The sequence below is a fragment of the Rhizobium oryziradicis genome, assembly GCF_001939045.1.
GTDB classification, from domain to species: Bacteria; Pseudomonadota; Alphaproteobacteria; order Rhizobiales; family Rhizobiaceae; genus Allorhizobium; species Allorhizobium oryziradicis.
The window spans coordinates 1-57,451 of sequence record NZ_MKIM01000021.1 but is presented as its reverse complement, the minus strand read 5'-3'; the positions used below and the strand labels follow the sequence as shown (position 1 = coordinate 57,451).

Here is a 57,451-nt window from a genome sequence, read left to right as displayed (position 1 = left end):
CATGATGCGTCTTCTTGCCCGCGAAGGTGTGGGCCTTGCCGTTCTTCCGCCCATCGTCGTCAAGGGCGAATTGGAGGCAGGCACTCTGGTGGAATTCGATACGCTGCCGGGCATGATCGAATCCTTCTTTGCAGTGACAATCAAGCGCCGCTTTCCCAACTCGCTGATACGACCGCTTCTTGAGGCGAACGGCTGAAGCGGTTTTTTGACCCGGAAAACCTTCAGCCGGAATTGCGACGTTGCGACGTGAGATTTTGAACGCGCGCGATGGCAACAACAGTGGTATCGGCCCTGCAACATGAACAGGACGTCGATCAAAATGGCGTCAATGATGTTTCAAAAGCATCATCATTCACCGTAGATGACAAAGCTCTTCGACAGAAATCAGAGACCGCGATCGAAGCTGAAAGATTATATCTATCTGTTTTTTGTAAGATGCACGACAGTCTGTCTGGTTCAGTCTGAACCAGACAGACGTTAAACTTTTTTGTTTTCGTTTGTCTTTTTGGGAAAACCGGATTGCACTTTTCCCTGACAAACTCTAGCGCCCCTTTTCCTGCCGCCATTGTGCAAATTCCTGCCGAGGCGTGTCACTTGTTGCCGGGTAAAGGCCAATGATGGTGGCACCGTTGAGAACCTTCTCGGTGACGAAATCCTCATAGGCGGTCATTTCAACGGTCTCGTCGGCAATTTCATCGGCAATATGCGCCGGGATGACGATAACCCCTTCATTGTCGCCCACGATGACATCGCCCGGCCACACAGCCACATCGCCGCAGCCGATGGGAACATTGATGTCGAGGGCCTGATGCAGGGTGAGATTGGTGGGAGCAGATGGGCGGCTGTGATACGCGCGAAAATCCAGCTCGGCAATTTCCGGGCTGTCCCGAAAGCCGCCATCCGTGACAACGCCTGCTGCACCCCGCACCATCAGGCGCGAGATCAGAATGGAGCCAGCGGAAGCCGCACGCGCATCCTTGCGGCTGTCCATCACCAGCACGCAGCCGGGTGGGCATTGCTCAACAGCAGCGCGTTGCGGATGCTGCGGATTTTGAAAAACTGTGAGCGGATTGAGATCCTCACGCGCAGGGATGTAGCGCAACGTAAACGCCTGCCCCACCATGTTCTGCTTTTTGGCAGACAATGGGCGTACATCCTGAATGAATTGATTGCGCAAACCGCGCTTATACAATGCAGTCGCAATGGTGGGGGTGGCGACGCCCATCAATTTCTTGCGGGTGGCTTCGCTCAGGACATAGTCAGTCATGGTTATTCCTCTTATCAAGCGATGTCGGGTCAATAGATGTCGGGTTCCGCCACAGCGGGGCCAAAACCGGTTTCCAGAAAATCAAAATCGGCACCGGTATCGGCCTGGCCGACATGGCGGGCAAACATCCAGCCGTAACCACGGCCAATCTTGTCTTCCGGCCTGATCCAAGCTTTTCTGCGGCGCTCAAGTTCAGCGTCATCCACCAGCATATCGATGGTGCGGGCCTCAAGATCGAGCTTGATGATGTCGCCGTTTTGCAACAGCGCCAGCGGCCCGCCCACATGGGATTCGGGCGAGACGTGCAGAATGCAGGCCCCATAGCTGGTGCCGCTCATGCGCGCATCCGACAGCCGCAACATATCGCGGTGGCCCTGTTTCAGCAGCGCTTTGGGAATGGGCAACATGCCCCATTCCGGCATGCCGGGACCACCTTGCGGCCCCGCACCGCGCAGCACCATGACGTGATCAGGGGTGATGTCGAGGTTCTCGTCATCCACGGCGGCTTTCATCTCGGGATAGGTGTCAAATACCAGCGCCGGTCCTTGATGCTTGTGAAAACGTGCATCGCAGGCGGCGGGCTTGATCACGGCACCATTCGGAGCAAGATTGCCCTTCAACACCGCAAGCGAGCCTTCATGATAAACCGGGTTGTCGAGCGAGCGGATGACATCATCATTGAAGCATTTTGCGCCCTCAAGGGTTTCGCCAACGGTCAGGCCGGACACGGTCAGCGCTGATGTGTCGAGAATATTTCCAAGCTTGGCCATCAGGGCACGGAGACCACCGGCATAGTAAAAATCCTCCATCAGATAGGTTTTGCCGGTTGGGCGAATGTTGGCCAGCACCGGCGTGGTGCGGCCCGCCGCATCCAGATCATCCAGCGTCAGCGGGATGCCAGCACGCCGCGCCATGGCCAGAAGATGCACCACAGCATTGGTGGAACAGCCGGTGGCCATGGCCACAGCGACCGCATTGTTAACGGCGGCTTGGGTGACGATCTTGCTAGGCACCAGATCTTCCCAGACCATCTCGACAATGCGGCGGCCAACGGCAGACGACATGCGGATGTGATTGGAATCTGCCGCCGGAATGGAGCTGGCACCGGGCAGTGTCAAACCCAGCGATTCAGCAATGGCTGTCATGGTGCTGGCGGTGCCCATGGTCATGCAATGGCCATAGGAGCGGGCAATGCCTTGCTCCACACCAACCCAGTCTGCCTCGCTCAACAGACCGGCGCGGCGCTCATCCCAATATTTCCATGCATCTGAGCCGGAACCCAATTGCTGGCCCTGATAATTGCCGCGCAACATTGGCCCTGCGGGCAGATAGATCATCGGCAAGCCCATGCTGATGGCCCCCATCACCAGACCGGGAGTGGTCTTGTCGCAACCGCCCATCAGCACCGCGCCATCCACCGGGTGGGAGCGCAACAGCTCTTCCGCTTCCATCGCCAGCATGTTGCGATAGAGCATGGTGGTCGGTTTCACATAGCTCTCTGAGAGCGACAGGGCCGGAAGCTCCAGTGGGAAACCACCGGCCTGCAAAATGCCGCGCTTCACATCTTCTACCCGATGTTTGAAATGCGCGTGGCAAGGATTGGCATCTGACCAGGTGTTGAGAATGGCAATGATTGGCTTGCCCATAAACTCTTGCAGGTCATAGCCCATTTGCATGGTGCGGGAGCGATGGCCGGAGCTTCGCAAATCGTCAGGCGCAAACCATCTGGCGCTTCGAAGGGTATCAGCAGTTTTTCTCTGGGGCATGATTGTGTCTCTGTGAAACGGAGGACGGAGAAGGCGCTATTCCTTCATGCCCCACTTCTGAATGGTGTGACGTTCAATGGTCTGGAACACCAGATTTTCGACGATCAAACCAATGATGATGACGGTGAGCAGACCGGCAAACACGGCTGGAATATCCAGCAGATTACGGTTTTCGAAAATGAACCAGCCAAGACCGCCCTGCCCTGACGACACGCCGAACACCAGTTCGGCGGCAATCAGCGTGCGCCAGGCAAAAGCCCAGCCGATTTTCAAGCCTGTGAGGATAGACGGAAAGGCGGCGGGCACCAGAATGCGCAGCACATAGGACATGCCAGTCAGGCCATAATTGGCACCGACCATGCGCAAGGTGCGCGACACACCCAGAAAACCGGAATGGGTGTTGAGCGCAACTGCCCACAAAACCGAATGAATCAGCACAAACACCAGACTGGACGAACCAAGGCCAAACCAGATTAAGGCCAGCGGCAGCAGCGAAATGGCGGGCAGCGGGTTGAACATCGCCGTCATGGTTTCGAGAAAATCCGTGCCGATGCGGGTATTGATGGCCAGAACAGTCAGACATGCCGCCAGCACCGAGCCTGCCGCATAACCCATGAACAGAACCTTCAATGTGGTCCATATCCTGTTTGGCAAAACGCCATCCAGCACACGGTCAACGAGCGTGGTCAGCGTATCGCTCAGGGTTGGAAACAGCAAAGGATTGTCGAGATAGGAGGCATAGACCTGCCAGATAATGGCCAGAACCAGAATGATGGCGGCCTTGCGCACAGCACCTATGCTCCAGAGCAGCTCCAGCGGTGTCAATTTTTGCTCGACGGTACTGAATTGCTGCGTGTTTTCCACATTGGCAGCCATGACGATATGGGATGATACCATGCCTTTACTCCCTATGGCCGGGTTCGTTGGAAAACAGCAGATTGTGGATTTCCTGTTCCAGCTCTGCGCTGGCGGCAGCGTCGTGGCGGATTTTGTCGACATCCACCACTTCGGCCTTCACCCGGCCCGGATGAGGCGACAGCAACAGAATGCGGTTGGAAATCTTGATGGCCTCGGCAATCGAGTGGGTGACGAAAATCACCGTGAATTTGGTATCTTCCCACAATTGCAGCAATTCATCCTGCATCTGGCGGCGGGTCAGCGCATCAAGGGCGGCAAACGGCTCATCCATCAGCAAAACATCGGGCTGCATCGCCATGCCGCGGGCAATGGCGACGCGCTGCTTCATGCCACCCGACAAGGTATGGGGATAGTTATCAATCGCGCGGGTCAGCTTGACCTTTTCAATATACTCCCTCGCAAGTGCTTCCGCCTGCTGTCTGGGCAGCTTGCGCGCCATCAACAGAGGAAACATCACGTTTTCCAAAACTGTTTTCCATGGCATCAACTGGTCAAATTCCTGAAACACCATCATTCGGTCCGGGCCGGGGCGTTTCACCTGCCGACCGTTGATGTGAATGGTGCCGCTGGAAGGTGTCATATAGCCACCAATGGCCTTGAGAAGGGTGGATTTGCCACAGCCAGATGGTCCGAGCAGCACGAAACGATCCGATTCACCCACCGAAAAACTGACCTTTTCGGTGGCGGTGATGAGAAGATTGGATGTCTTGTAGCGCAGCGTCACATTATCAACCGTCAGCAGCGGTGCTTTTTGTGGCACGGGCTTGGGACATTCCGCAGTCGCCTGCATTGCCTGCAACATTGAGTTCACTCCATGAGGGACACGCGAGGCGGTTGAACACCACCACCTCGGTAGGGGTTTCGCTCTCAGTTGCCGTTGAGATAGGCCGAATCGGGCAGGTAATAGTCTGTCCAAGCCTTGGGCATGGTCTTGAGCGTGCCAATTTTGTAGAGGTGCTCGGCAAATTTCATCGTGCCCTGTGGGTCCGTTCGCCACTCGTCCATATGCGGTTCTTTCAACATCGCCATCAGATCATCAAGGCTGGTCTTGTCGCCAGAAACAGTCTTGTAGGCTTCAAGGGCGGCTTTGGGATCTTTCTTGATGAAAGCCACAGCCTGCTCGGTGGCCGTGCGCAAGGCCTTGACCAGTTTGGGGTTGGCATCGGCAAAGCCTGTGGTGGTAAAAAACGTCGCCTGAGTCAGCGCACCGCCAACGATGTCGCGGGAATCGATCACCTTGTGCACACCGGGCATTTTCAGCTCAAGATACTGAAAAGGCGGAGCCGAAAAATGAGTTTTGACTTCGTGGTTGGCGTTGGCAAGGGCCGCCACGGCATCAGGATGGCCCATTTGCACCGTGTTGGGGTCAAATTTTTTCGTCTGCCCTTCACCAAACATCTTGGCCGCTTCCATTTGCAGCAAAATGGCCTGTGTGGAAACACCAACGGTTGGAACGGCGATTTTATCGGTCGGGCCGATGTCTTTCAAAGATTTGATCTTGGGATCATTGGACACCATGATCACCGGCTGGGCTGAGCTGGTAATGATGCCTTTGACCTTGCCGCGGGTGCGGTCCCAAAGCAGCAGCAGATTGCCGGTGCCCGTATTCACCACATCGACATTGCCCGCCAGCAGCGCGTCGGTTTGTGCGCCGCCACCATTGAAGGTGCGCCATTCCACTTTGACATCCTTCAGGCCTTCAGCAGCGGCATCTTTTTCAATCAGCTTCTGCGTTTCCATCACATGGCTTGCGAGATACAAAATGCCCGGCTGGCGGGTGATGGACAGTGTGGTTTTTTCCTCGGCATGGCCTGTTGATGCCAGACTCAAGGCAAGGGCAATTGCTGCGGTCAACCCGCCGATAATGCGTCTCATATTTTCCTCCCGTTTGCGGCGCATGTCACCGCTCACCTCTCCCAAAGCGATAATGCATTGAAGCACTAAAACATCAGTGCATCAAGCGCAATTCTGCGCTCCCGTGTTAATTAATTTCTGCCAAGATGGGCTTGAAGATAAAATTATGCAGCAGATATAGTGTGTTATAAGATATGTATCCGCGCTTTCTGGCTGCAAGCCGCTACAGTGCATGACAATCAGGAGACCGGGACCAGCGATGAATGGAACAATCAAGGAAAGTCAGCTTGATCGGTCGCGGCAGATTGCCCTGCAAATCCAGGAGATTCTGAAAGAGCGAATCTTGAATGTCGAGCTGGTGCCGGGCACCATTCTGTCGCGCAATGCGCTTCAACTGGAGTTCGGCGTGAGCCAGACGCCGGTGCGCGATGCCTTGATGCGTTTGCAGGAAGAGGGCATTGTCGACGTCTATCCGCAATATGCAACGGTGGTTGCCAAGATCAACATAAGGCACGCCCGGCAGGCCCAGTTTCTGCGTCTGTCGCTGGAGCTTGAAGCGGTAAAGCGGCTGGCCAACGAGACACCAAAGGAAACTGCGACCGAGTTATCCGCCATTCTGGAGCGACAAAAAGCCGTTGCATCGCCCGAAACATTTGATGTGTTTGATACCATTGACCGCGAGTTTCATCGCAAGCTCTATGAACGCACCGACATTGTGGAGCTGTGGGCCACTGTGCGACGTCAAAGCGTGCATCTGGACAGATTGCGCAGGCTCAATCTGCCCATGCCGGGCAAAATGCAAACCGTGCTGGATGATCATCAGGCCATTGTGCAGGCCATACAATCCGGCAATGGCGATCTGGCCGCAGCAGCCTTGCGACAACATCTTTCCGGCACGTTATCGATCATTGATCAGATCAGCGAAAAATTCCCCAGCTACGTGCGGCAGTAAGCTGGAACAGCAGTGCCAAGACCTTTGGCGAGAGACACCGCACGGCACCTTGTCAGGCACGATCGCAGATGTTCGGGCTGATGAGCGGGCAGCATTGATGGGCTCCCTACCATGTTTGACGGCTTCGTCGAGCAGAGCAAACGCGTCTCGCCAACATGCCTGATCATCTTCGAGCGTATTCGCAGACAATCTTGGCCAATGACCTCACAGAGGCTTTCTTTGCGCTAAAAAGCCAAGAAACTGACCGCTGGGAGAATACAGCTTTAATTCGATTGACGGGAGCTCCAACGGTTGATTGGTAGAAGCGAATTTTTAGCAAGGAAACTATCAATCTGAGGATTTACAATCGGGGCAGCGCTATACTTAAAGAGTGTGTGGCCGTTTTTCTCGAACGGAGGAAGTGCGATAAACTGTGCGAGACCGCCAGCATTCCGATAGGATTCCACCATCTGCCGGGCAATTTCGGGCGGGAAAAAAGGATCGTTAGCAGCGTAGATCCAAAGCGTAGGCACGCGGGTGTCGCTTCCATACTTGGAAACCGTGTGAATGAGATCTTGACGAAACAGCTGGCAATCTTTTACGGCGTCGCCCGAATGATTATAATGATAAAGACCTCCGGAAATATTGATAACAGCTTTGAGAGGATGATCCGGCTGCGCGGCTAAAGCCAACATTGACGCCCCGCCGATCGAGAAGCCCAACCCCAGGGTGTTGTTCGGATCCACATCATCCCGTTTTCGCAGATCTGCAAGTGCGCCAGAGAGTTCCTCAACGCGTTCCTTGAAGAACGATGCAACACGAGGATTGGAGCAATTTCCTCCATCGTCGCGAAACATCCCAGTTGAAGACCCATAACCGGGCCAGAGTATGGACGCCGCGACATAGCCCTTCTGTGCAAAATCTTGCGCGATGCGATCCAACCATTCAGCCTTCGCAGTCCTTGGAGAGAGTGTCGAACCATTGACAATCAGTATGAGGGGATGCTTGCCCCTTTCCGAGGGGCTGACGATCTCGGTCTCAAGCGTTGTATCGATCCCGTCAAGCTTCACGGGTAAGCCAACCTTCTCTGTTGTCACTCGCTCAGCCGCTTGACTGTAGCTCGACACCAAAAAAAGCCAAATGACAATCGAATAAAATGTTCTCATCGTGGGCGTCCCGACAACCATATGCGCAGGCATACCTGTCGCAGAATTTGGCAAAATTGCGACGACGTGTCTTTTACGCCTGAGCGGATAAAACTTTATCAATCTATTTATCAACGACGAGCCAAGCATCTCCCCTCCGTTGTCATCGGATAGAAATTCTGGTTTGTCCTAGCAATCAAAATCCACACGATGAAGCTCGAATTTCGATGACACGCTCCGATCCCTTTGATGGCCTCTCAGAATTTCTTAGTATCGCCAAGCACGGCAGCATCCGAAAGGCGGCTCTTGAGTTGGGTGTGACCCCTGGAGCAATCAGTCAGGCATTGCAGAAACTTGAGCGAAAGATGGGTACTCCTCTTTTTCACCGAACAACGAGGCGTATATCGCTGACAGAGACAGGGGATGCCTTCCTGAACAAGGTCGGCCCGGCTGCGCAACTGATTGAATCCTCAATTGAAGAGACGACCCAGACGGCAAGCCAGCCTTCAGGGACACTGCGGCTCGTCGTGGAGCGTCTCGCGCTTCGTCATGTGATCGATCCGATCCTGCCGACATTCAGGCAGCAATGGCCTCTTATCAATCTTGACATCACAGTCAGCAATCAGCACAGCGACTTCATTTCACAGGGCTACGATGCCGGCATACTCCTTGGTTCCTACATACCGCAGGAGATGATTGCCATACGGCTGTCACCACCATTCAAATGGGCGGTGTTCGGCTCCCCTGCATACTTCGCCAGACACGGACGTCCCCAGACTCCGGCGGATCTCAACAACCACACTTGCATCAAATTCAAGCGCCCCGAAAAAGGTGACATTTATCGGTGGGAGTTTTTGGATGATGGTCAGACCGTGCGTATCGACCCCACAGGACCGATTACAGTCAACGACGCTGAGGCAATGCGCAGAATGGCGTCGCAAGGACTAGGACTAATCTACTCTTCCACATTCCACTCCTCTCTGGAAATAGCCAGCGGTGAACTTGAGCCCGTGTTGCTGGATTACTCTCCCGGCGGCGATGGCCTGTTTCTGTATTTCACGAAGGCGGCTCAAGGCCAACCCAAGCTCAGGGCCTTCATCGACACATGCTCAGGTCTTCGTCGCCTACAGTCGCCCTAAGTCTCTCACGCCATGTCGCTTCGCATATTGTTTAGCTGCGCTATATTCACTGTGTAGTAAAATCAGATTTATTTAGCTTTCCAAAGAAAGCATCTTCCTACCGGAACGCGTCGTGCACGAGGAGGAAGGAAAGATGCCCAGCTCAATAAAGGTCAACGGACAAACGCACCTTGTTGACGCCGATGAAGACACGCCCCTTTTGTGGGTTCTGCGAGACATCCTCGGCATGACAGGAACCAAGTTTGGATGTGGGCAGGCGCTCTGTGGCGCTTGCACCGTTCATATCGATGGCGTAGCGACGCGTTCCTGCGTCACCACTATCGAGACCATCGGCGAAAGCGAAGTAACCACCATCGAGGCGCTTCACACAATGGAGCATGGCAAGCGTCTTCAGGACGCCTGGGTCGAGCTTGAGGTTCCACAATGCGGCTACTGCCAATCCGGCCAGTTGATGTCGGCTGCTGCATTGCTTGCGGAAACACCGAAGCCCACAAATGCAGACATCGACGGTGCAATGTCCGGAAATATCTGTCGTTGCGGTACCTATCAGCGCATTCGCGCTGCTATCCAGCGCGCCAGTGCTTGACGGGGAGAAACGAGATGGCAACCAGTAATTTTAACAGACGCGAGTTTCTCAAGATCAGTGCCGCATTCACCGGCGGCCTCGTTGTTAATCTTCCTCTTGGGAAGGATGCGATCGCGGCAGGATCGGGTGACTTCGTACCAAATGCTTTCATCAGGATTGATCGAAAAGGATTGGTCACGCTCGTCATGCCGCAGGTCGAAATGGGGCAAGGAATTTACACAGCCCAGGCGATGCTACTCGCCGAGGAACTGGAAGTCGCACTGGAAGACGTAAAGCTCGAAGCGGCACCTCTTAACGAGGCTCTGTATGCCCACCCCATGTTGCGCCGTCAGATGACTGGGGGGTCAACGTCGATCAGGGCGTTCTGGAAACCCCTTCGCATTGCTGGCGCAACCGCTCGCATCATGCTCATCGAAGCTGCCGCCAAGCAATGGGGCGTTGATCCGAAGACCTGCCGAGCGGAAGATGGGTTCGTGTTCAACGAGACAAATAGCAAGAAACTGGCCTACGGTGAGCTTGTCGATGCCGCCGCCACGCTCACACCGCCCGCACCCGAAGGCATAACGCTCAAATCACCCGAAAAATTCAGACTGCTCGGCACCCCTGCCAAGCGACTGGATACGCCAGGCAAAGTCAACGGCTCCCTCAAATACGGTATCGATGCCGCACCCGCTGGCGTCAAGATCGCCGCCATCGCAGTGTCTCCTGTATTGGGTGGAAAGCCCAGGTCAGTCGATGAAAAAGCCGTGCTTGCCGTCAAAGGTGTCCATAAGATTATCCTGACCGACAGCGCGGTGGCTGTGGTGGCAGATCACACCGGAGCCGCCAAGAAGGGGTTGGAAGCAGCAGCTATCGTCTGGGATAACGGAGAAAATGCAAGCGTTTCCAGTGCCGATATCATCACCCATCTCGATGAGCAATCCCGCCAGCCCGGAGCCGTTGCCAGAAGCGAAGGAGACGTAGATAAGGGGCTTGCCGGAGCTTCCCAGAGGCTCGAAGCCGTTTATCAGCTCCCCTTCCTGGCCCACAGCACTATGGAGCCTATGAACTGTACGGTTCATGTGCGCAAAGATGGATGTGAACTATGGGTCGGTACGCAAAATCTTTCCGCAGCAAAAGTTGGCGTCGTCACGGCAACGGGGCTTCCACCAGAGAAGGTCGTCATCAACAACCACATTGTGGGCGGTGGTTTCGGTCGGCGTCTGGAAGTCGATGGCATCATTCATGCCGTCAAAGTCGCCATGCAGGTCGATGGCCCCGTCAAGGTCATTTGGAGCCGCGAAGAAGATATCCAGCACGGTTACTACAGACCGTATTATTACGACAGGATGTCGGCAGGCCTTGATGCAGATGGCAATCCCATCGCATGGACCCATAGAGTTGCCGGATCTTCGATCTATGCTCGTATCGCTCCTGCCGCGATGGCGAATGGCGTCGACCCTGATGGGGTTGAGGGTGCGGTACATCCACCATACAAATTCCCGGCAATGCATGTCGAGTTCAAGCAGGTTGAGCCGCAAGGCGTATTGACCAGCTGGTGGCGCGGTGTTGGACCGACGCACAACATTTTCATGGTGGAAAGCTTTATCGATGAACTTGCGGCGGCTGCAAAGGCCGATCCCGTTGCCTATCGGAAGCGTTTGCTAACCGAAAATCCGCGTGCCCTCAAGGTTTTGGAGGTTGCTGCCGAAAAAGCCGACTGGGGCAAGCCAGTTGGTCCAAGGCAGGGTCGCGGCGTTGCCGTTCAGTTTGCTTTCGGAAGCTATTTCGCCATGATCGCCGATGTGACGGTCGGGACCGACGGCGCGGTGCGGGTCACACGGATAGTCGGAGCTGTCGATTGCGGCCTGACCGTTAATCCCAACACCATCGCGGCCCAGATCGAAGGCGGTGCGATTTACGGCCTGACAGCCGCCCTTTACGGTGCCATCACGTTCAAAGATGGACGCGTTGAGCAGAGCAATTTCGACAACTACCAAGCCCTGCGGATTGAAGAAGCTCCGCATGTCGAAACGCACATCATTCCGAGCGCCGAGCCGCCTGGTGGAATTGGCGAAGTGTCGACATCAGCGGTTTTTCCAGCCGTCACGAACGCAATATTTGCAGCAACCGGCTATCGTGTCCGCACACTGCCGGTGAATGCCCGTGATCTTCAGAAAGTCTGAGACATGAAGAAGCATATGAACGCCCTTTACTCGATCATGGTCCCATTTGTCCTTGCCTCAACCTCCGCTCTGGCAGACGGCGACGCCGTCAAAGGCAAGCAGTTGTTCAATCGATGCTCTGCATGCCACTCGATAGACGGGCAGAACAAATCAGGCCCTGCTCTGAATGGGGTCGTCGGCAGAAAAGCCGGCAGCCTGCCCGGCTTCAAATACTCGCCTGCGATGGTCGGTTCGAACGTGACTTGGACCAATGAAACGCTTGACCACTATCTCGCAGGCCCCGGCAAGATGATCCAGGGCAGTCGTATGTCGGTCAGCGTGACGAAAGATCAGGATCGAGCCGACCTTATCAGCTACTTGAAAACGCTATCTTCCCAATAGGCAAACGGCGCTGGTCAACATGAATGCGTATGGGGATTTTCCAATTGCGGCGTGAATGCGTTTTACTTGCGAGTGTCATGATTGAGCAAGCGTTTGCGAGACAGTGGCATGGCTGACTTCTTGGCATCCCAGCACTCTTTCCCGAGCTGGCCCGAATTCGGCTTGTACGAGGATGTGATGAAATTCGTGCTGGAGGCGTGCGAAAAGAACCAACCTGTTGCTCTCGCAACGCTGATCGACGCAACAGGTGGATCACCGCGCCCGCCAGGCACCCAGATGGCCATCAGCCGAGATCGCATGTCGGGTTTCCTGTCGGGAGGCTGCATCGAGGCCGATGTTGCATTGCATGCGAGGCGAACACTGGTCGACGGGCTTCGGCGAGTTTTGGTCTATGGAGAGCAAAGCAAGTTTCGGGATATCCGGCTTCAGTGTGGAGCTTCCATCACCATTGCTATCGAAAAACTTTCTCCGTCAGACCCTGCCATCATAACCTATGCACGATTAAGAGAGGCACGCCAGCAGGTTATCTGGATCAGCGACGGCGAACGGCGATACGCTGGCTCTGATGTTTCAGACTTTGAAGAGCAACAGCAGGACGCTGCCGCAATTGCTCTTTCATCGACACAGAGCGTAGGGCGATACGGCGGCAAAGGCTACTGGATCCGCCACCGCCCACTCGTCAGGTTAATACTGATCGGGGCTGATCCGACTACGCTTGCGATCGCGCGTCTTGCAAAGGAAGCCGAATTTGAAGTGATCCTGGTGCGCAAATCGGGCCCAAGCGAGCCACCGCCCATAGGGGTGGACAGGTATTCTCGACGATCGCTGGAACACGTGCTTTCAGGAATTGAGCTTGATAATCGGACCGCCGTCGTATTCGCGGACCATAACTTCGAAGCCAACAAGCACTCTGTCGTCAGGCTGCTTAATTCAAAGGCAGGCTATGTCGGGATGCTCGGTGCAACTCGCAATCGCGACGTTAAGGAGGATTTCCTCAGAGCGCGCGGTTTTTCCGATAACGACATCGCAAGATTTAGATCGCCCGTCGGTATCCGGATTAGCAGGTCGACACCGATAGCGATCGCGATTTCAACCGTTGCCGAAATAATCAGTGTCATGGAGCAGAAGACAGGCAATACCATATGATCCCTACGTCGAATGACATTGAAGTAACTCCAAGCCAAGAGAGCGAGGGGTGGCTGGTGGGCGCTGAGCGGCTTTACGTTCCAGATGCTTGTTGCCCTGAACCAGTTTCTCAAGGAGAATCTGCTGACGACATCGGCGCACTCCATCAGTGTCGAAGAACTCAGCGACATTCTTCTCGCAGAGGTGGACCAGTACCGGCTCAACCAAGTTAAGCCGACACTTTCGAACTCGACCCTTATTTCCGCAGTGCGCGAGGCATATGAGATCTTCAATCTTGCTGACGAGACGTTGCGGGAGCGCCTCGTCTTCCAAATCGTCTGTCGAGAAAACCAATCGAACATCGCTATCGGGGCAGTTACGGCTGACCAGGCTTTTACTGGCAAGCCGCATGATAGTCAGGTCTACACGCAGACCTTAAAGCGGTTCGATTTGTCAAACCCCGTGCTGGTCTCGGCGCATCTCGCAAGCGCCATTCTATTGACGCTGTGGAACGCAGGCGTCGAGAAACCGTCAGCAGCTATCCACGTTAAAACAGTCTGGCATTGGCACTCAGAGAGGTCGGGCACCTGGAGCGTTTAATCGTCATGTTCGACTGCCGCCCCCTCCCGCAAACTCCCCCCTTAATGTCGAGATGGATCAACCCGCCTGGCTCGGCATATTCATAGCGAACGACTGGTTCCGCCGGGGCAATGTCCTTCATGCGCGATAGACCCGCGCGCTTGAGAATGCGACTGACGGTGGCTGGTGAAAGGCCCGTTTCCAGAGCGATGTGCTTGCCAGTCAGGCGCTGGCGGCGAAGCGTGATGATGCGCTGCGCCAGCACCTGATCCGTCTGCTGAGGACGGCAATGGCCATTTCTTCTCGATGTTGCGGCGTTAGTCGGGCATTCTTATGAATGTTCATTCGGAGCCTTCCTGGAAAACTGAGTTGTGGTAACTCCAGTCTCTTAGATCCGCTCCGAATGGACAACCTCCTGAAAGCTCACACCTAGCGCACCAAGATAATTATCGGCTTTTTGTTTTGAAACTGAAGGCAAGAACAGAGAAAATCAGCACGCCCGTTGCAACCTGTTGCCAAAAGAAGTTCAGGCCCGACAGCAGCAGGCCATTGGACACGAGGCTTAGCAAAAGCACACCAAGCGCGGTCCCCGTCACATTCGGTCGGCGCAGAGGGTGAATCGTTGTGCCGATAAACGTCGCTCCGATCGCATTCAGCAGAAAAGCATTGCCGGATGACGGAATGTAGACATTCACCGTCGCTGTCAGCATTATCCCGGCGACCGCTGCGATGAGGCCTGCAATGATGTAAGCGGCAGCGACTGTCCGCGATACCGACAGGCCTGAATAACGGACCACGCTTGCCTGAATACCGGTTGCCATCAAAACCCGACCGAAACGGCTTCTTGCCAAGATCGTTGCTGTGACAACGATCAGAAAAAGGGTGATGACCAGCGGCACAGGAACGCCAACCAACCGACCGTGACCGATGAATGAAAAGGCTTCTGGAATACCCGTTTGTGGCAAATAGACAGGATTGCCGCCATTGGTCAATAATTGCTGGACGCTACGACCAATGAACAGAGTACCAAGCGTTGCCAGAAAGGGTGAGATTCCGATCACCGAGATCAAAACACCATTCAGCGCACCAACACCACCACCCGCCAAGAGCGCAAACACCACAGCAGCGCTGACTGGTACGCCACTGAGCACCAGGCTGATAAAAGCAAAGCTGCTAAAATCCACTGCCGTGCCAACGGAAAGATCAATGCCGCCGGATGCGACGGCAAAGGTCATGGCAATCGAGACAATTGCGAGCAAAGCAACATTGTTGGCCAGAACACTCAGCAGGTTAGCACCCGTGAGGAAGCTTGGTGCCAGGTTGGCAAACACCGCGACCACGCCAAAGATTGCGAAGACAAGCGCATATCGGGCCAGATCTCGCACGCGCAAGCCAGACAATTTAGGAGCATTGGTTTCTACAGGAAGCGTCATGACGTTATCCCTTGCGCAGCAATGTGGTGGCAGACACGACCAAAAGGATGAGCACCCCTTGAACGCCTGCAACCAAAGTGCTCGACAGATTGAGAAGCTGGAACCCGTTGATGAGAATACCGACAAACACCGCTGATAGCAGCGTGCCGGGAATGGTCGGCAGCAGCCGCCTTGAGAAAACAGACCCCAGTAGAGTTGTCACCACAACGGGCAGCAGCATGTCGCCTGCACCCGTGGAGCTGCCGCTGAGATAGGACACATTGAGAATTCCGGCCACGCCGCCCATAAGACCTGCAAAAACGAAGGCACCTGCTGTCAACCGCTTGACCTTCAATCCGGCGGCTCTTGCTGCTTCCGGAAACTCGCCAACGGCATAAAGCCGAAGTCCGAGCGGCGTGTATTGCACAAGCGCCGTTGTCACCACCGCCAGCCCCAGCAGCACATAGGCCAACACCGGCAGACCCAGTGGGCCTGTGGACGAAAGAATAGAGAGAAAGTCAGTGGAGGCTGGCACCACCGTATTTTGCGTCAACACCAGTTCAAGCCCAGCCACAACATTCATGACCGCAAGGGTTGCCAGCAGCGGAACAACGCCGACCACGACAATAGCCAGAGCATTGACAAGGCCGATTGTCAGCCCGGTTGCCAATGCAGCGAGTACAGCGGCATCGTCTCCCCAGCCTCCTTGAATAAGGCTGGCATAGACGGCAGCGCTCAGGCCCATATTGGCCGCCAGAGACAGATCGATGCCGCCGGTGACAACATTTGAGCCACCGGTGATGATGACAACCGTCAGCCCAAAAGCCAGCACACCGAGAATGGCCGACTGGCCAAGAACGTTGCCGAGATTGCCAAAGCTGAAAAAGAAGGGTGCCGTCAGCGCAAAAAACACGAAAACACTGGCAATGCCCAGCAGCGACCCTGTTCGCAACAGCAATGGGCCGAGAGAGCGGGATTTATGGTTGGGACGATCCGTCTGCGGATGGGCCGCTTCGAAACCAACCGATGTAGAGGTAATGTCAGCCGACATGCCGATGCCTTTCATGGGAACCTGTGGCGACCGCAAAAACAGCGTCTGCCATTGTCTCGCTCGATGTCAGTTCTGCGGCGATCTGGCCTCGGAAAAACACCGCGATGCGATCCGTAATCCCCACCAGTTCCGGCAGGTCGGACGACAGAATGATGATGCCCGCACCGCGCTCTGCCAAGGCACCGATCAACTGATAAATCTCAACCTTGGCACCGATATCGACCCCCACGGTTGGTTCATCCAGCAGATAGATTTCGGATTGGCGGCTGAGCCATTTTGCAAGCGCCACCTTTTGCTGGTTGCCGCCAGACAGGGTGCGCACGGGCGCATTGCCCCCGGCGGTCTCGATCTGCAATTGTGCAATCAGCTGATCCACCGCTGATTTTTCGCGGCGTCGGTTGAGAAAACCTGCCTTTGAAAAACGCCCAAGACTGGCCAATGTGATATTTTCGGCAACCGTCAACTCCAGCGCCACCCCATTTCGCCTGCGATCTTCCGGCACCAGCGCCAGATTGCGGGATACGGCTTGATGTGGCGTCGAGAAGGAAACCGCCTGCTCATGGCTTCGAATTTCGCCAGCGTCTGCCTTTTCCAAGCCAAAAAGCGTGCGCAAGACATCCTTGGCACCGGAGCCAAGCAGACCCGTAATGCCCAAAACCTCGCCTTTGTGCAGGCTTAAGGACACATCACAGTATTTTCCCGCAGCTGTCAGATTGCGAACATCCAGCAGGCGCTCACCCTTGACCACGTTGGGTTTAGGAAACATCTCGGCAATGTCACGCTCGACCATCAGCGTCGCGATCTGCTTGGCCGACAAGCCCCCCATCGACCGGCTGACCACAACCTTACCATTGCGCAGCACGGTAATGTCGTCGCAAAGATCTTCAATTTCGCCAAGATAGTGGGAAATGTAGATGATGGTCACACCGTCATTGCGTAGGCGGCGGATCAGCGAAAACAGAATATCGGCTTCGCGTCGCACCAGAGCCGCAGTCGGCTCATCAAACACCAACACCTTTGGCTTGGATAGGAGCGCGCGGGTCATTTGCACAATCTGCTTTTGCGCCGTCGTCAGTTGCGAAATCAGCGCGTTGGTGGGCAAGCGCAGGCCGAAATAATCCTGCAATATGGAATCCGCCTGCCGTTTCATGGCGCGACGATCGAGAAACGGCGTGCCCGTAATCCGGGGTTCACGGCCCAGAAACAGGGCTTCACCAACGGTGAAAGATGGCACCAGCAAACGATCCTGATGAATAAAATGCAGACCGAGTTTTTCAACGTGATGCGGTGTCAGATCCGCCGCCACAACGTCATCGATCTCAATTGTGCCGCTGTCTTGATGTTGCAAACCCGCAAGGATCTTGATCAACGTGGATTTGCCCGCACCATTTTGGCCAACAAGGCCGTGGACAGAGCCAGCGCGCACGGCAAATGACACATCGGCAAGCGCCTTTGCGCCGCCAAACTGTTTTGTAATGGCGTGAAAGCGAATTGCCGCTTTATCTGCATCGTGGCTGTTCGTCATGGATCGTCACCTCGGAAAGCGCACAGTTACGCAATAGAATGGGTGCCGAGGCCTCACGCCTCGGCCGCTTCTTAAGGTCGTTGATCAGCCAATTCCGAGTTTCTTGCTGACGTCGCTGACGTTCTGCTTGTTGGCAAGCAGCGCTGGCACATAGCTTTCCCGTGGCAAGGTTTTGCCAGACAGCAAAAGCGCAACATTGCGAATAGCCTGACGGCCAAGCTCTGCGGGCTGCTGCGCCACATCGGCAGCGGCAGGCGATGCCGGATCAGCCACCAGCTGCAACACTTCCGGGCTTCCATCGACACCATAGGTCTTGATTTCGGTGCGGCCAGCTGCCGTCAGGGCCTGCGTGGCTCCCAGCTGCGGAATATCCCACGCAGACCAGATGGCCTTGATCGGCCCCTTTTCCGGGTATTTGTTGAGGATTGCGGTGATCTGCGTAAAGGCATCCTGGACCGTGTTGGGGATCACATCCCGCAGTTCCGGCTGGATAATCTTCACCTTCGGAAAATATTTCACGACATTGACGAGCTGGTCATAGCGAATGGCGCAGGGCGTCACACCATAGAAGCCGTTGAAGACCACAATATTGCCCTCACCGCCAATATCCGACACCAGTTGCAGCGCCAGATCCTTGCCAATGCCCCAATTGTCCGAGGTGGAATTGTTCAGCGAATTGTTGGAGCCGACATCAATGGTGAGCACCGGAATACCGGCATCACGAGCCCTCTTCAGCCATGGATCAATGACTGTCAACGTGCCCAGCAATTGCACAATGGCATCCGGCTTTTGGGCAATCAGGGTTTGCAGTTGTGCCACCAGCTTACCGTCGTTGCGGCCCGCATCCACGGCAATGGGCTCGCCACCCAGCCGTTTGACCTCGGCGATCTGGGCATTATAGGCGTGCAAGTCAAAAAAGTGATCTGTGCCTGCCGTGCTGATACCAATGCGCTTGCCCTTCAGGCTCAAGCCATCATCTGCGGCGTTAGCAGCACTGGTGCCAAGCAGGCTTGTCCCCACGACTGTTGCCCCTGCCAGAGCGGAAAACTTGATAAGCTCGCGCCGACCAATTCCATTGTTGATGATATGATCTGTCATGGTCCCTACTCCATTTATCTATTTTTTCTATAGATTAAGAGATTAAACGGTCGCGCCCAGAAAGATTTTTGCGTAATGCTAAACCCTTAAGAAAAAAGGGGTGTGCAGGATGCTCTGTTATGCGCCGATTATTCCAGCCGCCAGCCCATAGCTCGGACAGATCAAGCCAAGCGGAGCTCCTTCAAGTTGCAATTTCTAAGCGGACATCAAACAAGGAAAATATATTTCTCTACATTGTCGATAGAATAAGACAGCATTTGGGCATCACAAAAAGCCACCACCAAAGAGGAGTGACCCATGAGCGAAAAAACCTTACATCCAGAAACCCTTGCCCTGCACGCTGGCTGGCGCGCCGATCCGGCAACGGGTGCCGTTGCGGTTCCGATCTACCAGACCACGTCCTTCCAGTTTCGCGATACCGAACATGCGGCCAATCTGTTTGCCCTGAAGGAGCCTGGCAATATTTACAGTCGCATCGGCAACCCCACGGTGGATGTGCTGGAGCAGCGCGTTGCCGCCATTGAAGGCGGCGTTGCGGCGCTTGCCGTTGCGTCGGGTCAGGCCGCGTCTGCCTTTGCGATCCAGAACCTTGCCAAGGTTGGCGACAATATTGTCAGCTCCACCGATCTTTATGGCGGGACCTGGAATCTGTTTGCCAACACGTTGAAAGATCAGGGTATTGAGGTTCGTTTTGTTGATCCGGCAGACCCGGAAAACTTCCGCCGGGCCACAGATGATCGCACGCGCGCCTACTATGCCGAGACCCTGCCAAACCCGAAACTGACCGTCTTCCCCATTGCCGAAGTGGCAAGCATTGGCCGGGAATTCGGCATTCCGCTGATTGTGGACAATACGGCTGCCCCCTTACTGGCACGCCCTCTTGATCATGGTGCGGCTGTGGTTGTTTACTCGTCCACCAAATATCTCGGCGGCCACGGCACCTCCATTGGTGGTTTAATTGTTGACGGCGGCAATTTTGATTGGGAAGTCCACAAGGAGCGCCAGCCCGCGCTGAACACCCCTGATCCAAGCTATCACGGTGCCGTCTGGACCGAAGCCACCAAGCCGCTCGGACCGGTTGCCTATATCATCAAGGCTCGTGTGACCCTGCTGCGTGATCTTGGGGCTGCACTCTCACCGTTTAACGCTTTCCAGCTTTTACAAGGCATTGAAACCCTGCCGCTTCGCATTGAGCGTCACGTTAAAAACGCCGCAGCCGTTGCAGACTATCTGGCCAAGCGGCCAGAAATTGCCAAGGTAATCTATCCATCGCAGCAGAGCGGCGTATGGCGTGAGCGGGCCGATACGTATCTCAAGGGTGGTTACGGCGGCCTCGTCGGCTTTGAGCTGAAAGATGGGCTGGAGGCTGGCCGCCAGTTCATCGACGGGCTGGAACTGCTCTATCACGTTGCCAATATTGGCGATGCCCGCAGTCTGGCCATTCACCCGGCCTCGACAACCCATTCCCAACTCACGGCAGAAGAACAGGCCGCAAGCGGCGTCTCTCCGGGCTATGTGCGCCTTTCCATCGGCATTGAGCATATCGATGACATTATCGCTGATATCCAACGCGGTCTCGAAGCGGCGTCTTCTGGTGTCCATAAGAGTCAGGCTGCCTAATTAAGAAAAACGGAAGCGCCCCGAGGTGCTTCCGTTCTTGTCTGCACAGAGCCCGCTTGGGAGGAGATCGCTCAAAAAGCAGCAGACGGAATCCAGCTTGCCGTAACAGCAGAACTTGTCGAGAAGCTTGGAATGTTCTTGGCCAGATCTTCGATGGTCTTCACGTTGGCATCCCGCAATTGCTTTTGCGTGACCAGAACCGGATCGACGATAATCTGATGGGGCACCGTTTCGCCTGCAATTTGCAGCGCGGCAGCGCGAATGGATACGGCACCCACCACCGCCGGATTGGTGGCAGCGGTTGCAACCCACGGGCTGCCATCCTCGACAATCTCCTGAATGTCAGCAGTGGAAATATCTGCCGAATAGATTTTCAGATGAGTGCTGATGCCCAGATCGGCGGCAGCGAGTTTGACGCCACGGGCGAACTCATCATAAGGCGCAAACACCACGGAAATATCCGGGTTGGCACGAAACACCGCTTTGGCCTGATCGGCGGTGGCGGTGGCCGTGGTATCGCTCACCGCACCAAACCGGGCTTTTTCAACAATGCCGCTGTTGGCGGCTTTGACCTTATCCCAGATTTCATTGCGTCGATCCAAGGGTGCAAAACCAGCAACATAGGCATATCCGGCTTTGAAGCTTTTGCCATTGTCCTTGATGGCTTGATCCAGCGAAAGTTCGGCCAGTTTGTGATCGGATTGCTCCACCTGCGGGATTTTCGGATTGTTCAGGTTCACATCGAAAGCCACGATCTTGATGCCCTTGTCGAGGGCTTGTTGCACCACATCGCCCAGCGATTCCGGCAAGCCGTGGTCAATGACAATGCCATGCACCCCCAGATTAATCGCCTGCAAGATCTGCTCGCGCTGCTCGGCAGCATCCTGACGACCGGGGAAGATGCGCAGATCAACACCCAGCGCCTTGGCCTGCGCCTGCGCGCCCGCCTGATAGGCCTGAAAGAAATCGCCAGCGGAAATATAGCTGATCAGCGCCAGCTTGACGCCACCCTTGTCAAACGGTGTCGGCGCGCCTGCAATACCAGCCGCAGCTGCGGATTGGCTCAAAACAAGGGGTGATAAAGCCGTAAAAGCCAAGATGCGCAAAAGAGAGGTCATCGGGTTCCCCAACATGAAACAGCCACCAACCGGGCCAGACTTATTCATTATCAATAAAATCTACGGTATTTATAGAATAATGACTTTTGAAATTGATGGTGAGGATAGATTTCTTTGCCTGTGATCGCGGCTTCTTCGGCAGAATTATTCCACAGAGGGTATACACTCCGATGGGAAAACAACCAATCATGTCTCGCGCTTAGCGTCAGTATATTGCGTGATACACTAGGACCAGGCTGTCTGCTGCAAGATGCACTGCAATTTTATTCCACATATTATATGGAATTTAAAACGCATATTCTTGCAGGCAAATTGAAAGGGTTTATCAACGCATTAACATAATTGGTGAACCCCACATGCCCCTTCTTGATGTCCAAGCCATCTCGCGCTCCTTCGGTTCCACCAGAGCCTTGATTGATGCATCGCTGGTGATTGAGCCCGGTGAGATTGTGGCCCTGATGGGCGCAAACGGAGCAGGAAAATCGACGCTAGTCAAAATTCTCTCTGGTGTGCAAGCGGCTGATTCCGGCGCCATTTTGCTGAAAGGCCGACCGTTTGCGCCACAAAGCCCGGCAGAGGCGGCCAAATTTGGCGTGGTAACGGTTCACCAATCTACGGATGTGGTGGGCATTCCCGGCTTGAGCGTGGCCGATGCACTGCTGCTGAATCATTATGTCGATGGCCGCCAGCCGTTTTTTCTCTCAACCAAAAGCGTGCGGCGTGAGGCAAAGCGCATTTTGAGTGATGCGGGTTTTAACCTGCCTCTCGATCGCGATTTTGCTGATCTGGGTGCTGCTGATCGGCAAATGGTGGCTATTGCCCGTGCGCTTGCCAACAAGGCCGAATTGTTGATTTTGGACGAGCCAACCGCCAGCCTCTCAACACAGGAAGCAGAACGCCTCTATGCCATTCTTTTGGGCTTGAAAGCCCGTGGCATCGCCATTCTCTATATCTCGCATCGCACGGCTGATCTGTCCGCCCTTGCCGACCGTGTGGTTATTCTGCGAGGCGGCCGCAATGTCGGTGCCTTTAGCCGTCCGATTGATTTCGGTGCTGCGCTTGAGACAATGATTGGCCGCGCATTGAACACCGCGCGCCCGGATCGGCGCACGGAATTTGGCAAAACCGTGCTGGACTTGCGTGGCATTCAGTTGCTGAACAGCAGTAAGCCCTTTGATCTTACGGTGCGTGAGGGTGAAGTGGTTGCCATTACTGGCGTGCTGGGTGCCGGCAAAAGCAGGCTGTTATCCGCACTGTTTGGATCAGTCCAGTTTGCCGCGGGTGAAGGCGTTGTGGATGGCAAGCCCTATGCGCCCAAAAGCCCTGCAGAGGCCATTGCCGCCGGTGTGGTGCTTGTTGCGGAAGATCGCCACCGTTCAGCCTTGATGCCTGCCGAATGGCCGGGAGAAAGCGTGGCAGCCACCATCAGCCTGCCGCATCTCAAGCGCTGGTATCCCTCGGGCTTTCTGGCGTCCGATGCAGAACGGGTGAAGGCAAAGGCTGCCATTTCGCGGCTTAGCATCAAGGCGGTGGGTCCAGAGGCTTCCGTCTGGTCTTTGTCTGGTGGCAATCAGCAAAAGACGGTGATTGCCCGCTGGGAAGTGGAGCAAAGCCGTCTGCTGTTGCTGGACGAGCCGTTTCAGGGCGTCGATGTCGGTGCCCGACAAGATATTATCACCACCATTCGCAGCCACGCGGATCGCGCAACCCTGATTGCCACCTCGGATTTTGAGGAGGCACAGGAAGTGGCCGACCGCATTTTGCTGATAGATCAACATACTCTGATTGAGCTGACGCCAACGGCAGCTTCCGCCCATCACCACAAGGAAATCGCCTGATGACGACGGTGAATGACATTCCCAAAGATACGCTGAAGCAAACGCATGACGGCCAAAGCCTGGCAAGCCTTGTGCGGGAAACCATCCGGCGCGGCGCTGTCTTCATTCTGCTGGCGGGTCTGATTGTGATCTTCAGCCTTGCCCAGCCTGCTTTCATCAACATCAACAATCTGATGAGCATTTTGCAAGCGGTTGCCGTGGTGGCCATTATTGGAGCCGGAGTCACGGTGACGCTGGCAATTGGCGGGTTTGATCTCTCGGTGGGGGCGGTGGCAGCCTCCAGCGTCATGGCATCAAGCTACGCCATGATTGTGCTGGGCCTGAATGCCTATCAAACCGTGCCGCTGGTGCTGGCCTTTGGCGCGTTGATCGGTTTTGCCAATGCCTTTTTGATCGTCAAGCTCAAGGTGCCAGACCTTCTCGCCACGTTGGCCATGATGTTTCTTCTGTCTGGATTGCAATTGATCCCGACCGCAGGGCGCTCCATTTCGGTCGGCCTCATTCTGCCCAATGGAGCAACGGCAACGGGCAAATATGATCCGCTGTTTCTCACCATTGGACGCTCCAGCCTGTTTGGCCTGATCCCCTTCCCGGTCATTTTGTTGGCCATTGTGGCTGTAACGTTGTTTATCCTCACGGAACGCACCCGTCTTGGTCGCTTGCTGTTTGCCACCGGCGGCAATGAAGTGGCAACTCGTCTGGCCGGGGCCAATACGGCAAAGATCAAGACCTTCGCCTATGTCCTCTCCGGCACACTGGCGGCCTTTGGTGGCATTATTGTCGCGGCGCGGGTTGGGCGTGGCGATGTCTCTTCCGGGGCATCGCTGCTGATGGACTCTGTTGCTGCCTCGCTGATCGGCTTTGCAGTATTGGGCCTGCGCCGTCCCAATGTGCTGGGCACTATCATTGGCGCAGTCTTTGTCGGCATTTTGCTAAACGGCCTGACTATGCTGAACGCGCCCTATTACACCCAGGATTTCGTCAAGGGTTTCGTGCTGGTTGGTGCCCTTGCCCTCACTTACGGCGTCAGCCGCGCCCGCACCTGAACATCGACTTTCTCACCTGAATGGAACCAATATGATCAAGTCTCTTCGCACCTTTGGCGCAGTTCTTCTGGCCGGATCTATTTTTGCCACCACCGCTTCTGCCGCTGGCATCGCTGGCGCGCCCGCCCCGTTTGACAAGAAAACCGTCAACATCGCTGTTGTCAGCTATCTCGGTGGTGGTGATTGGCTGCAAGCCTTTGAAGCCGGCGTCAAGCGCCAGGCCGACGCGCTGGGCATCAACCTCACCGTATCGCAGGCCCGCAATGACAATGACGCAGAACGCGCTCTGATCGAGCAGGCCATCAACTTGAAGGTCGATGGCATCATCATCAACAATGGCCGCCCGGAAGTGTTGCAGGATGTGGCGCAAAAGGCGCTGGATGCGGGCATCAAGGTGGTGGCCTATGATGTGAACCTCGATAACCCCGACATTCCGCAAATCGAGCAGAGCGATGCCGATATGGCCAAGCTGGTGCTGGATCAGGCCGTGAAGGATAAGGGGGATGGCTTTACAGGCGGAGCGATTTATGTGGCTGGTTTTGCCCCACTGGATCGGCGCTATTCGGTGTGGAAGGACTATGTTGCCAAACACAACCTGAAGGAAAAGGCCGTGTGGGGTGTGGTCAATGACACGGTTCCGGCCACTGTTGCCGACCAGACCAAAGCTGTGCTGCGCGCCAACCCGGATATTTCGGTGATCTTCACCCCGTGGGATGAATTTGCCAAGGGTGCAAAACTGGCAATTGATGAGCTTGGCCTGTCCAGCAAGGTCAAAATCTATGGCGTTGATACATCCACCGCCGACATTCAGTTGATGATCGAGCCAGACAGCGCCTGGGTGGCAACCGCTGCGACCAACGCCGCCGTGGTGGGCGAAGTGTCGGTGCGGGCTGTGTCTTTGGCGATTGCAGGTCAAAGCCCCGGCCGTTCCGTCTTGCTGAAGCCAACGCTGATCACCCGCGACGATCTTGTGAACAACAAGATCGGCTCGATTGAAGAGTTGCAGCAGAAATTCCCGGCCTTTTTGAAAAGCGATGCCGCCACGGCTGCGTGGATTCCAGCGGTTGCCAAGTAATCAACGGCCAAGGAAAGCTGAGAACCATGACAGACCTTCTGAAGCCAGACTTTGCCCGCAATATGAAACTGATCGGCCATAGCGATATTGGCGGACGTGGTGATGGGCTGCAATTGATGGTGCATCACGGCCATGCCTATGTGGCGCATCCGTGGTCGCAGGGCTTCTCCATCATTGATGTGCGTGATCCGAAACATCCGAAAACCGTGAACTATGTGCAGGCACCCGCCAACACATGGAACATTCACCTGCAAACCCACGGCGATTTGCTGTTGGTGATCAATGCGCTTGATCTGTTTGCCGATGTTGAAAGCTTCACCGATGAAAAGGCCTATTACACCCAATCGGTGGGCGAAACGGTGGGTGCCAGCAAGCGTGAGAAGGCATGGACCGCTGGCATGACCGTCTACGACATTTCCAAACCCGCCAACCCGCGTAAGATTGGGCAATTGGACGTGGATGGTGTCGGCTTTCACCGGCTCTGGTATGTCGGCGGGCGCTATGCCTATGCATCCGCCCTGCTGGATGGTTTTTCCGACTATATCTTTGTCACCATCGATATGGCCGATCCCACCAAGCCGGAACTGGTGGGCCGGTGGTGGCTGCCGGGCATGAACACGGCCGCTAGCGAAAGCCGCACATGGGCCGATGGAAAACGCTATGCCTTGCACCACGCATTGGTACACGGTGACACGGCCTATGCCTGCTGGCGCGATGGTGGCTTGACCCTTCTCGACATCAAGGACCATGCCGCCCCAAAACTGATCAAGCATCACAACTGGTCGCCACCTTATGGCGGTGGCACGCACTCTCCGCTTCCTTTGCCGGGGCGTGATCTGCTGGTGGTGGCCGATGAGGCGGTGCTGGACAATGAGGAAGATGGCCGCAAACACACATGGATTTTCGATATCCGCGTGCCGGAAAACCCAATCAGCATTTCAACCTTTCCCATTCCCAATGAGATCGATTACGCGAACAAAGGCGGCCACTTCGGCCCTCATAACCTGCATGAAAATCGGCCCGGATCATTTGTGTCGGACACCCTGATTTTTGCTACATGGCAAAATGCGGGTATCCGTGCCTTTGATATTTCCGATCCCTACCACCCGGTTGAAACAGGCGCTTTGGTGCCTGCCGCGCCCACCACGATGACGGATCGACGGCCCGGTCGCCCCAAGGTGATCCAATCCGCCGATGTGTTTGTCGATGCGAACGGGCTGATTTATGCGACAGACTACAATGCGGGGCTGGAAATCATTGAATATGGCGGGTGAATTTTACGCCGTCTGAGAAAACAAACCGGCCCGAACAGAGATGTTCGGGCCGGCCTGTTTTATACGACTTGATCGTGCGAGGGCTTTTCCCAAAGATTAATGCCGCCTTCGACGGCATAGCGGTCAATTTCGGCCAGTTCTTCGGCTGTAAACTCAAGGGTTTTCAAGGCATCGACATTTTCAGTAACCTGCCGGGCGGAGCTCGCTCCAATCAGCGCAGACGTCACACGCGGATCACGCAAGACCCATGCTATCGCCAATTGCGCCAGCGATTGACCACGGCGCGCAGCAATCTCATTCAGCGCACGAGCGCGCACAATATTGTCTTCCTTCAAATGCTCTGGCCGCAGAAAATCACCGCCGGGGCGGTTGACGCGGGCGTCTTCGGGAATGCCATTGAGGTATTTATTGGTCAGCAGGCCCTGTGCCAGCGGCGTGAAGGCAATGATCCCCGCGCCAACCTCATCGGCAGCGTCAATCAGGTCTTTTTCGATCCAGCGATTGAACAGGTTATAGGCGGGCTGATTGATCAGCAGCGGCACCTGCCGTTCCTTCAACAATGCGGCAATCTCGCGGGTCTTCGTGCCGGAATAGGATGAGATGCCAACATACAGCGCCTTGCCCTGCCGCACGGCCTGCGCCAAGGCATCGGCTGTTTCTTCCAAAGGTGTTTCGGCATCATAACGGTGCGAATAGAAGATATCGACATAATCGACACCAAGCCGTGTCAGGCTCTGGTCAAGGCTGGAGAGCAGCGCCTTTTTCGAACCACCACCGCGGCCATATGGTCCCGGCCACATATCCCAACCCGCCTTGGTGGAACTGATCAGCTCATCGCGGTACCTTGCAAAATCCTCGCGCAGGATGCGGCCAAAATTGATTTCGGCGCTGCCTGCCGGTGGGCCATAATTGTTGGCGAGGTCGAAATGGGTAATGCCCAAATCAAAGGCCTTGAACAGAATGGAACGCTGGGTTTCTACCGGTGTGGTATCGCCAAAATTATGCCAGAGGCCAAAGGAAAGTGCGGGCAGCTTCAGCCCGCTTCGACCTGTGCGGCGAAAATGGGCGTTATCATAGCGCTTGGGATCAGGCAGATAGGTCATGTTATGGTTTCCTATGGTCAAGAAAAAGCCGGGCGCAGAGGTATGCACCCGGCGGATCGAAAAATCGAAGGTCAGATGGCACCATGGCGTGGGGGCAGCTGATCATTCAGGTAGAAATTGCCGATGTGGTGATATTTCCAGCGCACCGGATCATGCAGCGAATGGGTGCGGGCATTGCGCCAGTAACGATCCAGCCCATAGGCCTCCAAAGTGGAGCGCGCACCGCCAAGCTCAATCAGTTTGGTGGATGCCAATTGCGCCACTTCCGTGCCCAATGCCTTCACTTCGGCAACGGCAATCGAGGCTTCCGCCACGGTTTGCGCATTGGGATTGGCCGTTGCAATGTCCAGAATGCGCCCGGCCCGCACCAAGAGCGCATCGGCGGCATGCACGCGGATGGAGACATCACCCACCGCATGAATGGTGTGCGGGTCTTCATAGCCATGCTCGATGGTCAGCTCGAAAAACGGCCGTGCATGGGCGCGAACATAGGAAATGGTTTCTGCTAGAGCGCCCCGCGCAATGCCCACTTGCACTGCCGAATGGATGATCTGGGCAAACGGCCCCATGGGCGTTGGTTGATCAAAAATCTCATCATGATCCACCACCTGAAACGGTGTGATTTCCACATCATCGAAGGTCACCGTGCCGCTGCCGGTGGAGCGCTGGCCAAAGGAGGTCCAGTCATCCACCAGATCAAGGCCCGGTGTGGCGCGATCGATAAACACCAGATGCACCCGGCCATTCGGCCCCTTGGCAACGGCCACAATGATGTGGGCAAACAGCGATCCGGTGGCATAGAATTTCTGCCCGTTCAGCTGCAGCTTGCCATTGCGCTCGGCAAAATGCGTTTTGTAATCCACCGGGGTTTTGGTGCCAATTTCGGTAAAGGCATTGCCAAGCCGATCACCATCCAGAACCCGCTGGAAATAATGGGCTTTTTGCGCGTCTGAGCCGGATAATCTGAGTGCCTCCACCATATAGAAATGGTTTTGTGGAATCTGACCGATGGAGGAATCTGCAGCTGAAATAATCGCTGTTACCTCGGCCAATGTCACAGCAGACACCCCGGCCCCGCCATAGGCTTTGGGCACGGTGATGGCCCAAAGCCCGCTTTGAGAAAATCGCTCAATCTCAGCCACCGGCAAACGCCGCTGACGATCACGCTCAGTTGCGCCCGAAGCGAAATCACGGGCCAATTCCCGCGCAATCACAAGGGCCTCCGCATCATCCTTGATCACATTCGCTTTGGCACGGCGTGGCGGAATATGTGGAGCAGGCCGACCTTGCGTGAGAGCGGCTTGGCGGTGCAGTGTACGATCTGTGGTGCTCATCAGCCTGCCTCAGTTCCACGCGTGGCGGGGTGGATGCTCGCCATTCAGGTAATAATTTCCAACGTGATAGAATTTCCAGCGCACCGGATCATGCAATGTATGCACCCGCGCATTGCGCCAATGGCGATCAAGCCCATGTTCTGCCAGTGTCGAGCGGGTTCCCGCCAGTTCAAACAGCTTGTTCGTGGCCAGAATGGCAATCTCGGTGGTCAGCACCTTGGATTCCGCCGTTTTGATCGTTGCTTCTGATACGGTGTCCAGCGTGCTATTGGCCCGCGCCACATCAATGCTGCGCCCGGCAATCTCCAGCAGCGCTTCTGCTGCATGCAGCTTGATTTTCAAATCACCAACGGCTGCAATGGTGAACAGGTCTTCGCTGGCGGTTTGCTTGCCGCTATCAATCCATGGACGGCTGAGGGTTTTGACAAAGGTGATCGTGTCATCAATCGCCCCACGGGCTATGCCCGCATCAATGGCCGATTGAATGATCTGCGACACCGGCCCGCCCACCGTAGGGTGATCAAACGAGGTGACTTTCAAAGCCCGCACCTTAGGCACCCGAACATTTTCGATTTTTACAGAGCCGGACGCCGTGGTGCGCTGCCCAAAGCTGGACCAATTGTTGGTCACAGTCAGGCCGGGTGCCTCACGGTCGGCAAAGACCAGATAGCCTTGACCTGTTTCGTCAACACCAACAATTGGCACCACATGCGACAGAAGCGCTCCGGTGGTGTAGAATTTCTCACCATTGACGATAACGTCATCGCCGTCATGGACAACCCTGGTTTCAAAATCGGCCACGGTTTTGCTTTTCAACTCGGAAAAAGCATTGCCATAGCGCAATCCCTGCAAGGCCCAACCGAAGAACAGTTTTTTCTGCTCTTCCGTGCCATCAAGGTCAACGGTTGCAACAATGGTCAGATGGTTTTGCGTCACTTGCGCAATGGCCGGATCGGCGCTTGCAATGGTGGAGATCACCTTGGCAAGGGTGGCATAGGACACGTCTGGCCCGCCATAGGCCTTTGGCACGTTGATGCTCCACAGCCCGCTTTGCGAATATTCATCCAGCTCGGTGATCGGCAGCAGACCTTCGCGGTCGCGCAAGGCAGCGCCCTGCCTGAAACGCTCGGCAAGACGCTGCGCAATCTCAATGGCTTCAGCATCGGATTGCACAATATGCGCAGGCGTGGCCGGGCGCGGACGCGGCGCAACGGGATCATTGGAATTGACGCGCGGGTGAACGGTGTAGTCGATCTTGGTGTCAGTAACGGTACCCATAATTGTGCCTCGTTGCTTGAAATTGGGATGAGAATTTAGCTGACATTGGCCAGCGGAGCGGTCTTTGCGCATTTGAACGCCTCAATATCGCGGTATTGATCAGCGGGATGGTTTTTCGGCAAATATGGCCCTTGGCCAAACAACTTTTCGCGCAGCGTTCCGGGCTTGTAGGCGGTGGGGTAGGCCCCGCGCTTTTGCAATTCCGGCACGATGTGGTTGACCACATCCTCAAAACTGCCGGGCGTCACCGCATAGGCAATGTTGAAGCCATCCACATCGGTGTCCGCCACCCATTCTTGCAAAATATCGGCCACCTGATCGGCAGCACCCACAAACACCGGCCCCAACCCTCCAATACCGCCGAATTTTGCCAATTCTTCAATGGTCCAGGATTTGTCGCCGCCAGCAATATGCTCGACAAACGAATGGATGGCATTGGTTTCCACCTTCTGGATCACATCGGTTGGCGCATATTGGCCAAAATCAATGCCGCTCCAGCCGGACATGAACACCAGTGAGCCATCATAAGAGACATATTGCTTGTAGTCTTCGAATTTGGCCTTTGCTTTGGCTTCAGTCTCGTCAGTGATGATGGTGATCAGCGTGTAGATTTTCACGGCATTGGGATCACGCCCCGCTGCAGCCGCCTTTTGGCGGATTTCGGCAACATGGGCTTTCAGCACCGATTTGGTGGGTGCTGCCACAAACACGCATTCGGCATGTTCAGCGGCAAATGCCTTGCCCGGGCCAGAGGCCCCTGCCTGATACAGCACCGGTGTCCTCTGTGGCGAAGGCTCCGTCAAACCATAGCCGGGAACATCAAAATACGCGCCCTTATGGCCGATTTCATGGACCTTGGATGGATCAGTGAAAACCCGTCCTTGGCTATCACGGATCACCGCGCCCTCTTCCCAGCTCCCCTCCAGCAGTTTGTAGATCACCTCAAGATATTCGCTGGCAATTTCATAGCGGTTGTCGTGGCGCTTCAGGCCCGTCTGCCCCACATTCTTGGCCCCGCTTTCCAGATAGGAGGTGACAATATTCCAACCTACCCGGCCCTTGCTGTGGTGATCGGCGGTCGCAAGCCGACGCGCAAACGTATAGGGGTGTTCGAACGAGGTAGACGCCGTGATGCCTATTCCCAGATGCTCGGTGGCGAGCGCAATAGGAGCCGCCAGCTGCAGCGGATCATTGACTGGAATTTGTGCGGCTTGCTGAATGGCATGGAAGTTCGAGCCTTTGTAGACGTCGTAATAACCGATAACGTCAGCAATAAAAATGCCGTCAAAAATGCCCCGCTCCAAAGTTCGTGCCAGCGTCTGCCAATAATCCAGATCCTTGTAAGTGTATGATTTATCATCCGGATGAGCCCAAAGACCCGGCGATTGATGCCCCACACAGTTCATGTCGAAGGCATTGAAATGGATCGTCCTGGTCATCAGCATGGCTCCTCATTCGGCAATTATCCGCGATGCACAGCATCGCAGATCGCTTCATTGAATAAAGTTATTCTATGTTTTTTGTGGTATAAATACGGGTAGGTTTTTCTGCCGCCTGCTAGACGCGCGAAAAATACGCCCAGTCACCGAAGGCTCCCAAAACCCAAACTTTGCTCTCTGTTGTTTCAGGACTGAGCATTCGCCTTGGGTTGGATGCGTCCTCTACCGTCCAGACTCGCCTTGAAGGTGAATATTTTTCCGCTGCAATTTTTTCTCTTTGGGCGTGAAAATGGAAAACCATTCCTTCTAAAATATTAATTCTACCGATTTTATAGACTATATGATATAACTGGAGTTGATGACTTCCAATGACCTATTCCCTCAGCCTTCTTGATAAAAGCCCTGTCGCCCCAGACGCCGCGGGCACCGATGCGTTGAAAGCAACCGTTGCCCTTGCCGCCCGCGCCGAAGCACTTGGCTATAAGCGCTTCTGGCTGGCGGAACATCACAATATACCGGCACTGGCCAGTTCCGCGCCGGAAACATTGATTGCTTATCTTCTGGCCAAGACCTCACACATCAGGATTGGCTCTGGCGGCGTGATGCTCCAGCATTACAGCTCCTATAAGGTGGCCGAAACCTTCAATCTTCTGGCATCCCTGGCACCGGGGCGCGTGGATCTTGGCGTTGGCAAGGCCCCCGGTGGCTTTCCCCATGCCACCCGCGCCTTGCGCATCGCGCAGGCAGATGCGCCGCCACAGGATTTTGAAAAGCAGCTCGATGACTTAAACCGTTACCTGCTGACGGATGCCGCTGCGGCCAATGACGTGCTGGCGACACCGGTGCCCACCATTCCGGCAGAGCGGTTTTTGCTCGGGGCAAGTGCCGCCAGCGCAAAGCTTGCCGCAGCAAAGGGCTGGACGCTTGTTTTTGCGGGCCACCTCAACGGCGATCAGCACACTCTTCAAGAAACCTTTGATGTTTACCGACGCGAGACCGGCGGCAAGACCCCCATTCTCGCTTTGGCCGCTTTTGCAGCAGAGCAGGAAGACCTCGCCAAAAGCCGGGTGGCAGACATCAGGATTTTCAAGACCATCCTCTCCAATGGTGTGAGCGTCAATGTTGGCAGCCCGGAACAGGCTGCTGAATTTGCCCGCCAATCGGGCGTGACAGAGTACCGGATTGAAGAAAAGACCCCGCATGTCTTGGCAGGCACAGGCGAACAGGTGCGCGAGCAACTCGACACGCTGCATGCCAACCTTGGGGTAAGCGAATTTATCATCGACATACCTGTGCCGCAGGCAGCGCTTCGGCTCAAAGCCATTGAGCTGATTGCCACCTCACGCCTGTCCCTCGCAGCCTGATTTCAAAGAAAGATCCTCCTATGACCAAGAAATCCATCAACTTCGGCATTATGTTGCATGGCCCCGGCGGCCATATGAATGCATGGAAACACCCAAGCGTTCCCGCTGACGCCAGCGTCAATTTCCCCTTCTATGTGGAAACAGCCCGCAAGGCAGAAGATGCCGGTATCGCTTTTGCTTTCGTGGCGGATGGGCTTTACATCAACGAGCAATCCATTCCACATTTTCTCAACCGCTTTGAGCCAATTGCCATTCTCTCGGCCCTTGCCGCATCCACCTCGAAGATCGGCTTGGTCGGCACTATTTCCACCTCCTATTCCGACCCTTTCACGGTTGCCCGACAATTTGCCTCCATTGACCTGATCAGCGGTGGCCGTGCCGGATGGAATGCGGTGACAACCCCGCTGGAAGGGTCTGGTCGCAATTACAGCCGCGAACACCCCGAACATTCCTTGCGCTATCAGATCGCCGAGGAATATCTGGATGTGGTCAAGGGCCTATGGGACAGCTGGGATGATGACGCATTTGTGCGCAACCGCGACACCGGCACATTTTTTGATCGCGAAAAGCTGCATCGGCTGGATCACAAAGGCCGTTTCTTCCGGGTGGAAGGGCCGCTCAATATTGGCCGTTCCAAGCAGGGACAGCCGGTGGTGTTTCAGGCGGGCTCGTCTGATTCCGGCATTCATCTGGCGGGCAAACATGCTGATGCGGTGTTTACCAACAGTGCCAGTTTTGAAGAGGCTCAGGCTTTTGCCAAGCAGGTCAAGCAAAGCGCGATCGCGCAGGGTCGCAGCGCCAGCGATGTGCTGATTTTCCCCGGCATCGGGCCAATTGTGGGGGCGACGCAGCAAGAGGCGGATGAGAAATACCGGGCCATCAAGGAGCTGGTCACCATTGAAGAAGCGTTACTGTTTCTGGGCCGCTTCTTCGATCACCATGATTTCCGCCAATATCCGCTGGATGCCCCCTTTCCGGAACTGGGCGATATTGGCAAAAACAGCTTCCGCTCCACCACGGACAAGATCAAGAAGACCGCCAAGGAAAAGGGCCAGAGCCTGCGTGAAGTGGCACTGGAAGCCGCAACACCCCGCAGCACCTTTGTCGGCACGCCGGATCGGATCGCGGACGAGATCATTCGCTGGGTGGATGGCGGAGCCGCCGATGGCTTCATTCTGGGCTTTCCAGTGATCACCGAAGGGCTGGATGATTTCGTGACGCATGTGCTGCCCGTGCTGGAAGCGCGGGGTTATTATGATCGCGTTCAGCAGGGCGACACGCTGCGCGATCACCTCGGCCTTCCCTTCCGCGAAAGCCGCTATACGGCCAAAACTGATGACCAGACAACAAGGGCAGCCAGCGCCTAAGCGCACGGGCTGAAAACAACCATGAACATCGCCGTCGACAGCCACCTGATACAAGACCGGGTGGCAAGGAAGATCCGTACCTATTTGAGTGAGATCATCGCCTTTCGGCGCGATCTGCACCAGAACCCGGAACTGGCCTTTCAGGAAAAACGCACCAGCAATCTGGTGGTCTCGCATCTTGCCTCTTATGGCTATCAGATTGAGCATGGCATTGCCGGAACCGGCATTGTTGCCACGCTAAAAAAGGGCGATGGAGACCGCGTCATCGGCCTTCGCGCCGATATGGATGCCCTACCCATCACGGAAGCCACTGGCCTCGATTATGCCAGCCGCAACAAGGGGGTGATGCACGCCTGCGGTCACGATGGGCACACGGCTATTCTCTTGGCCGCTGCTCGCTATCTGGCCGACTTCAGCAGTTTTGATGGAACGGTTCGGCTGATTTTCCAGCCTGCCGAAGAAATTGGCGCAGGGGCCAAAAAGCTGCTGGCAGAAGGCTTGTTTGAGCGTTTTCCGGTGGATGCGGTGTTTGGCCTTCACAACTGGCCGGATGTGCCTGCCGGTTCGTTTGGTTTCGTCTCTGGACCGGTCATGGCGTCGGTGGATCAGGCCTATATCAAGGTGGTGGGTAAGGGCAGCCATGGGGCAGAGCCGCACCGGGGCGTTGATCCGGTGCTGGCCTCTGCCTCGCTGATCACCGCCTTGCAAAGCATTGTGTCGCGCAATGTCGATCCGCGCGACATGGCGGTGATCACGGTTGGCTCAATTCATGGCGGCTCGGCCTCGAATGTCATTCCCGAAAGCGTGGAATTGAAGCTGACAGTACGCACCTTCAACGAGGCGGTGCGCCAGCAACTCAGCCAGCGCATTCCGGCATTGGCAAAAGCGCAGGCGGAGAGTTTTGGCGCAAGGGCTGAAGTGGAGTACCGCTTTGGCTTTCCAAGTGTTCTCAACCATGTTGCGGAAACCGCTTTTGCCCGGAAGGTCGCCTTGCAAACTTTCGGTGAAGAGAGGGTGATTGCCGATTTCCAACCGCGCACTGCCAGCGAAGATTTTGCCTTTTTGCTGCAAGCCCGGCCCGGTAGTTATCTGTTTGTGGGTAATGGCGATAGCGCACCGCTGCACAGCGCCGATTACAATTTCAACGACGACATCATTCTGCCTGCCGCCCTCTACTGGGTGCGGCTGGTGGAAAGCTATCTGTCATCTCCCTCATCCTCTGTGACTGTTGAAAAGGTGCTCCGTCATGACTGACACGTTCGTTTACACATCACCTTTGGACCCTTTGGCCAAGCCGCTGATTGATGATCTGATCCGCGAGTATGATGGCCGATACGGAACATACTTCAGTGCCGCAGGTGCGATTGAAGAAATCAATCGCTATCCCGTGGAAGCCTTCCAGTCACCCGTTGGCAATTTTCTGCTGTTGCTGCGCAATGGCCAGCCGATCAGCGGTGGCGCCTTCAAGTTTTACGATGAAAACACAGCCGAGTTCAAACGCATCTGGACCCATCCCGATCATCGCCGTCAAGGCTTGGCGCGCACCGTTCTTATTGAGCTGGAAGCGCAGGCTGCCCGCCAAGGCTATCGTCGCATCTATTTGACCACAGGGTTTCGCCAACCGGAAGCAGTCGGACTGTATCTGCGCAATGGCTACACAGCGCTGTTTGATCAGACGGTCGATCCGGAAATTCACCGCACGTTGCCGTTTGAGAAAGACATCGCACACCTGAATGTTCGCGATCACGCCTCTGTTGCGGCGCGGCAGGCCATTTCGGCATAACGCCCTTCAACCACACCAGAAAGGATGGCCGCATGGCTCTCACCTCGGATTTCTCAGGCATCCATCGCGTGGACGTGGCAGAGGACCATTCCCACGATTATGCAAGGCTAAAGATTGTGCCAGCCCGCTACCCGGCCCGCACCATCGGCACCGTATTCGCGGCGGTGGTGATCTTTGCAGCCCTCTATTCTACCTTTACCAATCCGCGTTGGGGCTGGAGCGTGTTTGCGGAATGGTTCTTTGCCGAGCCTGTGCTGGCCGGGCTTGGGCGCACCCTGCTGTTAACGCTTCTGGCAACGGTTTGCGGCTCCCTGCTTGGCACAGCACTGGCGCTGGCGCGTGTGTCGCGCTCGCCTCTGCTGTCCGGTCTGTCTTGGGGCTATATCTGGCTGCTGCGCTCGATTCCGATGATTGTTCTGCTGCTGGTGCTGAACAATCTTGGTTATCTCTATGAAACCATCCGTATTGCCGTGCCGTTCACCGGGCAGGTGCTGGTGGATTATCCAACCGCGCAATTGCTGACACCCTTTGCCGCAGCCTTCATTGGCTTGACACTGAACCAATCCGCATTTTTTGCCGAAATCGTCCGCGGCGGCATTCTTTCCGTTGATCAGGGACAATTGGAAGCCGCAGCCGCCCTTGGCCTGTCGCGCCAGCGCCAAGCTTTCAAAATCGTGCTGCCGCAGGCCATGCGCTCCATTCTGCCCACCGGGTTTAATGAAATCATCGGCCTCGCAAAAGCCACCTCGATTGTCTACGTGCTGGCGCTGCCGGAGTTGTTCTATACCGTGCAGGTGATTTATCGCCGCAATCTGGAAGTCATTCCACTGCTGATGGTGGCGACAGCTTGGTATCTCGTCATCATGACCGTGCTGTCCGTGGCGCAATATTACATCGAGCGCTATTATTCCAAGGGCGCGCTTCGCAATCCCAGATCATTGCCATTCCAATCGTTTTTTAAACGTGCAGACCAGCCTTTCCCCGTGCCTGAAACAATGGATCGCGCAGCACTTCATGAGCTGAAAGCCGTGCGCAAGGGCGGTGTGGTGCGCATTCAGGGAGTGTCGAAAAGCTTTGGTCATTTGAAGGTACTCGACAATATTGATTTGACCCTGAAAGCCGGAAGCGTGACCGCCATTTTGGGACCGTCCGGCTCGGGAAAATCAACCTTGTTGCGCACAATCAACCATCTGGAGCGCGTTGACAGCGGCTTTATCTCGGTGGATGGCGAACTGGTTGGCTACGACCAACGCGGCACGACGCTGTATGAGTTGAAGGAAAAGGATATTCTCAAGCGCCGTGCGGGCATCGGCATGGTGTTCCAGAGTTTTAACCTGTTTCCGCATCTGACCGTGCTGGAAAACCTGATCGAAGCGCCGATCACCGTTTCAGGTCTGTCTCGCAGCGACGCCATTCTGGTGGCGCAAGATCTGCTGGCCCGCGTTGGCCTCAGCGACAAAATCAATGCTTATCCCCGGCAATTGTCCGGCGGCCAGCAACAGCGTGTGGCGATTGCGCGCGCCTTGGCGCTCAAGCCAAAAGTTCTGCTGTTTGATGAACCCACATCCGCCCTCGACCCCGAACTGGTGGGCGAAGTGCTGGATGTGATCAAGGAGCTGGCCAGCACTGGCACCACGCTGGTGATTGTCACCCACGAGATCGGCTTTGCCCGCGAAGTGGCCGATACGGTCGTTTTCATGGAAGGCGGGCGCATTCTGGAAATCGATACGCCAGATCGGATTTTCACCAACGCTGCTCATCCCCGCACCTGCGAGTTTCTGGCCAAAGTGCTGTGAGCGGCGCGCGCCATCGACCTCACATTCTATCTCTCATTCTTTCACTGGAGGACGTCATGACCATTCGAACAATTTTGCCAGGCCTTGCGCTGGCCGCAGTCACAGCCCTTTCTGCGACCACCACGCAGGCAGCCGAAAAATTCAACCTCAGCCCGGACATTTCGAACCGGGTCCGGGCCGAGAAAAATGAGGCAGCACTTGCGGCCATCAAACCTGGCTTCAAGTTTGTGACGCCGGGCAAGTTCACCGTTGCGGTCAATCCGGGTGATCCACCAATTGCCACCTACGCGTCTGATACGAAAACCATTGTGGGGGCGGACCCTGATCTCGCCCAGCTGTTGGCGGATTCGCTTGGGCTTCAGCTAGAACTGGTGCCAGTGGCATGGGCAGATTGGCCTTTGGGCATTGCGTCCGGTAAATATGATGCGGTCATCACCAACGTAACCGTGACCGAGCAGCGAAAGGAAAAATATGATTTTTCCACTTACCGTAAGGATGTGATCGGCTTTTATGCCAAGAAGGATAGTCCGATCACATCCATCAAGGAACCCAAAGACGTGGCGGGTCTTCGTGTGATTACCGGGGCTGGCACCAATCAGGAAAAGATCATTCTGGATTGGGACCGTCAAAATGTTGCCGCCGGCTTAAAGCCGATTGACGTGCAATATTATGACGATAGCGCAGCCCGTGACCTAGCCCTGCAATCAGGTCGTGCGGATGTTCAATTTAACCCGAATTCGATGCAGGCCTATGTGTCGCAGGTGAAGGGCAATACAAAGCTTGTGGGGCTTGTCAACGGTGGTTGGCCGCTGACGGCAGATATTGCCACCGTGACCCGAAAAGACGCGGGCCTTGCCGACGCACTGACCCTTGCCACCAACACGCTGATTAAAAATGGAAAATATGCTGAGGCGCTGAAACACTGGAATCTGGAAGCAGAAGCCATTTCCGAAAGCCGCACCAACCCACCGGGCCTGCCCAAGAGCGGATCATAACGTCATTGGAGCCACAGCATTTTTTAACATCGAGGTTGTCTTCATGAAAATCTTCGGCTCGACCCGGACGCTGGCCGCTGCTGCCTTGACCCTTTTGGTCTCAGCGCCTCTCCACGCCCAACAGTTTGATCTCAGCCCTGAACAACCGGGCAGGCTTCACACGCAAAAAGATCCGAAAGCGGCTTCGGCGCTTTCGGCGGATTACAAATTCGCCCATGCTGGCGTGTTGACAGTGGCTGTTGCGGTCGGCGCTCCACCAATCACCGCCTATGCGACGGATGCGAAAACAGTCGTTGGTTTTGATCCGGACCTTGCCGTGCTGGTGGCTGAGAGCCTTGGCCTGAAGCTGGATCTTGTCTCTGTGGCCTGGGCAGATTGGCCACTAGGCCTTACGTCTGGCAAATATGATGCCGTGATCTCCAACGTTGGCGTGACTGAACAGCGCAAGCAAAAGTTTGACTTCTCGACCTACAGGCAAGGGCTGCACGGCTTTTACGTCAAGAAAGATGGCCCGATCACATCCATCAAGGAGCCAAAGGATGTTGCTGGCCTCAAGATCATCGTCAGTTCGGGCACCATTCAGGAGCGTATTCTGCTGGAATGGGACAAGCAGAACAGGGCAAGCGGGCTAAAGCCGCTGGAACTGCAATATTACGATGATGATGCTGCGGCGGATCTGGCGCTGCAATCCGGTCGGGCTGATGCCAATTTTGGCCCGAACGCCGTGCAGGCATGGCAGGCTGCAACCCTTGGCCGCAAGCGCTTGGTGGGAACCGTCAATGCCGGCTGGCCATTGACCGCAGAGGTTGGCGTAACAACTCGAAAAGGCAGTGGATTGGCTGAGCCCATCCGAATTGCCATCAATGATCTGATCGCCAGCGGCCAATATCAGGCGGCACTGGCGCGCTGGAATTTGTCTGCGGAAGGTCTGTCAGAATCGAAGGTCAATCCTCCGGGGTTGCCTGCTTATTGAAGACATCCGTATCGCTCGAAATAGGATCCACCCATGACCATTGCAATCGATCATATCGGATTTCTGACCCCCGGAAACTATTCTGCTTCCAATCCACTGGCGGGATTGGAAGCGAGTTTGCAGCTGTTTGAGCATGGCGAACAGCTTGGCTTTAACTCGGCCTGGGTGCGGCATCGACATCTGGAGCCGGGCATTTCCTCAGCTGCTGTCTTTCTGGCAGCGGTAGGCCAACGCACCCGTCATATCGAAATTGGCACCGCCGTCATTCCCCTTGGCTATGAAAGCCCCTTTCGGCTGGCGGAAGATCTGGCACTGGCCGATGTCCTGTCCAGCGGACGGCTCAACATTGGCGTCAGCGTTGGCTTGCCGCCCCATATTGAGCTGATGGGCAGCCGGGTTTTCGATGGGGATTGGACAACATACGACTTTTCCTACAACCGTGCCCTACGGTTGATTGATAGCCTGCGCAGTGGCTATCTCGGGCTCGAGGACACGAGATTGGCAACGCCCTTTGGTCCGCAACGCCCAAGGTTGCATCCTATAGCAAAAGGACTGATTGACCGCATCTGGTATGGCGGCGGCTCGATTGCCTCGGCAAAATGGGCCGGCAGCAATGGTCTCAACCTGTTGATTGGCAATGTCACCTCTGGCGAAGATACCGATGATTTTTATGTCGCACAGGCAAGACAGCTCAGTCTCTATCGGGCCGCGGGCGGTACTGCCAGCCGTGTGGCGCTCGGTCGGGTGATTGTCCCACTTGATAGCGCCAGCGCGACAACACGGCGGAAATATCTGGATTTTGCCAACGCGCGGTTGGAACGCACGCTTCATGCCAATGGTCCACGGCGAACACTCTATCCTCGGGATCTGGTCGGTCACAGCGATGACATTGTAGAATGGCTTCACGCCGATCCTATCCTCAATGAGGTTTCAGAGCTGCGTCTGGAATTACCCTATGAGTTCGAGCTGGAAGAATATAGCCAGATTCTGCATGATTTCGTCACCAAAATCGCCCCCAGGCTTGGCTGGCACGCCCCGGATTTTTCCAAAGCGCAGCAATTGGTCAAGGTGCTGTGAACGACAAAATCACAGGATCAATGCCAAACAATGGTCATTGATCCTGTGCTTTCTATGGAGGATGATTATGAGCGCTGCAAGTGTCAACGATTGCTATATCGCCCTTGAAATCAGCCAACGCACATGGCTGTAGGCCTGCACGCAAGCGACAGTGCGCTTTATGCTTCTCCCCAAATCGCCTTGGCGGTCTTCACCACCAGTTCCAGCTTGCGTTTCTGATCGTCCTCGCTGATAGCGTTGCCGTGTTCGGTGGATGCAAAACCGCATTGCGGAGCGATGCCCAGCTGATCGATGTCGACAAACTTTGCCGCATCGTCGAAATGGCGGCGGAGCGAATCCAGATTTTCCAGTTCGCCCGTCTTCGTGGTGATAAAACCCGCCATGATCCTCTTCCTACCCTTGGGCAAAAGCTTCAGGGGCTCCAGACCTCCAGCGCGGTCCGTGTCATATTCCATGAAGTAGACATCAACGCTGGTCTTGTTGAAGATCGCATCGGCTGCGGCATCATAGCCCCCGGATGCGGCATGCGTGGAGCGAAAATTGCCCCGGCACATGTGCATGCCGATCACCATGTCCGACGGGCGATCCTTGATTGCTTCTTCCAGCATCCAGGCATAGCGGTCGATCAACCAGTCCGGATCCTGCCCCATCGCCCTGCGCTGTTCACGCTGGTTAGGATCGCCGAGATAAGCGAAAAAGATATCGTCGAGCTGAAGATAGCGGCAACCCGCAGCGTAATAGGCGGCCACCGCCTGTTTGTAGGTCCGGGCAATATCGGCGAAGAGATGGTCCGGATCCTTATATTCCGCTGGGCGTACATCGGCCGGGGCGGTTCGAAAGTGCACGCATGACGGTCCCGGAATAGAGATTTTCGGGCATACGCTGGTGTGGTCTTTCACGAAGGTGAAATGTTCCAGCATCGGGTGATCGGCCGGAAAGCCGAGCTTGCTATTGATGACGGGATGCACGGGCGGAATCTGCGTTCCATGAAATTGCACGCCTTCGCCCCGGGTCTCCATGTCCATGCCATCCAGCATGCCCATGAAATCAAAATGCCAGAAGGCACGGCGTGCTTCGCCATCGGTTACAACCTTGAGGCCGACATCCTCCTGCATCTTGATAAGGGACGGAATCTCGGCATCTTCGACGGCCCGCAGTTCGGCGGCGGACGCATGGGCGTGCCGGGCTTCGGCAATGCGGCGGGGGCGCAGAAGGCTGCCGACGTGGTCGGCACGAAAGGGTGGTGTTGGCATGGGTATTCCTCCTATGGATAGTTTTCGTCTTGTCTTTCATACGCGCTTCAGAAATCCCAGTCCTCATCCTCGGTCGCCACGGCCTTGCCAATGACATAAGAGGAGCCGGAGCCGGAGAAGAAATCGTGGTTCTCGTCGGCATTGGGCGAAAGAGCCGAGAGGATCGCCGGGTTGACTTTGCAGGCCTCCGGCGGGAAGAGCGCCTCATAGCCGAGGTTCATCAGCGCCTTGTTGGCGTTGTAATGCAGGAATTTCTTCACATCCTCGGTGAGGCCGACGCCATCATAGAGGTCTTCCGTATAGCGTGCTTCGTTGTCGTAGAGTTCGAGCATCAGGTCGAAGGCAAAGTCCTTTATCTCCTGTCTGCGCGCCTCCGACGCGCGCTCGAGTGCGCGCTGGAACTTGTAACCGATATAATAGCCATGCACCGCCTCGTCGCGGATAATCAGGCGAATAAGATCGGCGGTATTGGTGAGCTTTGCCCGGCTCGACCAGTACATCGGCAGATAGAAGCCGGAATAGAAGAGGAAGCTCTCCAGGAAGACGGAGGCCACCTTTTTCTTCAAGGGATCGCCGCCATCATAGTGTTCCATGATCAGCGCGGACTTGCGCTGCAGGAACTCGTTCTCCTCTGACCAGCGATAGGCATCGTCCACGTCCGGCGTCAGGCACAGCGTCGAGAAGATCGAGGAATAGGAGCGCGCATGCACCGCCTCCATGAAGGAGATGTTAGAGAGCACCGCCTCTTCATGGGCCGTTTGAACATCGGCCATCAGGCGCACCGCGCCGACCCCGTTCTGAATCGTGTCGAGCAGTGTCAGCCCGGTGAAGACGCGAATGGTGAGCGTCTGTTCCTCGGGTCGCAAGGTGGCCCAGGAGGGAATGTCGTTCGACAGTGGCACCTTTTCCGGCAGCCAGAAATTCGAGGTCAGGCGGTTCCAGACCTCCAGGTCCTTGTCGTCCTCGATGCGGTTCCAGTTAATGGCGCGGATAGCGCGCGCAGGGCGACTGGGTCGGGGATTCGCTTGAATGTTCATGGGATCGGTCCTTGCGGTCACAATGCGCAGGAAACGCAGCCCTGCACTTCCGTGCCGGTCAGCGCCATCTGGCGAAGGCGGATGTAATAGATGGTCTTGATACCCTTCTTCCAGGCGTAGATCTGCGCCCGATTGATGTCACGAGTGGTGGCCGTATCGCGGAAGAACAGCGTCAGCGACAGGCCTTGATCGACATGCTGGGTGGCCGCCGCGTAGGTGTCGATGATCTTTTCCGGCCCGATCTCATAGGCATCCTGATAGTAGTCCAGATTATCGTTTGTCAGGTAAGCCGCCGGGTAATAGACGCGGCCGATCTTGCCTTCCTTGCGGATCTCGATCTTTGAGACGATAGGGTGGATCGAGGAAGTCGAGTGGTTGATATAGGAGATCGATCCTGTCGGCGGCACGGCCTGGAGATTCTGATTATAGAGCCCACCCGCCATGACAGCGGTCTTCAGGTCTGCCCAGTCCCGCTGCGTCGGGATATGAATCCCTGAGTCCTGGAAAAGCTTAGCGACCTTTTCTGTCGCCGGTTTCCACTCGCGCTCGATGTATTTGTCGAAATACTCACCCGTCACGTATTTCGAATTTTCAAAGCCCTTGAAGCTTCGGCCCTTCTCGACTGCCAGACGGTTGGAGGCCTTCAACGCATGATAGGTGACGGTGTAAAAGTAGATGTTGGTAAAATCGATCCCTTCTTCAGAACCGTAGAAAATGCGTTCCCGGGCGAGATAGCCATGCAGGTTCATCTGGCCGAGACCGATGGCGTGGCTGTCGTCATTGCCCTTGGCAACGGATGGCACTGACATGATGTTGCTCATTTCGGAGACGGCCGTCAGCGCCCTGATCGAGGTTTCGATCGTCTTGCCGAAATCGGCGCTATCCATTGCGGCGGCAATGTTCAGCGAGCCGAGATTGCAGGAAATGTCCTTGCCCATCTGAGCATAGGACAGATCATCGTTGAACTTGCTCGGCTCGCTCACCTGCAGAATTTCGGAGCAGAGATTGCTCATCGAGATGCGGCCCGCGATCGGGTTGGCGCGGTTCACCGTATCCTCGAACATGATGTAGGGATAACCACTCTCGAACTGGATTTCGGCGATCACCTGGAAGAAGTCGCGCGCCTTGATCTTCCTCTTGCGGATCCGGGGATCCTCGACCATTTCGCGATACTTCTCCGTCACCGAAATCTCGGTGAAGGCCACGCCATAGACGCGCTCCACGTCATGCGGAGAGAACAGATACATGTCCTCATTGTTTTTCGCGAGTTCGAAGGTGATGTCGGGGATGACGACACCCAGCGACAGCGTCTTGATGCGGATCTTCTCGTCCGCATTCTCGCGCTTGGTATCGAGAAAACGCATGATGTCGGGGTGATGGGCGTGGAGATAGACAGCACCCGCTCCCTGTCGCGCGCCAAGCTGGTTAGCGTAGGAGAAGGCGTCTTCCAGCAGCTTCATCACCGGGATGACGCCAGAGGACTGGTTCTCGATCTGCTTGATGGGAGCGCCCATCTCACGCAGATTGGTGAGCGACAGCGCAACGCCGCCGCCGCGCTTGGAGAGCTGAAGCGCCGAATTGATCGAGCGTCCGATGCTTTCCATATTGTCCTCGACCCGCAGCAGGAAGCAGGAGACGAGTTCACCGCGCTGTTGCTTTCCGGCGTTCAGGAAGGTCGGGGTCGCTGGCTGGAAGCGGCCGGAAATGATCTCGTCCATCAGATCACGGGCAAGTTGCTCATTGCCGCGGGCAAGCGTCAGCGCCACCATGCAGACCCGGTCTTCGTAGCGCTCCAGATAGCGCTTTCCGTCGAAGGTCTTCAGCGTATAGGAGGTGTAATATTTGAACGCGCCGAGAAAGGTCGGGAAGCGGAACTTGCGCGCATAGGCTTCATCGAACAGATCGCGCACGAAGTTGAACGAATACTGGTCCAGAACCTCGCGCTCGTAATAGCCTTCAGTCACAAGGTAGTCGAGCTTCTCCCGCAGGTTATGGAAGAAGACCGTGTTCTGGTTGACGTGTTGCAGAAAATACTGTTTTGCCGCCTGCCGATCCTTGTCGAGCTGGATACGGCCGTCCTCGTCATAGAGGTTCAACATGGCGTTGAGCGCGTGGTAATCCAGCGCAGGTGCAGTGGCCTTGGCTGGTCGTTCGAGTTCTAGCGTTTCCAAAATCGTTCCAGTCCCTGTCTAACGGCGATCACGTCCTCTTGCGTTCCGAGAAGCTCGAACCGGTAGAGAAGCGGCACACCACATTTGTCGGCGATGATCTTGCCGGCGCGCCCGTAGGCCTCGCCGAAATTTGTGTTGCCAGCGGCGATCACGCCGCGGATCAGGCTTCGATTGTCCGGATTGTTGAGAAAGCGGATGACCGGCTTTGGCACCGCTCCCTTGTCACCGCCGCCGCCATAGGTGGGCGTGACGAGGATGAAGGGCGCGTTGACCCGAGGCGGCTCGTCCGTCGCATCGATCGGCAGACGCAGCCCGTCTGCTCCGAGCTTCTCAACAAAACGACGGGTGTTCTCCGACGTGCTGGAAAAATAGACGAGACCGCCCACGGGGCCTGACCTCAGGCGAGCGCGCTGATCATATCGGGACGGAAGCCCGCCCAATGCTGCTCTCCGGCAATGACCACCGGAACCTGACGGTAACCGAGATCCTGCACCAGCGCGAAAGCCTGTGCGTCTTCGGAGACGTCGACGAGCGTGTAGTCGATCCCCTGTCGGTCAAGGGCGCGGGTGGTAGCAGTGCATTGAACGCAGGCAGGCTTGGAATAGACAGTGATCGACATGATTTCCTCGTGATGCTGGACGCAGAAAGATATGCCCAGCCTGACATCAGACCGGAGTGGAAAAGACAGTGGTGGAGATAGACGGAACGATTAGCCGCGGTCGAAACGACTACGGATCAGCGATGATCTGGAATTTTGGTTTCATGGCCTTCACCCCGAAGCAGACAGATAGCGGGGCAGCGAGGACGACACACGACCGGCTTCATCCGGACGCAAAATGCCGCACCCTTCCGGACACCCCGCCAGTGGACGTATCGATCAAGGCAGGTCTCCTGGCTCACGGTTCACTGCACCTTCTCCGCCTTCCCGGGAAACCCAGTGGCATGATGGATAAGGCACTCGCCGTTCACAGTTGCGGGGGCAGCCTCGGCTTCACGGACATCATGCCCGCTACCGAATTCCCGTCTTAGCCCTTCATTCAAACACGAATCTAAAGGAACCTTGAACACTAGATATAGTAGACAAGTTTAAATCGTCGTCAACACCTATGATTTGTCTGTGCTGAATTCACAGGGGATAACTGGATCCAAGCCTTACCGGCTGCTTGCCCGTAACCTGTTACCCAAGGTCATGCGATCCCGCATCGTCCTGCCTTTACGCTCAAAGGGGCTTATAGAAGTCCTCGCTGGTATCCATGCCCTTTGCCGAAGGATAACCAAGAATGCTCTGCTCTTGAAGGGATTTGAACCGGCAGCCTGTCACAAGAAAATTCTCCCGGCGCGGTATCCGTAGACTGGCCAGAAACTTGGCCTGTCTGGAAAGGATAGTCCGTGGCGGAAATGAGAATGGCAGGGCACAGGCTCTGTTCCCAATTGCCTATCGGACGATTGGCATTTATAATACATAAATGTTTGACCGTTCGTCCCAGCCTTCTTCGCCAAATATTCCGGTGGATGCGTTAAGCGAAGTCCTGCAAGACTTTCGCTTGAGCGGCGTTAGCTATAGCCGTTGCGAGCTTCGGCACCCATGGAGCATCGCCTTTCCGCAACAACAGCTGCTTCGTTTTCACTTTGTAAGCCAAGGTCCATGCTGGATCCACACGAAAGCGCAGGGCTGGCAGGAGTTGGGCGATGGCGATCTGGTGCTGCTGCCGCAAGGCATTCCCCATCGGCTTGCCAGCGCACCGGACGTTGTCGGCGACTCTCTCAACGAATGTCAGGTAACCAAGTTGGGAGGCAACGTTTGCGAAGTTGTGCGGGAAGGCACAGGCGAAACAAGCACCCTTTTCTGCGGTTCGATGGCCTTGGGCGTTTGTGCCCTCGATCCGTTGATCTCTTTGATGCCGCCAATCATCAAGAGCTGTGACGTGGCCAGCAATGACCCAATTGTTGGTCCCTTGTTGGCAGCTATGACGGCAGAAGCGACCCATCCACAGATGGGCAGCGCCACAATATTATCGCGAATGGCGGACCTACTTACAGCGCGGCTCATCCGCTGCTGGGTCAATTGCACGGGCGCCCCGACAACCGGTTGGCTCGCCGCCATCCGCGACCCCAATATAGGTCGCGCTCTGGCAGCCATGCACCGAGATCCCGGCCATAACTGGACGCTGGAAAGACTTGCTACTGTGGCAGGTCAATCGCGCTCGATTTTCGCGGAGCGCTTCAGCGCTATTTTAGGGGAAGGTGCTGTACACTATCTCGCCCGGTTGCGTATGCAGGTTGCCCGCGAATTGTTGAGCCAAAGCGGCATGTCGGTTGCCGACGTCGCTACCCGGTTAGGCTACGAGTCCGAGGCATCCTTCGCTCGTGCGTTCAAGCGAATTACCAGTGTCTCGCCCGGCGCTGTGCGACGCACAATTTCCGGACGAACGGACATGGATTTCGGAGTTTAGGATACATCGCATCCGAGAAAACCCGTCTATAAAGAGCTCCAACTCTTGGAGACATCTCAATGACGGACACTACATTCCAGCTTGAAAGCGGGGTGATCGATCCCGATGCCGATACGCCAGCCGTGTGGAGCCGGGCCACCTGGTTCGCGGTCCTTTCAATGGCAGCCACCAGCTTTGCTCTGGTGTCGGCCGAGTTTATGCCTGCAGGCCTGTTGACACCAATGGCGCGTGATCTCGGCGTCAGCGAGGGAGTGGCCGGACAGGTCGTGACCGCCACCGCCTCTGTGGGTGCCGTGACGGCAATATTGAGCAATGTGCTGATTGGTCGACTGAACCGCAAGACGGTGCTCGTTGGTCTGAGCGCCTTGGCTGTCGGCTCCAACATTCTTGCGGCAAATGCGACCGATTTTTGGATATTGTTGTTAGGTCGAGCCGGGCTGGGCGTCGCACTCAGCGCTTTCTGGGCGCTCTCAGTTGCCGTCGTAGCAAGACTAGTTGGGGCGAATGCGACAGGCCGGGGCATGGCGATCGTCACTCTTGGCGTCTCGCTCGCCACCATTGCAGCACCTTCGATGGGTGCACTAATCAGCAACTGGCTGGGTTGGCGCATCGCCATGGCCATGACTGCGGGGCTGGCCGTATTTGCCATGTTGATGCAGTGGCTTAGCTTGCCGACTCTGCCTGCAACCACAAGCAATAGCCTCGCCGACGTCTTCCGGCTGACACGGCGGCGTGGTATCCAGATTGGGATGCTTGCTATCCTCTTGCTAATGACGGGGCATTTCGCTGGTTCAGTCTATGTGCGCCCCTTCCTCGAACAGGTTACGCTCCTGACAACCGGGCCGATTGCCCTGGCGCTGCTCGGATTTGGTGTCGCCGCTGTGATCGGTAACATCGCCGGCGGTCGGATGGCCGATGCCAATGTCCGCATTGCCCTCGCGGTCACTGCCGCATTGATGGCGTTTGCGGCCTTTGCGTTGTTACTTTGGGGCGTGCACATCGGTGTTGCCTTCTGCTTCGCCGCGGTGTGGGGCTTCGCCTTCGGCATGGCACCCGTCGTTCTGCCAACCAATCTGTCCCGCGCCGCGCCCGACGCGCTAGAGGCGGCGGGCAGTCTTATGGTAACCTCGTTCCAGGTGGCGATTACTATCGGCGCGGTTGTTGGAGGCTTTGTCTTGGACACTTATGGCGCTACGGGACCCTTAACTCTTACCGCGATCCTATCCGCATCCACGGTCATACTGTCCTTGCTGCAGCCCCGGGGCTGATCCTTGTTGCTACTGCTGCGCGGTAGGTCGCGCAGCAGTAGCGTCCGACAATTTCCAAGGACTGGGATTCAACGGTCCGCATCTGCGCGATGCGGAAATACTGAGTTCTCAAGCCTGACTACCCGTGTGGCACTTTCTTGGTACTATCTGACCCCTTGATGGGATCTGAGCCAGCGTAGCAGCGATTCAGTTGCCGTGAATCAGTGTCTTTCGTTAGGATTAGACCTTCGTAAGACCAGCAAGGCTGCGACGAAGCGTGGCTTCTGTCTAGAGACAAGAGCTGCCTTCGATAACACCTGATCAATCGGCTGACTTCGTATCGATCAAATGCCGTCGCAGAAAACGTGCTAAATGATCAACAACCAGGCCGGGCTCGATATCGGGGAAAAAATGCCCGCCGGGCACGCCATACGCTTCGAGGCTGGCGCAGTATGAGGCCCAGACGGATGGAATGTCGTAGAGTCTCGCCATGGCACCTGAAGCACCGTAAAGGATCATAGCTGGCGTCTCGACAAGGCGGCTGAGATCGGCCTTGTCGTTGGCAAAGTCCACTTTCAATGCTGCACGGTAATCGTTGCAACCGCCCGCGATGGAATCTGGATCGTGCCACGACGCCCGGTAGGCAGCCAGTTGCTCCGGGGCAAAATCCTCCGCCTTTGCCCCACCCCAGCCGAACAGACAAGCTTCGTAGAACAGGTCCGGATTGGCTTGTATTACCTGTTCCGGAAACGGAGCGGGTTGGGCAAGGAAAAACCAGTGCCAGTAGCTTTGCGCGACCTCTTTGCGCAGATCACTCAGCAGTTCGAACGTGGGCACGATATCCATCATCGTCAAACTCATCACGGACGTCCCACGGTCGAGGCACAGGCGATGCGCAACGCGAGCGCCCCGATCATGCCCGACAACATGGAAACGGTCATGACCGAGGCTGGTCATCAACGCGATCTGATCCATCGCCATGGCACGAAAGCTGTAATTTGCCAGATCCGTATCAGCAAGCGGCTTGGACGACTGCCCGTAGCCGCGAAGATCAGGGCAAATGACGCGAAAGCCGCGGTTGACCAGAGCCGGAGCGATTTTCGCCCAAAGCGCCTTGTTCTGCGGAAAGCCGTGCAGCAAAAGCACGGGTTCACCTTCACCGGCAGCGACATAGGAAATTTCTATGCCATTGGCCGTCAAGCGGCCCGCCTCGAAATCATCGAACATGTGGCTCTCCCTGTGTTTGGCGGTTTACAGCGTCTCAAGAGCGAGAGCGATCCCCTGCCCGCCACCGATACAAAGGGGCACCATACCCTTTTTCAGCCCGTCGCGTTGCATCGAATGGATGAGGCGCGTTACCAGAACGGCACCTGTGGCGCCGATCGCGTGCCCATGGGCGATGGCACCGCCATCGACATTGACGATCTCTTCCGGCAATCCGAGTTCCCGAATGACGGCAAGTGGAACGGCGGCAAAAGCCTCATTGATCTCGATGCGCTCGATATCGCCGAGCGACCAGCCAGCGCGTTGCAGAGCAAGGCGTACTGCCGGAACCGGCCCAAGTCCGAACATGCCTGGCTCAACGGCACCGACGCCATAACCCGCCAGGCGCGCGATCGGTTCGACACCCATCTTGTCCGCAAAACCCCGCTCTGCGACGACCATGGCCGCCGCGCCGCTGTTGAGGCCCGGCGCATTGCCTGCCGTGATGGTTCCATCCTTGCGGAAGGCGGGTTTGAGCCGCGACAGCGTCTCGGCTGTCGTGTCCGGTCGCAAGGCTTCATCAAGAGCGAAGGTCGCGACACCATGACGCCCTTTGATCTCGACAGGCGTAATTTCAGCGTCGAAGTGACCGGCAGCCTGTGCTGCGGCGAAACGCTGCTGCGAGCGCGCAGCGAATGCGTCCTGCGCCTCGCGTGTGATCTGGAGGTGCGTAACGAGATCCTCCGTATGCCATCCGGAATGTTCGCCAGAGAAAGCATCCTGCAGCCCGTCAGTCAGCATGCTGTCGAGGATCTGCGCCGGCCCCATGCGATAGCCCCAACGCCCGCCATCCATCAGATACGGTGCACGGTCCATGTTCTCCATGCCGCCAGCAACGGCCGCATTGATGTCACCGCAGGCAATCTCCTGGGCGGCATTGACGATCGCCTGCGCCCCGGAACCGCAGACCCGGTTCACCGTCAGAGCCGGAACGGATACCGGTAGTCCGCCACGGATAGCGGCCTGCCGGGCCGGGTTCATGCGATTTCCGGCCTGTATGACATTGCCCATGACGACCGAACCGACAGCGTCGCCAGCGAGGCCGGCGCGTCGTAAGGTCTCCCTCACGACGATAGCGCCGAGTTCGGTTGCAGGCACTGCTTTCAAAGCGCCGTTGAATGTACCGATCGCTGTGCGGACCGGTTTCGCCACAATGATCTCTCTGCTTCCCATCGGATCTCTCCCTTGCTTGGTCGTTCGGTAATGAGATCGCTGGTCAGGCAACGATCCTGCTGATTGCGACGCCATAGTCCTGCGAACTTGCAGCCACAGCCGCCGCAGAGCCTGCAAGACTGCTGACTTCATTGAGACGGCGGATCTGATCTTCGGAAAGATTGACGGAGACTGCGCCAATATTGGCCTTCAGTTGATCGATGGATCGCGGACCGATCAACGGAATACTGCCATGGCTGATGGACCAGGCGATTGCCACACGGTCCGGGCTCGTCGAATGTTCCTCGGCAATAGCGAGAACGGTATCGAGAATGCGGGTCCGCTGCTCGCTGTTTTCCGCTTGGAACACGCGTCCACCCATCTTTTCGGCGCGACCGGTTTCGCCCTTGCGATACTTGCCCGTCAAAACACCGCCACCGAGCGGGGACCATGTCACGACACCGAGACCAAGCGCTTTGGCGGCCGGGAACAGATCGGCCTCAGGTTCACGACGCACGAGGCTGTGCTCGAATTGGGCAGCCGCAATCGGAACGGCACGGGTAAGCTCGGCAATCGTTACAGCGCGCGAAAGTCGCCACGCAGGAAAGTTCGACAGACCAGCATAAAGAATCTTGCCTGCACGCGCGAGATCGTCCAGTCCACGGACAATTTCTTCAGACGGCGTCAGGCCATCTGGATGGTGGACCCAGAAGAGATCGATGCGATCCGTCTTCAGACGCTTCAAGCTCGCTTCGAGCGAGTCCACCATCGCCTTGCGGCTATTGCCGGTTACCAGACGATCCGCATCTGGGGCGGCTCCGCTGGTGTATTTGGTCGCCAGCAAAAAGCGTTCGCGCCGACCGGTCAACAGTTCCCCGACGAACTCTTCCGACTGTCCGAACTGATAGATCTCGGCGGTATCGATGAAGTTGCCACCGGCCTCAGCATAGGCATTGAAGATGCTGGTGCTTTCCTCCACCGTGGCCCCATGCCCCCAGCGCATTCCAAAGTTTGCGGTTCCAAGCGCGATCTGTGAGACGCGAAGACCGGTATTTCCGAACAGGGTATAATTCATAGTGTTTCCTTCCTGAGAGAGGATCAAGCCAGTTGCGGCTGATTGACGGTTGAAGATTTCTGGATCGCGAACACGGCGACCGCGGCCGCCAGACAAATTGCCCCGGCGATGTAGAAGGCGGGCAGATAGGTCGCGTAGACGCTACGGGTCAGTCCCGCGCCCCAGGCTGCCATCGCAGCGCCGATCTGATGGCCAAGGAACACCCAGCCGAAGACGATGGTGGCATTGGGGCCGAACTTTTCGGATGTGAGCTTTACCGTCGGAGGAACTGTCGCCAGCCAGTCAAGACCATAGAAAAGGGTGAAAAGACTCAGCTCGTAGAACCCGAAATCCGTGTAGGGCAAGTAGAGAAGTGAAAGACCGCGCAGACCGTAGTACCAGAAGAGCAGCCAGCGGCTGTCAAACCGATCAGACAGCCAGCCTGAACCAATGGTGCCTACGAAATTGAAGGCGCCAATTGCCGCGAGCATCCCGGCCGCGGTGACCGGTGCAATACCGAAATCGCCGCAGATCGCCACCAGATGGGTCTGGACGAGCCCGGTGGTGGTCGCCCCGCAAATAAAGAATGTTCCGAACAGTATCCAGAAAGATCCGGATCGAACAGCCATGCCAAGTACACGGATCGGAGCAAAGAGCGTGGCAAACAATGAAGTAGCGTCCGGCTCTGGCTTCGGTGCCTCGGTTGCGCCGTAAGGCAGAAGGCCGACATCTGCTGGCCGGTCACGCATCAGCAGAAGAACGATGATCGAACTCAAGGCAAGCATCGCCAGCAGCAGGCCAAGAGCGATGCGCCAACCCCACGCCTCAGAAAGAGCGGCGAATGCCGGTAGAAAGAGCACCTGTCCCGTCGCGACGCTTGCACTCAGCAAGCCAATGACCAGACCGCGTTTTGCAACGAACCATCGTGTCGCGACCGTTGCCCCGAGCACCATCGCCGTCAATCCGGTTCCCAGACCGACGACGACACCCCAGAGCAGAAAAAGCTCTGTCAAAGTCGTCATCGTAAACGAACCGACCACACCGGCAGCAATCAGCAGGAGTGCAAACAGGCAGACACGTTTGACGCCAAAACGACCGAGAAATGCTGCCGCAAATGGACCGACAGCACCGAACAGAAGGAAGCGAATGGCAAAAGCCGCAGAGATCTCGGCCACGCTCCAGCCGAACTCCTTCTGCAGAGGACCAATCAGAACTCCGGGTGCGCCAACGGCACTGGCTCCCACCATCATGGTGAGGAACGTTGTCGCAACGACGACCCAACCGTAATGGATACCCTTTTGCGAGAGATATTTCGCGTCTGGCGATATATGAAGTTCTGGCATCAAAAATCTCCCAATATGTGGGTATATACCCACATAAGGCCAAAAGAATCAGAGAGAACGAAGAATGTCCTGCAAAGCCGTGATCTTAACTGGCCCAAGCCGGGCTTCCATCGCGCTTTGGCATTCATCCCAGATAGGACCCGCCTTATTGAGCATTTCGACACCTCGATCGGAGAGCGTGATCATCGCCTCGCGTTGGTCGACATCGCCACGACCAAATCCCACTAGCTCCATGCGCTCCAGAACCCGAACATTACGTCCGATTGTCGATCGATCCAGTTGTGCGTTGCGGGCGAGATCGGTCATGCTGACTGGCTGAAGTCGCTCAATGCGTCGAAGCAGCGAAAACTGGGCGATATTAATTCCAAAAGGAGCGAGCGCTTCGTCATAAGAAGCCGATACCTTCCGGGCTGCCTCGCGCAGCATCATCGAATAACATCTGGTCATGATAGTGGGTATATACCCTTATTTTCAGCATGTCCATATCTCGTGACAGGTCAGAACTGGCAGGAAACAGCCCGGACAACAAACCAAGTCTCTTCAAGTCAGTCATTGAGTAAGATGCTATTCGTCATATATAATTCTCACGCAACCAACTGAGACGAATGCCATGAAAGTGACCAAGGAAAAGGCTGAGGAAAATCGACAGCAGGTCATCGAGACCTCCAGCCGGCTGTTTCGCGAAAAGGGTTTCGACGGCGTCGGTGTGAGCACGCTCATGCAGGCTGCAGGCCTGACCCATGGCGGGTTCTACAAGCAGTTCGAATCCAAGGATGACCTCATCGCAAAGGCCACAAAAGCGGCGCTGGATCAGACCTCGCAGCGAATGGCGTCCTTGATCGGTGAGGACAGGCGCGCATCGCTGGAGAAGGCGGTTGGTCTTTATCTGTCCGCCCAACACCGCACTGGCGTCGCGGACGGATGCGCATTTGCAGCACTCGGCCCAGATGTTGCGCGCCACGGCCCGGAGGCTCGCCGCGTCATGCAACGCGGCATCAAGGACCAGTTTACACTACTAGAATCTCTTGTTAAACCTGAAGGCGAGGAATCAAGTCGCGAGGAAGCAATTGCGACCATGGCGACGATGGTGGGCGCATTGGTCCTGGCGCGTGCAGTAGAGGACACAACACTCTCTAACGAAATCCTTGAAGCAGCGGCCCATTCCATACTTCAAAAGTGAAACGACACTACCGTCGGGACACCTTTGAACGCGATATCTATATGCCCGTTAGAGTAGTCTCTTCAGTTTCCGGCGGTGCCAGGGTTGAGGCCACGAGACTGCGCGTTTCCTCAAGAATTCGGTCAGAGAGATCTGGGTCATTGACAGCTCGGGCAAGAATCATGGCTCCGACCATGGCCACCCAGCTACCAATGATAGAAGGTCCTTTCCCAACCCGTTTATCCTGATCGCCGGCCATCCGACTGACGAGTGTCCGGGCTCCATCTGACATGACCGTCCGCGCATCAGGCCCCTGCCTTTGAACATAAGCTGCAAACGCGGCGAACGGACAGCCATTGTCCGGATTGTCACGGTGCTCGGGCGAAAGGTAGTGCGCCACATAGGCCTGCAGATCGAAGGGCTCATCGCTTCCCATCGTCAGGCAATGCGCGAGCGTCTGTCCAATCAGATCATCCTTCGACGAGAAGTGCCTGTAGAAACCACCATGGGTCAATCCGGCGTTTTGCATCACTTCGGCAACCGTAACGGTATCAAAGCCCTTGGCACGGAATAGCCTGCTTGCCGCATCGAGAATACGACGTCTGTTTTCGGTGACCTGTTCGCGCGTGACTTTCATCTCATTCCTCGGTTCCTTGGCTGCGACAAAGACTGGTTTCGCGTCCTTGCCGGAAGAACAGACCTCTATGAAAGCCAGGGGGCACGTGGTGCCCCCTGGTTAGGCCACTCAATCACTTCGCGCAAAGCGCTTCATGCAGTGAGCAACGTCATGCGTTTACATCGACAACGGTGCGACCCTGGATCTCGCCTTTCAGAATTTTCGGTGCAAGCGCTGCAACGTCAGCAAGTCCGACTGTGCTGACCGTCCTTGCGAGCTTGGCAAAATCGAGATCGGTCGACAGGCGCTTCCATGCTTCAAGGCGCACGGCTTGCGGCGCATTGACGGAGTCAATCCCGGCAAGTGTTACGTTCCTGAGGATGAACGGCAGAACGGTGCCCGGCAGATCCAAACCCTGAGCCAGCCCACAGGCTGCAACGACCCCGCGATATTTCGTCTGGGCAAGCGCATTTACCAATGTGTGGCTACCAACCGAATCGACCACCCCAGCCCAGCGCTCCGATCCGATAGGCCCCTTGGCTGGTTCCGAGAGGACTTTACGATCGATGATTTCGGCCGCACCCAATTCGCGCAGATAGTCGGCTTCCTGTGGCCGCCCGGTTGAGGCGACGACGCGGTAGCCGAGACCAGACAGGAGCGCAATCGCGACAGAGCCGACGCCGCCATTGGCTCCCGTGACGAGAATGTCGCCCTTGTCAGGCGTCACACCGCCATGTTCGAGCGCCAGAACACAAAGCATGGCAGTGTAGCCTGCCGTGCCGAGCGCCATGGCATCCTTGGTCGAGATGTTGTCTGGCAGCTTGACCAGCCAATCGCCACTCACCCGCGCCTTCTGGGCATAACCGCCGTGATGGGTCTGGCTGAGGCCCCAGCTATTGGCAACGACGCGATCACCGGCATTCAGGCCAGGATAGGTGGAGGTCTCAACGATGCCGGAAAAATCCACGCCCGCGATGATGGGGAAAGTCTGGATGATCGGCGCAAAGCCTGTCAGGGCCATGCCATCCTTGTAGTTGACCGTGGAGTATTCCACGGCCACGGTCACATCACCCGGCATCAGGTCATTCTCATCGAAATCCACCACATTGGCGGAAATCGCATCACCGGCCTTTGTCGCCAGCAGCGCTTTGAAAGTCATGTTGTAAATCCTTGAAACGGGAAAATTCTGGTTGGAAAGAGTGTTACTTTGCTTCGAGATAACGGCTTGCGGCAGTGGTATGTCCGGTGTCCTGCAAAAGCGCCTGGCGCACAGTTTCCAGC

Annotated in this window: 51 protein-coding genes, 2 pseudogenes and 1 riboswitch (1 of these 54 cut by a window edge); of the genes and pseudogenes, 25 read left to right on the top strand and 28 right to left on the bottom strand. The window is 56.1% G+C overall.

The annotated features are described in order from the left end of the window. On the top strand, positions 1-196 hold the final stretch of the coding sequence (locus BJF95_RS03110; protein WP_075637999.1) for a LysR family transcriptional regulator. It extends 680 nt beyond the left edge of the window; 196 of the gene's 876 nt are visible here — the last part of the coding sequence; its start codon lies off the left edge, out of view; it ends in the stop codon at positions 194-196. Positions 197-541: 345 nt separating this feature from the next. Here the strand turns inward: BJF95_RS03110 and BJF95_RS03105 are convergent, their stop codons facing one another. The 5 genes from BJF95_RS03105 to BJF95_RS03085 all read right to left on the bottom strand — a co-directional run bounded on the left by BJF95_RS03105 (position 542) and on the right by BJF95_RS03085 (position 5,826). Next, positions 542-1,267 (bottom strand): ribonuclease activity regulator RraA, encoded by a 726-nt coding sequence (locus tag BJF95_RS03105; protein WP_075637998.1) that lies wholly within the window; start codon positions 1,265-1,267, stop codon positions 542-544. Between the two features lie 29 nt (positions 1,268-1,296). Next, a complete protein-coding gene (gene araD, locus BJF95_RS03100; protein ID WP_075637997.1) occupies positions 1,297-3,033 on the bottom strand; it encodes an L-arabinonate dehydratase in 1,737 nt (578 codons plus the stop codon). 36 nt (positions 3,034-3,069) lie between these two features. Beyond that, the gene (locus BJF95_RS03095) at positions 3,070-3,930 is read right to left on the bottom strand and encodes an ABC transporter permease (protein WP_075637996.1); all 861 of its coding nucleotides are present in this window, start codon (positions 3,928-3,930) and stop codon (positions 3,070-3,072) included. Positions 3,931-3,934: 4 nt separating this feature from the next. After that, on the bottom strand, positions 3,935-4,753 hold the full coding sequence (locus BJF95_RS03090; RefSeq protein ID WP_075637995.1) for an ABC transporter ATP-binding protein: 819 nt from the start codon (positions 4,751-4,753) through the stop codon (positions 3,935-3,937). Between the two features lie 65 nt (positions 4,754-4,818). Next, positions 4,819-5,826 (bottom strand): ABC transporter substrate-binding protein, encoded by a 1,008-nt coding sequence (locus BJF95_RS03085; RefSeq protein ID WP_075638123.1) that lies wholly within the window; start codon positions 5,824-5,826, stop codon positions 4,819-4,821. Positions 5,827-6,064: 238 nt separating this feature from the next. On the opposite strand from BJF95_RS03085, the gene BJF95_RS03080 reads away from it, so the two are divergent. Beyond that, a complete protein-coding gene (locus BJF95_RS03080) occupies positions 6,065-6,757 on the top strand; it encodes a GntR family transcriptional regulator (protein ID WP_075637994.1) in 693 nt (230 codons plus the stop codon). 1 nt (position 6,758) lies between these two features. Further along, a pseudogene (locus BJF95_RS23610) lies at positions 6,759-6,940 on the top strand (IS21 family transposase); the annotation flags it as partial. An 80-nt stretch (positions 6,941-7,020) separates the two neighbouring features. Here the strand turns inward: BJF95_RS23610 and BJF95_RS03075 are convergent. Continuing rightward, positions 7,021-7,902: an alpha/beta hydrolase family protein gene (locus BJF95_RS03075; protein WP_175577188.1), complete on the bottom strand. Its 882-nt coding sequence runs from the start codon at positions 7,900-7,902 to the stop codon at positions 7,021-7,023. Positions 7,903-8,108: 206 nt separating this feature from the next. Between BJF95_RS03075 and BJF95_RS03070 the strand changes: the two genes are divergently transcribed. The 6 genes from BJF95_RS03070 (at position 8,109) to BJF95_RS23760 (ending at position 13,877) form a co-directional block, all read left to right on the top strand. Then, positions 8,109-9,020 carry a LysR family transcriptional regulator gene (locus BJF95_RS03070; RefSeq protein ID WP_075637992.1) on the top strand — a complete coding sequence of 304 codons (912 nt, stop codon included), beginning with the start codon at positions 8,109-8,111 and terminating at the stop codon, positions 9,018-9,020. A 133-nt stretch (positions 9,021-9,153) separates the two neighbouring features. Then, complete coding sequence (locus BJF95_RS03065) at positions 9,154-9,606, top strand: (2Fe-2S)-binding protein (protein ID WP_075637991.1); 453 nt, start codon at positions 9,154-9,156, stop codon at positions 9,604-9,606. A gap of 14 nt (positions 9,607-9,620) precedes the next feature. Further along, complete coding sequence (locus BJF95_RS03060; protein ID WP_075637990.1) at positions 9,621-11,771, top strand: xanthine dehydrogenase family protein molybdopterin-binding subunit; 2,151 nt, start codon at positions 9,621-9,623, stop codon at positions 11,769-11,771. A gap of 3 nt (positions 11,772-11,774) precedes the next feature. Continuing rightward, complete coding sequence (locus tag BJF95_RS03055) at positions 11,775-12,152, top strand: c-type cytochrome (protein ID WP_075637989.1); 378 nt, start codon at positions 11,775-11,777, stop codon at positions 12,150-12,152. Between the two features lie 108 nt (positions 12,153-12,260). Beyond that, positions 12,261-13,298 carry an XdhC family protein gene (locus BJF95_RS03050; RefSeq protein ID WP_075637988.1) on the top strand — a complete coding sequence of 346 codons (1,038 nt, stop codon included), beginning with the start codon at positions 12,261-12,263 and terminating at the stop codon, positions 13,296-13,298. Positions 13,299-13,382: 84 nt separating this feature from the next. Continuing rightward, positions 13,383-13,877 carry a hypothetical protein gene (locus BJF95_RS23760; protein WP_139317386.1) on the top strand — a complete coding sequence of 165 codons (495 nt, stop codon included), beginning with the start codon at positions 13,383-13,385 and terminating at the stop codon, positions 13,875-13,877. Positions 13,878-13,917: 40 nt separating this feature from the next. Here BJF95_RS23760 and BJF95_RS03045 read toward each other — a convergent pair. The 5 genes and pseudogenes from BJF95_RS03045 to BJF95_RS03025 form a co-directional block, all read right to left on the bottom strand. Then, a pseudogene (locus BJF95_RS03045) lies at positions 13,918-14,201 on the bottom strand (IS481 family transposase); the annotation flags it as partial. 101 nt (positions 14,202-14,302) lie between these two features. After that, positions 14,303-15,289, bottom strand: a complete 987-nt coding sequence (locus BJF95_RS03040) for an ABC transporter permease (protein WP_075637987.1) — start codon at positions 15,287-15,289, stop codon at positions 14,303-14,305. 4 nt (positions 15,290-15,293) lie between these two features. After that, positions 15,294-16,319 carry an ABC transporter permease gene (locus tag BJF95_RS03035; RefSeq protein ID WP_075638122.1) on the bottom strand — a complete coding sequence of 342 codons (1,026 nt, stop codon included), beginning with the start codon at positions 16,317-16,319 and terminating at the stop codon, positions 15,294-15,296. Next, positions 16,309-17,844 (bottom strand): sugar ABC transporter ATP-binding protein, encoded by a 1,536-nt coding sequence (locus BJF95_RS03030; RefSeq protein WP_075637986.1) that lies wholly within the window; start codon positions 17,842-17,844, stop codon positions 16,309-16,311. The genes BJF95_RS03035 and BJF95_RS03030 overlap by 11 nt, the downstream gene beginning before the upstream one ends. Before the next feature lie 84 nt (positions 17,845-17,928). Continuing rightward, positions 17,929-18,942 (bottom strand): sugar ABC transporter substrate-binding protein, encoded by a 1,014-nt coding sequence (locus BJF95_RS03025; protein WP_075637985.1) that lies wholly within the window; start codon positions 18,940-18,942, stop codon positions 17,929-17,931. 297 nt (positions 18,943-19,239) lie between these two features. On the opposite strand from BJF95_RS03025, the gene BJF95_RS03020 reads away from it, so the two are divergent. Beyond that, the gene (locus BJF95_RS03020; protein ID WP_075637984.1) at positions 19,240-20,562 is read left to right on the top strand and encodes an O-acetylhomoserine aminocarboxypropyltransferase/cysteine synthase family protein; all 1,323 of its coding nucleotides are present in this window, start codon (positions 19,240-19,242) and stop codon (positions 20,560-20,562) included. A 71-nt stretch (positions 20,563-20,633) separates the two neighbouring features. Here the strand turns inward: BJF95_RS03020 and BJF95_RS03015 are convergent, their stop codons facing one another. Further along, entirely contained in the window at positions 20,634-21,680 is a 1,047-nt protein-coding gene (locus tag BJF95_RS03015; RefSeq protein WP_075637983.1) for a substrate-binding domain-containing protein, read from the bottom strand. Between the two features lie 356 nt (positions 21,681-22,036). On the opposite strand from BJF95_RS03015, the gene BJF95_RS03010 reads away from it, so the two are divergent. The 4 genes from BJF95_RS03010 to BJF95_RS02995 are packed head-to-tail and all read left to right on the top strand — an operon-like array spanning position 22,037 to position 26,913. After that, a complete protein-coding gene (locus tag BJF95_RS03010; protein WP_075637982.1) occupies positions 22,037-23,518 on the top strand; it encodes a sugar ABC transporter ATP-binding protein in 1,482 nt (493 codons plus the stop codon). Continuing rightward, entirely contained in the window at positions 23,518-24,564 is a 1,047-nt protein-coding gene (locus tag BJF95_RS03005; RefSeq protein ID WP_075637981.1) for an ABC transporter permease, read from the top strand. Before BJF95_RS03010 ends, BJF95_RS03005 begins: the two co-directional genes overlap by 1 nt. 31 nt (positions 24,565-24,595) lie before the next feature. Beyond that, positions 24,596-25,639: a substrate-binding domain-containing protein gene (locus BJF95_RS03000; protein ID WP_075637980.1), complete on the top strand. Its 1,044-nt coding sequence runs from the start codon at positions 24,596-24,598 to the stop codon at positions 25,637-25,639. 26 nt (positions 25,640-25,665) lie between these two features. Continuing rightward, the gene (locus BJF95_RS02995; RefSeq protein WP_075637979.1) at positions 25,666-26,913 is read left to right on the top strand and encodes an LVIVD repeat-containing protein; all 1,248 of its coding nucleotides are present in this window, start codon (positions 25,666-25,668) and stop codon (positions 26,911-26,913) included. Between the two features lie 59 nt (positions 26,914-26,972). On the opposite strand, the gene mgrA is transcribed toward BJF95_RS02995, so the two are convergent. The 4 genes from mgrA to BJF95_RS02975 all read right to left on the bottom strand — a co-directional run bounded on the left by mgrA (position 26,973) and on the right by BJF95_RS02975 (position 32,067). After that, positions 26,973-28,016, bottom strand: a complete 1,044-nt coding sequence (gene mgrA, locus BJF95_RS02990; RefSeq protein ID WP_075637978.1) for an L-glyceraldehyde 3-phosphate reductase — start codon at positions 28,014-28,016, stop codon at positions 26,973-26,975. 71 nt (positions 28,017-28,087) lie between these two features. After that, positions 28,088-29,350 (bottom strand): SfnB family sulfur acquisition oxidoreductase, encoded by a 1,263-nt coding sequence (locus BJF95_RS02985; protein ID WP_075637977.1) that lies wholly within the window; start codon positions 29,348-29,350, stop codon positions 28,088-28,090. A gap of 9 nt (positions 29,351-29,359) precedes the next feature. Next, on the bottom strand, positions 29,360-30,628 hold the full coding sequence (locus BJF95_RS02980; RefSeq protein WP_075638121.1) for an SfnB family sulfur acquisition oxidoreductase: 1,269 nt from the start codon (positions 30,626-30,628) through the stop codon (positions 29,360-29,362). Between the two features lie 35 nt (positions 30,629-30,663). Continuing rightward, entirely contained in the window at positions 30,664-32,067 is a 1,404-nt protein-coding gene (locus BJF95_RS02975) for an LLM class flavin-dependent oxidoreductase (protein ID WP_075638120.1), read from the bottom strand. 368 nt (positions 32,068-32,435) lie between these two features. Here BJF95_RS02975 and BJF95_RS02970 point away from each other — a divergent pair, with 368 nt between their 5' ends. From BJF95_RS02970 to BJF95_RS02935, 8 genes are read left to right on the top strand one after another with little or no spacing between them, the layout of a single operon-like run. Beyond that, a complete protein-coding gene (locus tag BJF95_RS02970) occupies positions 32,436-33,431 on the top strand; it encodes an MsnO8 family LLM class oxidoreductase (RefSeq protein WP_075637976.1) in 996 nt (331 codons plus the stop codon). A 20-nt stretch (positions 33,432-33,451) separates the two neighbouring features. Continuing rightward, positions 33,452-34,798, top strand: a complete 1,347-nt coding sequence (locus BJF95_RS02965; protein WP_075637975.1) for an LLM class flavin-dependent oxidoreductase — start codon at positions 33,452-33,454, stop codon at positions 34,796-34,798. Between the two features lie 21 nt (positions 34,799-34,819). Continuing rightward, positions 34,820-36,052, top strand: coding sequence for a M20 aminoacylase family protein (locus BJF95_RS02960; RefSeq protein WP_075637974.1), 1,233 nt, complete (start codon positions 34,820-34,822; stop codon positions 36,050-36,052). Further along, positions 36,045-36,581 (top strand): GNAT family N-acetyltransferase, encoded by a 537-nt coding sequence (locus BJF95_RS02955; protein ID WP_075637973.1) that lies wholly within the window; start codon positions 36,045-36,047, stop codon positions 36,579-36,581. Before BJF95_RS02960 ends, BJF95_RS02955 begins: the two co-directional genes overlap by 8 nt. A 32-nt stretch (positions 36,582-36,613) precedes the next feature. Further along, positions 36,614-38,377 (top strand): amino acid ABC transporter permease/ATP-binding protein, encoded by a 1,764-nt coding sequence (locus tag BJF95_RS24545; protein ID WP_075637972.1) that lies wholly within the window; start codon positions 36,614-36,616, stop codon positions 38,375-38,377. Between the two features lie 56 nt (positions 38,378-38,433). Further along, positions 38,434-39,372 carry an ABC transporter substrate-binding protein gene (locus tag BJF95_RS02945; RefSeq protein WP_075637971.1) on the top strand — a complete coding sequence of 313 codons (939 nt, stop codon included), beginning with the start codon at positions 38,434-38,436 and terminating at the stop codon, positions 39,370-39,372. Positions 39,373-39,415: 43 nt separating this feature from the next. Continuing rightward, positions 39,416-40,345: an ABC transporter substrate-binding protein gene (locus BJF95_RS02940; RefSeq protein WP_075637970.1), complete on the top strand. Its 930-nt coding sequence runs from the start codon at positions 39,416-39,418 to the stop codon at positions 40,343-40,345. Between the two features lie 33 nt (positions 40,346-40,378). Continuing rightward, positions 40,379-41,422 carry an LLM class flavin-dependent oxidoreductase gene (locus BJF95_RS02935; RefSeq protein WP_075637969.1) on the top strand — a complete coding sequence of 348 codons (1,044 nt, stop codon included), beginning with the start codon at positions 40,379-40,381 and terminating at the stop codon, positions 41,420-41,422. Positions 41,423-41,580: 158 nt separating this feature from the next. Here the strand turns inward: BJF95_RS02935 and BJF95_RS02930 are convergent, their stop codons facing one another. Genes BJF95_RS02930 through nrdH form a run of 5 tightly spaced genes read right to left on the bottom strand, consistent with a single transcriptional unit; the run spans position 41,581 to position 46,502 of the window. Beyond that, positions 41,581-42,675, bottom strand: coding sequence for a 5-methyltetrahydropteroyltriglutamate--homocysteine S-methyltransferase (locus BJF95_RS02930; protein WP_075637968.1), 1,095 nt, complete (start codon positions 42,673-42,675; stop codon positions 41,581-41,583). Between the two features lie 47 nt (positions 42,676-42,722). Then, the gene (gene nrdF / locus BJF95_RS02925) at positions 42,723-43,712 is read right to left on the bottom strand and encodes a class 1b ribonucleoside-diphosphate reductase subunit beta (RefSeq protein ID WP_075637967.1); all 990 of its coding nucleotides are present in this window, start codon (positions 43,710-43,712) and stop codon (positions 42,723-42,725) included. A gap of 17 nt (positions 43,713-43,729) precedes the next feature. Further along, complete coding sequence (gene nrdE, locus BJF95_RS02920; RefSeq protein WP_075637966.1) at positions 43,730-45,883, bottom strand: class 1b ribonucleoside-diphosphate reductase subunit alpha; 2,154 nt, start codon at positions 45,881-45,883, stop codon at positions 43,730-43,732. Further along, positions 45,871-46,269 carry a class Ib ribonucleoside-diphosphate reductase assembly flavoprotein NrdI gene (nrdI, locus tag BJF95_RS02915; RefSeq protein WP_075637965.1) on the bottom strand — a complete coding sequence of 133 codons (399 nt, stop codon included), beginning with the start codon at positions 46,267-46,269 and terminating at the stop codon, positions 45,871-45,873. The genes nrdE and nrdI overlap by 13 nt, the downstream gene beginning before the upstream one ends. 11 nt (positions 46,270-46,280) lie before the next feature. Beyond that, complete coding sequence (gene nrdH, locus BJF95_RS02910; RefSeq protein WP_075637964.1) at positions 46,281-46,502, bottom strand: glutaredoxin-like protein NrdH; 222 nt, start codon at positions 46,500-46,502, stop codon at positions 46,281-46,283. A gap of 245 nt (positions 46,503-46,747) precedes the next feature. After that, a riboswitch (cobalamin riboswitch) is annotated at positions 46,748-46,961 on the bottom strand. A gap of 388 nt (positions 46,962-47,349) precedes the next feature. On the opposite strand from nrdH, the gene BJF95_RS02905 reads away from it, so the two are divergent. After that, positions 47,350-48,336 (top strand): AraC family transcriptional regulator, encoded by a 987-nt coding sequence (locus BJF95_RS02905; RefSeq protein WP_075637963.1) that lies wholly within the window; start codon positions 47,350-47,352, stop codon positions 48,334-48,336. A 59-nt stretch (positions 48,337-48,395) separates the two neighbouring features. Then, on the top strand, positions 48,396-49,604 hold the full coding sequence (locus BJF95_RS02900) for an MFS transporter (RefSeq protein ID WP_075637962.1): 1,209 nt from the start codon (positions 48,396-48,398) through the stop codon (positions 49,602-49,604). Positions 49,605-49,904: 300 nt separating this feature from the next. Here the strand turns inward: BJF95_RS02900 and BJF95_RS02895 are convergent, their stop codons facing one another. From BJF95_RS02895 to BJF95_RS02875, 5 genes are read right to left on the bottom strand one after another with little or no spacing between them, the layout of a single operon-like run. Next, positions 49,905-50,810: an alpha/beta fold hydrolase gene (locus BJF95_RS02895; RefSeq protein ID WP_075637961.1), complete on the bottom strand. Its 906-nt coding sequence runs from the start codon at positions 50,808-50,810 to the stop codon at positions 49,905-49,907. 24 nt (positions 50,811-50,834) lie between these two features. After that, a complete protein-coding gene (locus BJF95_RS02890; RefSeq protein WP_075637960.1) occupies positions 50,835-52,019 on the bottom strand; it encodes a thiolase family protein in 1,185 nt (394 codons plus the stop codon). 43 nt (positions 52,020-52,062) lie between these two features. Further along, positions 52,063-53,073: an aldo/keto reductase gene (locus BJF95_RS02885; protein WP_075637959.1), complete on the bottom strand. Its 1,011-nt coding sequence runs from the start codon at positions 53,071-53,073 to the stop codon at positions 52,063-52,065. Positions 53,074-53,096: 23 nt separating this feature from the next. Continuing rightward, the gene (locus BJF95_RS02880) at positions 53,097-54,395 is read right to left on the bottom strand and encodes an MFS transporter (protein ID WP_075637958.1); all 1,299 of its coding nucleotides are present in this window, start codon (positions 54,393-54,395) and stop codon (positions 53,097-53,099) included. A gap of 48 nt (positions 54,396-54,443) precedes the next feature. Then, positions 54,444-54,824 carry a MarR family winged helix-turn-helix transcriptional regulator gene (locus BJF95_RS02875; protein ID WP_245297221.1) on the bottom strand — a complete coding sequence of 127 codons (381 nt, stop codon included), beginning with the start codon at positions 54,822-54,824 and terminating at the stop codon, positions 54,444-54,446. Between the two features lie 181 nt (positions 54,825-55,005). On the opposite strand from BJF95_RS02875, the gene BJF95_RS02870 reads away from it, so the two are divergent. Then, positions 55,006-55,575, top strand: a complete 570-nt coding sequence (locus tag BJF95_RS02870) for a TetR/AcrR family transcriptional regulator (RefSeq protein WP_075637956.1) — start codon at positions 55,006-55,008, stop codon at positions 55,573-55,575. A gap of 37 nt (positions 55,576-55,612) precedes the next feature. On the opposite strand, the gene BJF95_RS02865 is transcribed toward BJF95_RS02870, so the two are convergent. Together BJF95_RS02865 and acuI are read right to left on the bottom strand one after the other, a co-directional pair. Then, the gene (locus tag BJF95_RS02865) at positions 55,613-56,191 is read right to left on the bottom strand and encodes a TetR/AcrR family transcriptional regulator (RefSeq protein WP_075637955.1); all 579 of its coding nucleotides are present in this window, start codon (positions 56,189-56,191) and stop codon (positions 55,613-55,615) included. Positions 56,192-56,339: 148 nt separating this feature from the next. Beyond that, entirely contained in the window at positions 56,340-57,329 is a 990-nt protein-coding gene (acuI, locus tag BJF95_RS02860) for an acrylyl-CoA reductase (NADPH) (protein WP_075637954.1), read from the bottom strand. Positions 57,330-57,451 lie beyond the last annotated feature (122 nt).

Bases quoted from the DNA above. Each gene is read 5' to 3' on its own strand.
- acuI (WP_075637954.1), bottom strand. From the start codon at position 57,329: ATGACTTTCAAAGCGCTGCTGGCGACAAAGGCCGGTGATGCGATTTCC.
- BJF95_RS03085 (WP_075638123.1), bottom strand. From the start codon at position 5,826: ATGAGACGCATTATCGGCGGGTTGACCGCAGCAATTGCCCTTGCCTTG.
- BJF95_RS03105 (WP_075637998.1), bottom strand. From the start codon at position 1,267: ATGACTGACTATGTCCTGAGCGAAGCCACCCGCAAGAAATTGATGGGC.
- BJF95_RS03035 (WP_075638122.1), bottom strand. From the start codon at position 16,319: ATGTCGGCTGACATTACCTCTACATCGGTTGGTTTCGAAGCGGCCCAT.
- BJF95_RS02905 (WP_075637963.1), top strand. From the start codon at position 47,350: ATGTTTGACCGTTCGTCCCAGCCTTCTTCGCCAAATATTCCGGTGGAT.
- BJF95_RS02980 (WP_075638121.1), bottom strand. From the start codon at position 30,628: ATGGGTACCGTTACTGACACCAAGATCGACTACACCGTTCACCCGCGC.
- BJF95_RS24545 (WP_075637972.1), top strand. From the start codon at position 36,614: ATGGCTCTCACCTCGGATTTCTCAGGCATCCATCGCGTGGACGTGGCA.
- BJF95_RS03030 (WP_075637986.1), bottom strand. From the start codon at position 17,844: ATGACGAACAGCCACGATGCAGATAAAGCGGCAATTCGCTTTCACGCC.
- BJF95_RS03020 (WP_075637984.1), top strand. From the start codon at position 19,240: ATGAGCGAAAAAACCTTACATCCAGAAACCCTTGCCCTGCACGCTGGC.
- BJF95_RS02875 (WP_245297221.1), bottom strand. From the start codon at position 54,824: ATGATGCTGCGCGAGGCAGCCCGGAAGGTATCGGCTTCTTATGACGAA.
- BJF95_RS03000 (WP_075637980.1), top strand. From the start codon at position 24,596: ATGATCAAGTCTCTTCGCACCTTTGGCGCAGTTCTTCTGGCCGGATCT.
- BJF95_RS02895 (WP_075637961.1), bottom strand. From the start codon at position 50,810: ATGTTCGATGATTTCGAGGCGGGCCGCTTGACGGCCAATGGCATAGAA.
- BJF95_RS02885 (WP_075637959.1), bottom strand. From the start codon at position 53,073: ATGAATTATACCCTGTTCGGAAATACCGGTCTTCGCGTCTCACAGATC.
- BJF95_RS23760 (WP_139317386.1), top strand. From the start codon at position 13,383: ATGCTTGTTGCCCTGAACCAGTTTCTCAAGGAGAATCTGCTGACGACA.
- BJF95_RS03025 (WP_075637985.1), bottom strand. From the start codon at position 18,942: ATGACAGATCATATCATCAACAATGGAATTGGTCGGCGCGAGCTTATC.
- nrdF (WP_075637967.1), bottom strand. From the start codon at position 43,712: ATGAACATTCAAGCGAATCCCCGACCCAGTCGCCCTGCGCGCGCTATC.
- BJF95_RS03055 (WP_075637989.1), top strand. From the start codon at position 11,775: ATGAAGAAGCATATGAACGCCCTTTACTCGATCATGGTCCCATTTGTC.
- BJF95_RS03095 (WP_075637996.1), bottom strand. From the start codon at position 3,930: ATGGTATCATCCCATATCGTCATGGCTGCCAATGTGGAAAACACGCAG.
- BJF95_RS02900 (WP_075637962.1), top strand. From the start codon at position 48,396: ATGACGGACACTACATTCCAGCTTGAAAGCGGGGTGATCGATCCCGAT.
- BJF95_RS03080 (WP_075637994.1), top strand. From the start codon at position 6,065: ATGAATGGAACAATCAAGGAAAGTCAGCTTGATCGGTCGCGGCAGATT.
- mgrA (WP_075637978.1), bottom strand. From the start codon at position 28,016: ATGACCTATCTGCCTGATCCCAAGCGCTATGATAACGCCCATTTTCGC.
- araD (WP_075637997.1), bottom strand. From the start codon at position 3,033: ATGCCCCAGAGAAAAACTGCTGATACCCTTCGAAGCGCCAGATGGTTT.
- BJF95_RS03015 (WP_075637983.1), bottom strand. From the start codon at position 21,680: ATGACCTCTCTTTTGCGCATCTTGGCTTTTACGGCTTTATCACCCCTT.
- BJF95_RS02880 (WP_075637958.1), bottom strand. From the start codon at position 54,395: ATGCCAGAACTTCATATATCGCCAGACGCGAAATATCTCTCGCAAAAG.
- BJF95_RS03070 (WP_075637992.1), top strand. From the start codon at position 8,109: ATGACACGCTCCGATCCCTTTGATGGCCTCTCAGAATTTCTTAGTATC.
- BJF95_RS02940 (WP_075637970.1), top strand. From the start codon at position 39,416: ATGAAAATCTTCGGCTCGACCCGGACGCTGGCCGCTGCTGCCTTGACC.
- BJF95_RS02985 (WP_075637977.1), bottom strand. From the start codon at position 29,350: ATGAGCACCACAGATCGTACACTGCACCGCCAAGCCGCTCTCACGCAA.
- BJF95_RS03050 (WP_075637988.1), top strand. From the start codon at position 12,261: ATGGCTGACTTCTTGGCATCCCAGCACTCTTTCCCGAGCTGGCCCGAA.
- BJF95_RS02970 (WP_075637976.1), top strand. From the start codon at position 32,436: ATGACCTATTCCCTCAGCCTTCTTGATAAAAGCCCTGTCGCCCCAGAC.
- BJF95_RS03090 (WP_075637995.1), bottom strand. From the start codon at position 4,753: ATGTTGCAGGCAATGCAGGCGACTGCGGAATGTCCCAAGCCCGTGCCA.
- BJF95_RS02890 (WP_075637960.1), bottom strand. From the start codon at position 52,019: ATGGGAAGCAGAGAGATCATTGTGGCGAAACCGGTCCGCACAGCGATC.
- BJF95_RS02935 (WP_075637969.1), top strand. From the start codon at position 40,379: ATGACCATTGCAATCGATCATATCGGATTTCTGACCCCCGGAAACTAT.
- BJF95_RS02865 (WP_075637955.1), bottom strand. From the start codon at position 56,191: ATGAAAGTCACGCGCGAACAGGTCACCGAAAACAGACGTCGTATTCTC.
- BJF95_RS03005 (WP_075637981.1), top strand. From the start codon at position 23,518: ATGACGACGGTGAATGACATTCCCAAAGATACGCTGAAGCAAACGCAT.
- BJF95_RS02965 (WP_075637975.1), top strand. From the start codon at position 33,452: ATGACCAAGAAATCCATCAACTTCGGCATTATGTTGCATGGCCCCGGC.
- BJF95_RS03060 (WP_075637990.1), top strand. From the start codon at position 9,621: ATGGCAACCAGTAATTTTAACAGACGCGAGTTTCTCAAGATCAGTGCC.
- BJF95_RS03065 (WP_075637991.1), top strand. From the start codon at position 9,154: ATGCCCAGCTCAATAAAGGTCAACGGACAAACGCACCTTGTTGACGCC.
- BJF95_RS02960 (WP_075637974.1), top strand. From the start codon at position 34,820: ATGAACATCGCCGTCGACAGCCACCTGATACAAGACCGGGTGGCAAGG.
- BJF95_RS03040 (WP_075637987.1), bottom strand. From the start codon at position 15,289: ATGACGCTTCCTGTAGAAACCAATGCTCCTAAATTGTCTGGCTTGCGC.
- nrdH (WP_075637964.1), bottom strand. From the start codon at position 46,502: ATGTCGATCACTGTCTATTCCAAGCCTGCCTGCGTTCAATGCACTGCT.
- BJF95_RS02930 (WP_075637968.1), bottom strand. From the start codon at position 42,675: ATGCCAACACCACCCTTTCGTGCCGACCACGTCGGCAGCCTTCTGCGC.
- BJF95_RS03010 (WP_075637982.1), top strand. From the start codon at position 22,037: ATGCCCCTTCTTGATGTCCAAGCCATCTCGCGCTCCTTCGGTTCCACC.
- BJF95_RS02995 (WP_075637979.1), top strand. From the start codon at position 25,666: ATGACAGACCTTCTGAAGCCAGACTTTGCCCGCAATATGAAACTGATC.
- BJF95_RS02945 (WP_075637971.1), top strand. From the start codon at position 38,434: ATGACCATTCGAACAATTTTGCCAGGCCTTGCGCTGGCCGCAGTCACA.
- BJF95_RS02955 (WP_075637973.1), top strand. From the start codon at position 36,045: ATGACTGACACGTTCGTTTACACATCACCTTTGGACCCTTTGGCCAAG.
- BJF95_RS02975 (WP_075638120.1), bottom strand. From the start codon at position 32,067: ATGACCAGGACGATCCATTTCAATGCCTTCGACATGAACTGTGTGGGG.
- BJF95_RS03075 (WP_175577188.1), bottom strand. From the start codon at position 7,902: ATGAGAACATTTTATTCGATTGTCATTTGGCTTTTTTTGGTGTCGAGC.
- BJF95_RS02870 (WP_075637956.1), top strand. From the start codon at position 55,006: ATGAAAGTGACCAAGGAAAAGGCTGAGGAAAATCGACAGCAGGTCATC.